Origin of the sequence: Acetobacter sp. (assembly GCF_047721705.1) — a bacterium.
Lineage (GTDB): Bacteria > Pseudomonadota > Alphaproteobacteria > Acetobacterales > Acetobacteraceae > Acetobacter.
This window is the reverse complement of the sequence record NZ_JBDNXK010000014.1, coordinates 2,653-51,405: the sequence shown is the minus strand read 5'-3', so window position 1 is coordinate 51,405 and position 48,753 is coordinate 2,653. Positions and strand designations below refer to the sequence as shown.

40 protein-coding genes and 1 pseudogene are annotated in these 48,753 nt (G+C 57.3%); 29 read left to right on the top strand and 12 right to left on the bottom strand.

Features of this window, described 5'->3' with window-relative positions; translation table 11 throughout:
• Positions 1–98: 98 nt before the first annotated feature.
• Complete coding sequence (locus ABF824_RS04175) at positions 99–440, bottom strand: hypothetical protein (RefSeq protein WP_415486624.1); 342 nt, start codon at positions 438–440, stop codon at positions 99–101.
• Between the two features lie 137 nt (positions 441–577).
• Here ABF824_RS04175 and ABF824_RS04170 point away from each other — a divergent pair, with 137 nt between their 5' ends.
• The 3 genes and pseudogenes from ABF824_RS04170 to ABF824_RS04160 all read left to right on the top strand — a co-directional run.
• The gene (locus tag ABF824_RS04170; protein WP_415486629.1) at positions 578–844 is read left to right on the top strand and encodes a recombinase family protein; all 267 of its coding nucleotides are present in this window, start codon (positions 578–580) and stop codon (positions 842–844) included.
• A gap of 603 nt (positions 845–1,447) precedes the next feature.
• On the top strand, positions 1,448–2,929 hold the full coding sequence (locus ABF824_RS04165; protein WP_415486623.1) for an FAD-dependent monooxygenase: 1,482 nt from the start codon (positions 1,448–1,450) through the stop codon (positions 2,927–2,929).
• Between the two features lie 406 nt (positions 2,930–3,335).
• Positions 3,336–3,797, top strand: a pseudogene (locus ABF824_RS04160) (B12-binding domain-containing radical SAM protein); the annotation flags it as partial.
• A 164-nt stretch (positions 3,798–3,961) separates the two neighbouring features.
• On the opposite strand, the gene ABF824_RS04155 reads toward ABF824_RS04160, so the two are convergent.
• Positions 3,962–4,639: a helix-turn-helix domain-containing protein gene (locus ABF824_RS04155; RefSeq protein WP_415486622.1), complete on the bottom strand. Its 678-nt coding sequence runs from the start codon at positions 4,637–4,639 to the stop codon at positions 3,962–3,964.
• Between the two features lie 531 nt (positions 4,640–5,170).
• Here ABF824_RS04155 and ABF824_RS04150 point away from each other — a divergent pair.
• The 14 genes from ABF824_RS04150 to ABF824_RS04085 all read left to right on the top strand — a co-directional run bounded on the left by ABF824_RS04150 (position 5,171) and on the right by ABF824_RS04085 (position 23,668).
• Positions 5,171–7,066: a TonB-dependent receptor gene (locus ABF824_RS04150; RefSeq protein ID WP_415486621.1), complete on the top strand. Its 1,896-nt coding sequence runs from the start codon at positions 5,171–5,173 to the stop codon at positions 7,064–7,066.
• Between the two features lie 18 nt (positions 7,067–7,084).
• Positions 7,085–8,368, top strand: a complete 1,284-nt coding sequence (locus ABF824_RS04145; protein WP_415486620.1) for an MFS transporter — start codon at positions 7,085–7,087, stop codon at positions 8,366–8,368.
• Positions 8,365–8,736 (top strand): cupin domain-containing protein, encoded by a 372-nt coding sequence (locus tag ABF824_RS04140; RefSeq protein ID WP_415486619.1) that lies wholly within the window; start codon positions 8,365–8,367, stop codon positions 8,734–8,736. Before ABF824_RS04145 ends, ABF824_RS04140 begins: the two co-directional genes overlap by 4 nt.
• 611 nt (positions 8,737–9,347) lie before the next feature.
• The gene (locus ABF824_RS04135; protein ID WP_415486618.1) at positions 9,348–9,503 is read left to right on the top strand and encodes a hypothetical protein; all 156 of its coding nucleotides are present in this window, start codon (positions 9,348–9,350) and stop codon (positions 9,501–9,503) included.
• A gap of 387 nt (positions 9,504–9,890) precedes the next feature.
• Entirely contained in the window at positions 9,891–12,680 is a 2,790-nt protein-coding gene (locus ABF824_RS04130) for a bifunctional aconitate hydratase 2/2-methylisocitrate dehydratase (RefSeq protein WP_415486617.1), read from the top strand.
• Between the two features lie 511 nt (positions 12,681–13,191).
• Positions 13,192–14,316, top strand: coding sequence for an FAD-dependent monooxygenase (locus ABF824_RS04125; protein WP_415486616.1), 1,125 nt, complete (start codon positions 13,192–13,194; stop codon positions 14,314–14,316).
• Between the two features lie 21 nt (positions 14,317–14,337).
• The gene (locus ABF824_RS04120; RefSeq protein ID WP_415486615.1) at positions 14,338–14,835 is read left to right on the top strand and encodes a (2Fe-2S)-binding protein; all 498 of its coding nucleotides are present in this window, start codon (positions 14,338–14,340) and stop codon (positions 14,833–14,835) included.
• Positions 14,832–18,404 carry a molybdopterin cofactor-binding domain-containing protein gene (locus ABF824_RS04115; RefSeq protein WP_415486614.1) on the top strand — a complete coding sequence of 1,191 codons (3,573 nt, stop codon included), beginning with the start codon at positions 14,832–14,834 and terminating at the stop codon, positions 18,402–18,404. The genes ABF824_RS04120 and ABF824_RS04115 overlap by 4 nt, the downstream gene beginning before the upstream one ends.
• Positions 18,405–18,460: 56 nt before the next feature.
• Positions 18,461–19,498: a 2,5-dihydroxypyridine 5,6-dioxygenase gene (locus ABF824_RS04110; RefSeq protein ID WP_415486613.1), complete on the top strand. Its 1,038-nt coding sequence runs from the start codon at positions 18,461–18,463 to the stop codon at positions 19,496–19,498.
• Entirely contained in the window at positions 19,498–20,133 is a 636-nt protein-coding gene (locus ABF824_RS04105) for an isochorismatase family protein (RefSeq protein WP_415486612.1), read from the top strand. Before ABF824_RS04110 ends, ABF824_RS04105 begins: the two co-directional genes overlap by 1 nt.
• A 15-nt stretch (positions 20,134–20,148) precedes the next feature.
• Positions 20,149–20,940: an alpha/beta fold hydrolase gene (locus ABF824_RS04100; RefSeq protein WP_415486611.1), complete on the top strand. Its 792-nt coding sequence runs from the start codon at positions 20,149–20,151 to the stop codon at positions 20,938–20,940.
• Positions 20,941–21,007: 67 nt separating this feature from the next.
• Positions 21,008–21,760: an Asp/Glu racemase gene (locus ABF824_RS04095; protein ID WP_415486610.1), complete on the top strand. Its 753-nt coding sequence runs from the start codon at positions 21,008–21,010 to the stop codon at positions 21,758–21,760.
• A gap of 44 nt (positions 21,761–21,804) precedes the next feature.
• On the top strand, positions 21,805–23,115 hold the full coding sequence (locus tag ABF824_RS04090; RefSeq protein WP_415486609.1) for an MFS transporter: 1,311 nt from the start codon (positions 21,805–21,807) through the stop codon (positions 23,113–23,115).
• A 100-nt stretch (positions 23,116–23,215) separates the two neighbouring features.
• Positions 23,216–23,668, top strand: coding sequence for a MarR family winged helix-turn-helix transcriptional regulator (locus tag ABF824_RS04085; RefSeq protein ID WP_415486608.1), 453 nt, complete (start codon positions 23,216–23,218; stop codon positions 23,666–23,668).
• A 24-nt stretch (positions 23,669–23,692) separates the two neighbouring features.
• On the opposite strand, the gene ABF824_RS04080 is transcribed toward ABF824_RS04085, so the two are convergent.
• The 3 genes from ABF824_RS04080 to ABF824_RS04070 all read right to left on the bottom strand — a co-directional run bounded on the left by ABF824_RS04080 (position 23,693) and on the right by ABF824_RS04070 (position 28,800).
• Positions 23,693–25,126 (bottom strand): cryptochrome/photolyase family protein, encoded by a 1,434-nt coding sequence (locus tag ABF824_RS04080; protein WP_415486607.1) that lies wholly within the window; start codon positions 25,124–25,126, stop codon positions 23,693–23,695.
• Between the two features lie 59 nt (positions 25,127–25,185).
• Positions 25,186–26,445, bottom strand: coding sequence for a PQQ-dependent sugar dehydrogenase (locus tag ABF824_RS04075; protein ID WP_415486628.1), 1,260 nt, complete (start codon positions 26,443–26,445; stop codon positions 25,186–25,188).
• A gap of 159 nt (positions 26,446–26,604) precedes the next feature.
• Positions 26,605–28,800 (bottom strand): FUSC family protein, encoded by a 2,196-nt coding sequence (locus ABF824_RS04070; RefSeq protein WP_415486606.1) that lies wholly within the window; start codon positions 28,798–28,800, stop codon positions 26,605–26,607.
• A gap of 244 nt (positions 28,801–29,044) precedes the next feature.
• Between ABF824_RS04070 and ABF824_RS04065 the strand changes: the two genes are divergently transcribed.
• Positions 29,045–29,386, top strand: a complete 342-nt coding sequence (locus ABF824_RS04065) for a YidB family protein (protein ID WP_415486604.1) — start codon at positions 29,045–29,047, stop codon at positions 29,384–29,386.
• Positions 29,387–29,414: 28 nt separating this feature from the next.
• Positions 29,415–29,927, top strand: coding sequence for a hypothetical protein (locus ABF824_RS04060; RefSeq protein WP_415486602.1), 513 nt, complete (start codon positions 29,415–29,417; stop codon positions 29,925–29,927).
• Between the two features lie 30 nt (positions 29,928–29,957).
• On the opposite strand, the gene ABF824_RS04055 is transcribed toward ABF824_RS04060, so the two are convergent.
• The 7 genes from ABF824_RS04055 to ABF824_RS04025 form a co-directional block, all read right to left on the bottom strand.
• Positions 29,958–30,911 carry a bifunctional riboflavin kinase/FAD synthetase gene (locus ABF824_RS04055; protein WP_415486600.1) on the bottom strand — a complete coding sequence of 318 codons (954 nt, stop codon included), beginning with the start codon at positions 30,909–30,911 and terminating at the stop codon, positions 29,958–29,960.
• On the bottom strand, positions 30,911–31,621 hold the full coding sequence (gene mtnC / locus ABF824_RS04050; protein ID WP_415486599.1) for an acireductone synthase: 711 nt from the start codon (positions 31,619–31,621) through the stop codon (positions 30,911–30,913). Before mtnC ends, ABF824_RS04055 begins: the two co-directional genes overlap by 1 nt.
• 15 nt (positions 31,622–31,636) lie before the next feature.
• Positions 31,637–32,182, bottom strand: coding sequence for a 1,2-dihydroxy-3-keto-5-methylthiopentene dioxygenase (locus ABF824_RS04045; RefSeq protein WP_415486595.1), 546 nt, complete (start codon positions 32,180–32,182; stop codon positions 31,637–31,639).
• Between the two features lie 2 nt (positions 32,183–32,184).
• Positions 32,185–32,850 carry a methylthioribulose 1-phosphate dehydratase gene (locus ABF824_RS04040; protein WP_415486593.1) on the bottom strand — a complete coding sequence of 222 codons (666 nt, stop codon included), beginning with the start codon at positions 32,848–32,850 and terminating at the stop codon, positions 32,185–32,187.
• A 45-nt stretch (positions 32,851–32,895) separates the two neighbouring features.
• On the bottom strand, positions 32,896–33,162 hold the full coding sequence (locus ABF824_RS04035) for a twin-arginine translocase TatA/TatE family subunit (protein WP_415486591.1): 267 nt from the start codon (positions 33,160–33,162) through the stop codon (positions 32,896–32,898).
• A 199-nt stretch (positions 33,163–33,361) separates the two neighbouring features.
• Positions 33,362–33,823 carry a CHAP domain-containing protein gene (locus ABF824_RS04030; protein ID WP_415486589.1) on the bottom strand — a complete coding sequence of 154 codons (462 nt, stop codon included), beginning with the start codon at positions 33,821–33,823 and terminating at the stop codon, positions 33,362–33,364.
• A 20-nt stretch (positions 33,824–33,843) separates the two neighbouring features.
• Complete coding sequence (locus ABF824_RS04025) at positions 33,844–34,479, bottom strand: regulatory protein RecX (protein WP_415486587.1); 636 nt, start codon at positions 34,477–34,479, stop codon at positions 33,844–33,846.
• 223 nt (positions 34,480–34,702) lie between these two features.
• Here ABF824_RS04025 and rplK point away from each other — a divergent pair, with 223 nt between their 5' ends.
• The 10 genes from rplK to ABF824_RS03975 form a co-directional block, all read left to right on the top strand.
• Positions 34,703–35,137 carry a 50S ribosomal protein L11 gene (gene rplK / locus ABF824_RS04020; protein WP_415486585.1) on the top strand — a complete coding sequence of 145 codons (435 nt, stop codon included), beginning with the start codon at positions 34,703–34,705 and terminating at the stop codon, positions 35,135–35,137.
• 4 nt (positions 35,138–35,141) lie between these two features.
• The gene (rplA, locus tag ABF824_RS04015; protein WP_415486583.1) at positions 35,142–35,834 is read left to right on the top strand and encodes a 50S ribosomal protein L1; all 693 of its coding nucleotides are present in this window, start codon (positions 35,142–35,144) and stop codon (positions 35,832–35,834) included.
• Between the two features lie 285 nt (positions 35,835–36,119).
• Entirely contained in the window at positions 36,120–36,644 is a 525-nt protein-coding gene (gene rplJ, locus ABF824_RS04010; RefSeq protein WP_415486581.1) for a 50S ribosomal protein L10, read from the top strand.
• Between the two features lie 92 nt (positions 36,645–36,736).
• A complete protein-coding gene (rplL, locus tag ABF824_RS04005) occupies positions 36,737–37,114 on the top strand; it encodes a 50S ribosomal protein L7/L12 (protein ID WP_415486579.1) in 378 nt (125 codons plus the stop codon).
• Between the two features lie 226 nt (positions 37,115–37,340).
• Positions 37,341–41,513, top strand: a complete 4,173-nt coding sequence (gene rpoB / locus ABF824_RS04000) for a DNA-directed RNA polymerase subunit beta (protein ID WP_415486577.1) — start codon at positions 37,341–37,343, stop codon at positions 41,511–41,513.
• 135 nt (positions 41,514–41,648) lie between these two features.
• Positions 41,649–45,830, top strand: a complete 4,182-nt coding sequence (gene rpoC / locus ABF824_RS03995; RefSeq protein ID WP_415486575.1) for a DNA-directed RNA polymerase subunit beta' — start codon at positions 41,649–41,651, stop codon at positions 45,828–45,830.
• 504 nt (positions 45,831–46,334) lie between these two features.
• Positions 46,335–46,706, top strand: coding sequence for a 30S ribosomal protein S12 (rpsL, locus tag ABF824_RS03990; RefSeq protein ID WP_003621118.1), 372 nt, complete (start codon positions 46,335–46,337; stop codon positions 46,704–46,706).
• Between the two features lie 15 nt (positions 46,707–46,721).
• Complete coding sequence (gene rpsG, locus ABF824_RS03985; protein ID WP_415486574.1) at positions 46,722–47,198, top strand: 30S ribosomal protein S7; 477 nt, start codon at positions 46,722–46,724, stop codon at positions 47,196–47,198.
• A 100-nt stretch (positions 47,199–47,298) separates the two neighbouring features.
• Positions 47,299–48,489, top strand: a complete 1,191-nt coding sequence (gene tuf / locus ABF824_RS03980; RefSeq protein ID WP_415486572.1) for an elongation factor Tu — start codon at positions 47,299–47,301, stop codon at positions 48,487–48,489.
• A 132-nt stretch (positions 48,490–48,621) separates the two neighbouring features.
• Positions 48,622–48,753, top strand: a 132-nt coding sequence (locus ABF824_RS03975; protein WP_415486627.1) for a 30S ribosomal protein S10, incomplete at its 3' end; no start/stop codon positions are given.

The window sequence follows — 48,753 nt, the reverse complement described above, 5'->3', positions numbered from 1 at the left end:
AAAAATCCTTTTCTTACTTTATAAAAACGAAATATCATTGAACGGTTATTCGTCATTCTAATACGTTCTGGCTAACGTCAAACATCTTAAAGGAGCACTTAGGTTTCAAAAGTTGTTTTTACTCCAGCCGGCAACCTAGAGAGCAGGTCAGCAGCAATGATCGGCACGCGTGCCGCTTTGATATGCTCGCTGGCATAACAACGTGCCAGCAATTCGTCTCCTAAATAGGCGTCATACTTTGCGCGCTTCATATCAGGCACTAGTTGGGCCAGAACTTCCACTTCAGGCGCTGGCCTTTCGGCGAGAGTTTTCAGAGCGGCAACCAGTTTGCCCCCGTCTTTAGCCGGAACCGTGACCGCGATACCCTCCGAATTGGCCGTTACACCATGAGAGGTGAGCGCTAGCACCAAGGCCAGTTGCGCCCGCTTGGCGCCCACCATTTTTCCTGCATTCCAGGACGTGGCGCCATTAACGTAGGCGATGGAAAACGAGTTTCTTTTTCATGATATTTTCCCTGATCAGCTGCAAATACAGCAATCAAAAGTCTGGATGAGAATATCAGAAGGTAACGAGAGCTATTGGCGACCGTCTGCTTGCCGGAAACTGGAACAGTTCTGCTTATAACCGACATGCTTCTCGAGGGACAGGGATTCTCAACAACAAATTTTATAAAGGGCTTTCAGTATGGAATAAACGAACCAGTAGGGAAACAGGAAATAGAATTTTTTGTAAGAATCCTGAAAATCAGATTGTGCATAAGATCGTACGGGAACTCAGGATTATTCCTGACGATTTATGGCAGGCTATCAAGAAACGCCAAGATACTGCCAAGCTGACTTTTTAAAAAGGAGGCAGGAACTAGGGAGGTCTACAGGACACGCAAAAACAATGAATGCTGCGAGACGCCTGACATCTTGTTTGTCGAGTAGAATGGTCTGCGGTGTTTGTGGTGGAAGTTGGGTTCGTGCTGAGGAGAGGTGCCTTAGCAGGCGTCGGGGAATGATATGCCAAAATAACCGGACCATCAAACGGGAGTTTGTCGAGCACAGAGTAATTTCTGGTCTGACTGGTCGTATAGTCTCAGAGCAAGCACTGCAGGAAGCTGTCGTCGCTTACAAGAGGGAGTTTGAGACTTTAAAAAGCAGACGACACACTCAATTCGAGAGTGATTAGCAAGCGCTTAGGCTAATCGATGCTGAAATCCGAAATGTCATGAAGACAATCAAACGCGGTAGTGACATTTCCGTTCTGACGCAGAGTCTGAGCCAACTTTCTTTGGAGAAAAAGTTGATTGAAGACAAACTTGAAGACGTGCCAGAAAATTGTCAAACCGCATGCCATATTTTGTGCAAAGATATCAAGAACGAGTGTCAGGACTGGATGAGATTCCCTGCCAGAGTGCGCCCGTCCGTATGGCTGCACAGTTCTTTTCCTCTGGACAAAAACCATGTCGAAGCCCGTTCTCGTTACCGGCGCTGGACCTGTTGGCTTGATCATGGCCGCCGAACTGGCCCGGTATGGCGTGCCTGTCAGGGTTATCGACAAGACGCCGGCCCGTGCGAGCCAGTCTCGGGCGCTGGCCATCTGGCCCCGAACGCTGGAACTGCTTGACGCCGCAGGCTGTGCGGATGCGTTTGTGGCCGCCGGACTGCATGCAAAGGCCGTCAGTATCCACGTCGGCAACAGGACACTCGCCCGCATCCCCTTCGGGACGATTGCCTCTTCCTTCAATTACCTGCTGATGATCCCGCAATCGGAAACCGAACGGTTACTGGAAGACCATCTCAGGACTTTTGGCATTACTGTCGAACGCGAAACTGAACTGAGGGACTTCGTTAATAGGGATGCCGATGTTTCATGCACGCTCATGCATGCGGGCGACAGGAGTGAAACTCTGGAAGCGGGCTGGCTCATCGGTTGCGACGGTGCACATTCCTTGGTTCGCAGTAGGCTGGGCCTAACATTTGGGGGAGACACGTTACCCATTGGGTTTGTCCTCGCTGATGTGCATGTGACCGGTCTTGCCATCCCGCCTGACGAGCCGGCGATATTCTGGCATCCTGATGGCGCTGTCATGTTTTTTCCGATATCGCGGGACCGCTACCGTATCATCGCCGATTCTGGTTCGGCACCGTTGCATGAACCGGATATTGAGAAAATGCAGACGATTGTCGATCAGCGCGGGCCCGGCGGAATCATCCTCTCCAATCCGGTATGGCTGTCGGATTTCCGGGTCAACGAACGTATGGTCCGGGATTATCGCAAGGGCCGTGTTTTTCTGGCCGGCGATGCAGCCCATATTCATAGTCCGGCCGGCGGTCAGGGCATGAACACGGGCATGCAGGATGCCTTCAATCTCGCTTGGAAACTGGCGCTTGTCGAGCGGCAGGAAGCCGCGCCCTCCCTGCTGGACAGCTACAGTATCGAACGCAGCTGTGTTGCACGGCAGATACTGTCAGATTCCGGACGTATGACCGGAGTTGTTCTGCTCAGAAGCCATCTGGCGCAGAAAGTGCGCAACCTTATTGTGAAACGGATTTTCAGCATTCCGGTGATCCGTCGCGCCATGGCTGACCGACTTTCCGGAATCATGATTGATTACCGTGACAGCCCTCTCAACGTGGGTTCAGCCCGAGGATTGCGCGGACCTAGGCCCGGGCAGCGACTGATTACAAGACAAGGTTCTGAACGAGGTTATATTCCCCGCTTCGTGCTTGCTGCCAAGGACAGTAGAGATGCGCGGGCCATGATCGCGCGTCACTCTTTTTTGCTGATGCCTGTAGTGTACCCGCCACCAGATGAAAACGGTATCTGGCTGGTAAGGCCCGATGGCTACGTCGTTGCTGTTGCAAAAAGTGGGAACTGGCCATTAATCGAAATGGCCCTAAATGGAATCACGCTCAAAATCTCAACCGGGATGATAAATTAAACCATACCGGTGACTTCCGACCATGGAACTGGACAGGTGTTTACTGCTTCATTCAGGACATGCGGGTAGCTAGGCTACGATCCGAATGGCAGACATGGAAATTTGATCTTTCCGTTCTACTTTTACCGGCCAAATCCAGAAATTCAGCTTGCCGACGGTAAATAACAACTGTTCTATCTCTCCTTCCGGATGTTCTATCTTATAAACGATCATTTTCTTGTTCTATGGGTTCCGTGACTATCCTTCGCGCGGAATCTGCCGTTTTCTGCAGATTGTTTCCCTAGAACTGAATCAGGCCGCCCATGGTCCGGTACGCTTTCGAAAAAGCGGAGCGTTTCTCTCTTTGATCGTAATCAGCTGTTTTATTTGAGAATTTTTTCCTGATGCTGGCAGTTGTAAGACCCTCATGATCTTTACGTTTTTTAATGCTTTTTCGTTTTGGATTGCAACGAGATCTGTGGCTTGACAGGGGCGCGCGACTTGGGAGTGCTCGCCGGATAGCTGGAACATCAGGCAGGTCAGTTACAACAGGGCAATTCTGTCGGAAGAAGATTTCGCCTGGGCCGATATGGTTGATGACTGGAGGCATGTTTCCTCAGAGAAACGATGCCTTGCATATCATCGACACATGCCGGGCCAAGAGTAAGTCTGTAGTGGCCGGCGGTCCGGATGTCACAGCTAGCCCGACATCTATAAGGCTGCAAATTTTCAGGTTCTCGGTGAAGCTGAAGCGATCATGGTTGACTTCATCTCGGGGTGGCGAAGCGATGTCACGGAGGGAGTTTTTGAAGCGCTCAAGGGCAAGACAGACATCACAAAAAGCCCTCTGCCACGTTTTGATCTGCTGAAACTAGCTGAGTATCTGCATTTCCGACCGTTTTCCCAACAGATTGCCGAAGAAATCGTTCTGTAAACGTAACTAAAACAGGTGGTTGTCATATTATTTCCGATTAGTAACGACGTTCGTTTGTGTCCGATAAGCGCACATCCAAAACGAGAAGGCTGTTTTTTTGGGCTGTGAGTAAACGTTATTTATATTGCAAGTCGCTGCCATTTACTTGGGGTGCAACCGAAATGTTTCTGAAAAGATGCGCTGAAATGGCTGACGTTGCTATAACCAAGTTCCATGGCGGTTTCGGTTACGTTTTTGCGTTGCAGCAAATGACAGGCATGTTCCATGCGATGAGCCTGATAAAGGGTATATGGAGCACAGCCAAACTGTTGACGAAACAGTTCCTTGAATCGTGTAGAACTGAGGCCGGAGATCGCCGCCAATTCAGAGATCTTCGGGGCTTGATCGAAGTGCGCAAGCAGAGCCTGACGTGCGGTTTCAAGTCCGGTGATGTTTCCTTGTCTCAGTTGTGCGCGACCTGTTTTATCCTGTGTGAAGGCATATCCCAGCGTGGTCATCGCAAGTCCGAATCCTACAAAGGCTTCGGACTTGCTGGTTTGAAAGAAGGAGCGTGAACTCTTTCGCAGATAACCAAGGAGTTGTCTGGCTGTTTTGATGACGGGATCCTGCCCCCCCAAGGAACGGGTGTGAATGCCAGCCAGTGGTTCGATGTCCATCTGCTCGATAAGCAAGGGGGGCACATGAATTTCGAGGGCTGAAAACCCGACACTATTTTCGAAACTGAATGTTTCCTGAGATGTTCGCGCGAGAACAAGATCGTGAGCCTGAAAATGATGCGTTTGACCGCCAGCGGTCATGTTGCATGAACCTGAGAGGATGACAGTGCAGCGGGTTGTAAAACCCGGCTCGTCGAAATGGCCACTCAGTTCGCTTGCCCGGCTGGCCACAAACCCGCTCGTATGCAGACCTCCGGGAAATTCGCGTGAGTGTGGATGCAGCAAGGACGTGCCGGCGACATGCTCTGGATGCGGTCGATGAACCTGAGTTGAGCTGGCTTCTATCATCAGGGTGCGGTCTTTCCTGTCCGATCGGGGTAGTCGGGCCGATGCGGGTAGCGAAGATAATGAGAATTATTATCATCCGAACTCATGAAAGAAAACCTCTCCTTATCAATGGACGGGAATGGCTTCCGTTTAAGGAAAGTCAGTTCTCTTGCGTTTGTTTGCATAGCCTTGACCGCGTCGCCTGGGATGGGATTGGCGGCGACTAGACAAATGGGGCAGTGCGTTCACAAAAGTGGAGAAAAGGCTGAAAAGCCAAAGACCGAATGCCGTCCCGTGAAGGAGCATGTGAGGGTATGGGGTAAACGGCCGACTTTCACCACACCCGTGAGCGCGACACATATCTCACCTCAGGACATGCAGGCTTATCGGATGCAGACTCTTGGGGATATCGCCGAGCGCGTGCCTAATCTCTCTTTCACCAACACGACACCGAACAACCCCGTTCTGATGGTGCGTGGTTTGGGTGGAACTGAGGATGAGGGGCCGGTCCTCTACACACCGGTGCTGATCGACGGCGTGCCTGTGCCAAGTTTTGCCATGGGGCAGATGTTCGATTTCAGTAATGTGGACGTCATGCGCGGTCCCCAGCTTACGGAAGGGGTCAATGCGTTTGGTGGTATGGTTTCAGCCCAGTCGCGTGATCCTGGAAACAAGATGGCTGGCGCGATGGATTTCGAATATGGCACCGGTAATCGCAAACGAGCGACGTTTTCGGGAGATATGCCTATTGATGCTTCCACCAGCATCCGTCTAGCCGTTGGTGGGGAAACTGCTGACGGTTACATCCACAATCGTGCTTTGGACCGACGCAACACGGGTGGGTGGCATGGGTGGTTCGGGCGCATCAAGCTGTTGCACAAGGATAGTGATGGCGGCGAATGGCGTTTCAGCTTGCATCATATGCTGAACCATGGTGGCAACGATTATTTCGAAACACCGGATCATGCCCGAAAGCACGTTTCCTACAATACTTCGGCGGGAGTGAACGATACTGAGTATCTTCTGGGTTCAGCCCAGTATCATCGCCGTTTCAGTCAGCGCATGATTCTGGATGTTACGTTTGGCGGGGTTTCAACGGACTGGCGCTATAGCAACCCATATTCCGTTTTCTCGGCAAATTCCGGATTTACTTCACCCACGCGCCAGATCGGCGGTTCCATCATGCTGTCAGGCAGTTCCGGCACATTGGACTGGAAAGGGGGTATTTACGGGCAGCAGCTCAAACGTTGGGCGCCGTATGACTTTGACATGTTACCCTATTATGCCAGTCGGACGACCGCGACGCTGACGACGGCGAATGTTGCTTTCATGGGAGAGTTAGGCTGGCGTTTCGCGCAGAGCTGGCGTCTTGTGCCGTCCCTTCGCATCGAGCATGTCGACAGTTCCATCAGCAACTGGACCAGCTCCATGAGTGGTGATGATCCTTACAGTTACAGTATTCAGCAGAGCCTGCCGCGTCAGACGCTTTCCAAGACAGCGCCGCTTCCGGGTTTGAAACTGGAATACAACCCGCAGGTTTCAAACACACTGAGTCAGTTCGGATGGCTCAGCTATACGCGGTCTTTTCTGCCACCGAATTATAGTCCTTATGGCTCCTATGCCAGCACGGTTTCGGTGCCTTATGCTTCCAGTTACGGCAACAATATCGAATTGGGATATCGGTTGGGTCATCCCACCGGGCGCTGGTCCGTGGAAGCTGTTGGATTTGCCAACTTCCTTTCCAATCTTCAGGTCTCGGCGACAAATGGCGCGGGAGAGTCTCTTATTGGCACTGCTGGCACAGCGCATTCCCGGGGTATGGAAGCGACAGCACACTGGAAACCGATTGATACCCTCCAGCTCAATGCGTTTGTGGGTCTCACCTATGCTGCTTATGACCGTTTCGTATTTGGTGGCACCGATTATAGCGGCAAACAGATGGCTGGCACGCCACGCAGCAATTTCGGTTTTTCGGGGGAGTGGCATCCAGCACCCGGATGGGAGGTGAGTGTGAGCGTTGTCCGGCGTGGCCGTACAACGCTTTATCCGAGCAGTGCTATTCGGAACGCGCCGTATGTTCTGGTCGATGCCCAGATCGAGAAACGCTGGAAACATTGGAGTGTAGCGCTGTACGGACACAACCTGACAGATTCAAGCTATTTCACACGCGGCCTGTCAGGTGGATATGTGGTGGCCGCTAATCCTCGCCAGCTTGGTTTCCGTGTCGGCGTGAACTTCTGAAACATGCCCGACAAGAAAATGAAATCTGAGTCCGTTCGGGAACGGGGCGTTGACCTTGAAAGTCTGCTGCCGAAACGGTTGCTGGCGATCGGTCTCATGTATGGTGCTCAGGGTATTCCGGCCGGCCTGGCGTTCAACGCGTTTGCGACCATTCTGCGTCAGGGTGGCGCATCCCTGAAAGACATCGGACTGACGGGTCTGCTGTTTCTGCCGTGGGCGTTGAAATGCTTCGGGGCAGGAATTGCGGATAATGCCGGGAAGCGATGGGGTTATGGTCGTCTGGCCTTATGGACACACATGGCTGCTGTCATAGCCTGTCTATTTGTAGGATTTGCTTCTCCTGAACGGCATTTTCTGATTGCTCTATCGGGGATTCTGTTTCTGAACACGGTTTTTGCCACGCAGGATATTTTCACGAATGCCTGCACCGTTTCTCACATGAAGGGGCGTAATGCAGGACTTGCTAATGCTTTACAGGTGATTTCGTTTCTACTGGGTATGGTTGCGGGGGGATCGGGGGCGCTTTTCATTTATGAGCGATCGGGCTGGTCTGGCGTCATGTGGAGCATGGCGGGTGAACTTTTCATCCTGTGGCTTCTGCTTCTGCCGTTAAGGGCTAGTGTGGAGCCCGCCATTACCGTTGCGCGTCAGACTCCATCGCGGCTGGTCGATCTTTTTCGTCAGACGGGTTTTCGATGGGCATTTCTTGTCGCGGTTACCTTCAAGTTTGCGAGTTCGGCTCTCGCCATGCTGCTCCAGCCCTGGTTGATGGATCGGTCTTTCAGCATCGATTTTGCCGGAATGTTGCAGATGTCCAACATCATATGTGGCGCGATCGGTGGGGCGATCATTGGGTTTCCCGCCGTCAGGATGCTGGGAAGTCGTAGGGCGGTCAGTCTGCTCATCTGGCCGTCTACCCTGCTGCTGGGGACATTATTGCTTCTCCAGACTGCGGACAGGGCCAATCAGTCTCTTCTGTATATCGGTCTGGGCATGGAGAATTTTATCGACGGAGGATTTTACGTCTCCGTCTGGGCCATGCTCATGAACTGGTCTTCGGAAAATCGCCCCGGAACAGACTACAGTTTTCTCCAGTGTGGAGAGAGCCTTGCCAATGTCCTTGCCGGCAGTGCGATCGCGCCTCTGGCATCCATGATCGGGTATGGCAGGACGTTTCTGGTGACGTGGATCGTCGGCGTCATCATGTTGCTGTTCATTGTGATGGCGACCAGAAAACTTTCTGGTCTGTGCTGTGATGAACCGCCTCTCCTCCTAACATCCAAAGCAATGAGGGAATCATGACCATCTTCAATCTGGCGGAAGAAGCTGCCGATCTATCGGTTATCGATATTGGAAAAAAGACAGAATCCGTTTCAACGAGTGGCCTGAAAATACTTTTTCCGTTTGGAACGCATGATGTCGGGCTTCTGCGTTTCAAAGGCTCCACGCCGTGGGAAGAGCATCCTACTGATGAATTTCTTCTTGTGGTCGAAGGAAAAACAACACTGACTCTGCGGGGCAAAAATGGCGAGACCAGTTCCATTGCGAAAAAGGGAGATGTTCTTGTGGTGCCGGGTAAGATTTGGCATCGGCAGGACGCGCCAGACTCAGTGACGCTGATGTTCATCACCAATCACGATGGCAATCGCCATAAAGCTGCCTCTGAATGACTGACGGCAGAGGGCACTGTTTGGCATCCAAAGAACAGACTTTACTCGTCTGCTTAACTGTCTGTTTTTTCAATGAATGTTTAGAATACAGGTAGCAGTGGCCTTGTAGTAACTGGATAAAATGCCCGAGGCTTATTTCATGAACGGACACCACACACTTCGATTTACCTATTGCTCCACGGAAGCCGCTGTGGATTGAAACTCAGCCTATTCAAGGCTTTTCGACTGCTCGCACCCATTCAACTGTTTTGATCATAAGCGCTTTTCTCGCCGATCAGAGAAACTTCGCCCTGTTCAAGATGGGGCTGAAGCGCCATCCGATTAGTGCGATGTGCTGGGATCGTAGAAGAACCCGTAACGAAGCCCGATGCCTCCCATCGGGGGCGGACTGACCTCGAAAATCTACGCAATCGTTAATGCGGGGGGAATGGCAGTCGCCACTCCCTGAGTCCGGACAGAGAGCGAGCATCATGGAAGACCTGCTCCAGTAAGAGTTGGCGATGAACAACGACCGGTGTTCGGATACTGGCAGTATGGCTTGCGTCATTTCTGGTCGCACGGTGGCACTATGCTGACCAGTTGGTGGGCGGTGAGCTTTTTGTCAGATACTGGTGTTCGTGACACTGGCTTTACGTGAAGTGCCACTGATACTGTCACTTCGCCTGTTCCTGCCCGATATTTGGACAACTGATTCGTCGCGCTTGAAACGGGTTGGTGTTCCACTGACACATCCGGCCTCCCGGACTAAACTGGAGATGGCTAACTAATGACACGCTTTTGCAACATCAATAGTCATTGTAACCGAGCATATTCCAATATGCTGGCCCGCTTGCCTTCAACCTCTTCACGACACATGCCAATAGAGATCGTCAGTGCCGGAAAATTGAAATGACAACTGCTGTGTCATCGGTCAGATCGGAGAGGCCCGGGAGGGTAAAAGTGGTGGCTCATATTCCAGTCCAATGAATATGAAGATTGCCATTTTTAAGCGGTTAACGCCGAATTCAAAGGACTGTCTTTGTCGGAGTGTCGTGCCCTGTTAGTCGGAAAAAGGTGGCGTGCTGGCCCCCTTCAGCATGTTAAAGTCCCTTGACTATATCCGATTTGCAGGGCCGTGTTTCCGGTCCATACACCTCAATGACGTTGGGATTGCGATGAACGCCTACTCAGATTACCTGACCGAAATCAAGGAACGAAAAAGTCAGGGGCTTTCTCCCAAGCCGATCGATGACGGCGGTCTCGTTCGTGACATCATCGCATTGATTGAGGATGCGGGTAACGAGCAGAGGGCAGATGCTCTCAAGTTCTTTATTTATAACACATTGCCGGGAACCACGAGCGCTGCTGGTGTCAAGGCAGACTTTCTGAAGAAGATCGTCCTGGGCGAGGTGGTCGTTCCGGAGATCACGCCAGCCTACGCCCTCGAACTGCTGTCGCACATGAAGGGTGGCCCCTCGGTCAAGGTTCTTCTTGACATAGCCCTTGGTGATGACGCTGCGATCGCCAAACAGGCTGGCGAGGTGCTGAAAACTCAGGTTTTCCTTTACGACGCCGACATGTTCCGACTGCGTGATGCTTACAAAGCGGGCAATGCTGTCGCGAAGGACGTGCTCGAGAGCTACGCCAAGGCCGAGTTTTTCACCAAACTCCCGGATGTTGAGGACGAGATCAAGGTCGTCACCTTCATTGCGGCTGAAGGTGATATTTCGACCGATCTTCTGTCTCCGGGCAATCAGGCGCACTCACGCTCGGATCGCGAACTGCACGGTCAGTGCATGATTTCGCCTGCGGCACAGCAGGAAATCGTCGCACTGCAGAAGCAGCACCCTGACGCGCGGGTGATGATGATCGCTGAAAAAGGCACGATGGGCGTCGGTTCGTCGCGTATGTCTGGCGTGAACAACGTAGCGCTCTGGACCGGTAAACAGGCCAGTCCCTACGTTCCTTTCGTCAACTACGCTCCAATCGTTGCAGGCACCAATGGCATCTCGCCAATTTTTGCGACGACCGTCGATGTGACCGGTGGTATTGGCATCAATCTGAAGAATTGGGTCAGAAAGACCGGCGAAGACGGTAAGCCGATCCTGAATAACGACGGCAATCCCGTCCTTGAGGAAAAATATTCGGTCGCGACCGGTACTATCCTGAAAATCGATGTGAAGAACAAGAAGCTTCGCGATGAGGATGGAAAAGAGCTGGTCGATGTCGCCGCGGCCTTCACACCCCAGAAAATGGAGTTCATGAAGGCGGGCAGTTCTTACGCTATCGTTTTCGGAAAGAAGCTCCAGACATTTGCTGCCCAGACGTTGGGGATCGAAGCTCCCCGCGTTTTCGCACCCAACAAGGAAATTACGGTCGAAAATCAGGGCCTGACGGCGGTCGAGAAAATATTCAACCGTAACGCTGTGGGCGTAACACCCGGCAAGGTTCTGCATGCAGGGTCGGACGTTCGCGTTAAGGTGAATATCGTCGGTTCGCAGGACACCACCGGCCTGATGACAGCACAGGAACTTGAGGCGATGGCGGCTACCGTCATTTCGCCCCTGGTGGATGGCGCGTATCAGTCGGGCTGTCATACGGCATCCGTCTGGGACAAGAAGGCGCAGGCGAACATTCCGAAGCTCATGAAGTTCATGAACGACTTCGGTTTGATCACAGCCCGTGATCCGAAGGGTGTCTATCCCCCGATGACGGACGTGATTCACAAGGTTCTGAACGACCTCACCGTGAGTGACTGGGACATCATTATTGGTGGTGACAGCCATACCCGTATGTCCAAGGGCGTGGCGTTCGGTGCTGATTCAGGCACAGTGGCGCTGGCGCTGGCCACCGGCGAAGCAACGATGCCGATCCCGCAATCGGTCAAGGTGACGTTCAAAGGCACGATGCAGCCGCATATGGACTTCCGTGACGTGGTGCATGCGACGCAGGCGCAGATGCTCAAGCAGTGCGGCGACAACGTATTCCAGGGGCGCATCATCGAAGTGCACATTGGTACGCTGCTTGCCGATCAGGCCTTCACCTTTACGGATTGGACGGCCGAGATGAAGGCCAAGGCCTCCATCTGCATCTCTCAGGATGAGGCGCTGATTGAGTCGCTGGAAGTCGCCAAGTCGCGTATCCAGATCATGATCGACAAGGGCATGGACAATGCTGCCGGCACCCTGAAAGGCCTCATCGCCAAGGCTGACAAGCGTATTGCCGAGATACGGTCGGGCGAACATCCTCCGCTTGCTCCCGATGACAACGCGAAATACTTCGCCGAGGTTGTTGTCGATCTCGATGTGATCAACGAGCCGATGATCGCCGACCCCGATGTAAACAATGCCGATGTGTCCAAGCGTTATACTCATGACACAATCCGCCCGGTTTCCTATTATGGCGGCACCAAAAAGGTGGATCTCGGGTTCGTGGGATCGTGCATGGTGCATAAGGGCGATATGAAAATCGTGGCCCAGATGCTCAAGAATATCGAAAAGGCAAAAGGGAAGGTGGAGTTCAACGCGCCGCTCGTCGTTGCTGCTCCGACTTACAATATCATTGACGAACTGAAGGCCGAAGGGGACTGGGAAATTCTGGAGCGTTATTCCGGCTTCGAGTTTGACGACTCACACCCGAAAAGTGCTCCACGCACTGAATACGAAAACATCCTCTATCTGGAACGCCCTGGTTGTAATCTGTGCATGGGGAATCAGGAAAAAGCAGAAAAGGGTGATACCGTTCTTGCGACTTCGACCCGGCTGTTTCAGGGGCGTGTCGTAGAAGATTCCGGCACCAAGAAAGGGGAATCTCTTCTGGCTTCAACTCCGGTTGTGGTGCTATCGGCCATCCTTGGCCGTACGCCGAGCAATGAGGAATATATGGAAGCCGTTGAGGGAATTGATCTGACGAGGTTTGCTCCTCCCAAAGCCCCTCTGATCGATTCCGCTTCTGTCCACTACTAAGCGCACGTGATCAGGTTTAACCCTGATGATGGCGGAGACGCCCAGAAGGGTCGCGAGGCAAGCTGATTTCAGCTTGCCGTAGCGCGTATTGCGATACCCCGAATGGCTTCAGTCTGACGAAAAGCCGTTCGGGGTCATTTTCTACTTAATCAAATAATATGATGCCCGAGGCTGTGGACTGACTTTCTGCGGCAAGATTCTGCCTTTGTGGTGATGAGCAACCAACTGCGTGGCTTCCATAAATAGCCGGTTGTTAGCAGCCGTCACCAGCATGACCACGGTCCCTCCATACTCCACAACGCAACCATATACGGCTGTAAGCAACACAGCGACGGCTCCTTTGACTCGGAAAACAAAGGGCCGACGGCCTTGCTCGACCAAAATATAACAGAATCGAAATTATTCCCTTGACGTTGCGTTTCCAAATCGGTGAGTATCCACAATATAGCGTATACGCGATTAATTCTCGCTGGATATGCGTGATGATGTGGCAGATTGAGGAAGGCGGAGCATGTCGGACGGAGTGCGCATAGGAATTGCGGGAGCAGGGCTGGGAGGGGTTGCCGCGGCTGGACTCCTTCAGCGGGCGGGCTTCGATGTTGTTCTTTTTGATCAGGCTCCGGCTTTCTCCCGCCTTGGGGCGGGTATTCAGTTTGGTCCCAATGTGCTGAAGATCCTCGCGCATCTGGATGGTCTGGACAAGAAGCTGGAAGCGATCTCCTGCCTGCCTGATTACTGGGTCAGCCGGAAGTGGGACGACGGCGCTGTCATGGCGAAGATCCCGCTCAATGCTGAGCGTGACCGGTATGGTGCGCCTTACATCACGATCCATCGTGGTGATCTGCATCAGGCGATGCTGGACTGCATCAGCCCGGAGCGGGTGCGCTGGGGCCATAAACTGGTCGATTTCGTCGACAATGGCCGCGACGTGACGCTGTCTTTCGAGAATGGCGCGACGGAAACCGTCGATATTCTGGTCGGCGCTGACGGGATCAATTCGCGTGTGCGTGAGAAAATCTTCGGTCTGGACGAAGCCGTTTATACGGGCTGGATCGCACACCGTGCCATCATCCCCGGTGCCGCCGCCAAGAGCCTGGGCGCTGATGTCAATGCCAAGTGGTGGTCGGAAGATCGTCACATCGTCTGCTACTATCTCGATCGGAACGAAGACGAGTTCTATCTCGTGACGGGTGAACCTGCCGAATGGACCAGCCGTGCAGGCCAATTACCGAGCAGTCAGGAAGCGCTTCGTGAGGCATTCAAGGGCTTCCACCCGCTGGTGCAGGGCTACATCGACGCCACTGATGTCGTGACCAAGTGGCCACTCAAGACCCGTGCACCGCTGCCGACCTGGTATCAGGGGCGCACTGTTCTGATGGGCGATTCCTGTCATCCGATGAAGCCGCATATGGCGCAGGGCGCGGCCATGGCTGTCGAGGATGCCGCCGTTCTGGCGCGTGCCCTGAAAGAACTGGGCACGAAGGATCTGGAGCACACCTTCCGCGCTTATCACGAGGCCCGCAAGGAGCGTGCCACCAAGGTGCAGAGCATCTCCAACGCCAACACTTGGCTGCGTCAGCCGGAAGATCCTTACTGGTGCTACGGCGACAACGTCTACGATCTGGCGCTTGGCTGATGTGAAAAGGGGAAGGGCGCCATGGCGGCAAGCGTCTTTCTGACGGTCAATGGCAGACGTCACGAGGTGATGGCTGCCGGCCAGACCCCACTGTTGACCGTGTTGCGGAACGATCTGGGTCTCAATGGCCCGAAGTTCGGCTGTGGTCTCGGTGCGTGTGGCGCCTGCACGGTGCTGCTGGATGGCAAGGCAGCCCGTAGCTGCGTGGTGCGTCTCGATGCGGCAGCCGCCTGTGAAAATATTGTGACATTGGAAGGGCTTTCTCCGGATGGGAGCGATCCTGTCCAGCAGGCCTTTGTAAAGGCTCAGGCCGCGCAGTGCGGTTACTGCCTCAATGGGATGGTCATGACCTTGCGGGCCTTTCTCGATGCTGTGCCCAATCCTGATGAACGGGCTCTGAAAGAAGCGCTTCGCTACAATCTGTGCCGTTGCGGCACGCATATCGAAATCATGCGCGCGGCGCGTATCGCCGCTGGTCTGGAAACGGCTGATCCGGAAAGGGAGAACGACGGAACGTGACTGGTCTGCTCCAGATCTTTCGTAAGTCGCAACCGCCGACAGGTCTCGCCGCCCGTGGCGGTGATTTCGTTCCCCGTGAGGAAGTGCTCGTCCAGATCGACGCGGAGGGACAGGTTCTCGGTTTCTGTGGGCATGTCGATCTCGGGACGGGGATCGCGACATCACTCGCTCAGATCGTCGCGGATGAACTCGATGCCGATCTGACGCGAGTTCGGATGGTGCTGGGCCATACCGACAAGACCCCTGATCAAGGGGCGACCATTGCCAGTGAAACCATCCAGATTACGGCCAAGCCGCTGCGAAAGGCAGCCGCGCAGGCCCGTCGCATTCTGCTGGATCGTGCGGCGACACTGACGAATCATCCTGTTACAGACCTGTCTTTCCGGAATGGAAAGCTTGAGGATGCTTCAGGGCAGGATCGCTCCATCAGCATGGGCGATCTCGTTCGTGACATCACGGTGCGTCAGGAACTAGATGAAGAAACGCCGGTAAAGGCGCCGTCTGAATATCGCGTTGTCGGGCGTGAGATGCCTCGGGTGGACATTCCTGACAAGGTGACGGGGCGCATGGTCTATGTGCACGATGTGCGCGTGCCGGGGATGCTGCATGCCCGTGTCGTGCGTCCGCCCTATGGTGGTTACGACCACGGCCCGTTCGTCGGACGTTCCCTGCTGGAGGTGGATCGGGAATCCGTTGCTCATATCACAGGGCTTGTCGATGTCGTGGTCATCGGCGACTTCGTGGGTGTCGTTGCAGAACGTGAAGAGCAGGCGGTGGAAGCGGCGCGTGCGCTGAAGGTGACATGGGCGCCCCCCGCATTGCCCGACCTGTCCGATCCGATTGAGGCGGTCAAAAAAAATCCATACGAGCCGCGTGTCGTTCTCGATCAGGGCGATGCGGAAGGTCATCTTGAAACGCTCGCGCATCGGCTGGACCGTGAATATCACTGGCCCTATCAGATGCACGGTTCCATCGGCCCGTCCTGTTCGGTGGCAGACTGGCGTGACGAGGGGCTGACTGTCTGGTCGGGGACGCAAAATCCCCATATGCTGCAAGCCGATATCGCCATGCTGATGGGGCTGTCGAAAGAGAAGGTCACCATTGTCAGGCACGAAGCGGCGGGTTGCTACGGACGTAACTGCGCGGATGATGTAGGGGGTGATGCCGCGCTGCTATCCCGCGCGGTCGGGCGTCCGGTGCGGGTGCAGCTTTCCCGCGAGCAGGAGCATGTCTGGGAGCCGAAGGGCACGGCACAGCTTGTCAGTATCAGAGGCGGTCTGGATGAGGCGGGCAATCCTGTCGCCTACGATCTGGATACGAGCTATCCCTCGAATGTCTCGCCGTTGCTGGCTCTGGTGCTGACCGGCGTTGTGCCCGGTGACATTCCAGCCGTCACGCAGATGGGCGATCGGACGGCCATTCCGCCCTACGAATACACCAATGCGCGCATCACGGTGAAGGACATGCCGCCGATGGCGCGGGCGTCGTGGTTTCGTGGCGTGTCTGCTCTGCCAAACAGTTTTGCGCACGACAGCTACATAGACGAACTGGCGGCGGAAGCCGGGGTGGACCCGCTGGAATATCGCCTTCGGCATCTGCCCGATCAGCGTGCGGCGGACCTGCTGAAAGCGACGGCGGCACGGGCGGGGTGGGAACCACGCACCGAAGCACCGCAGCCTGACCCGCAGGAGCGTATTCTGCGGGGACGTGGGCTGGCCTATGCGCTGTATGTGCATGGGCCCTTTCCGGGAAAGCCTGCGGCCTGGTCAGCATGGGTTGCGGATGTGGAGGTCGACCGCCTAACGGGTGTGGTCAGTGTGACCCGCGCCGTTGTGGGGCAGGATGCGGGGCTGATGATCAATCCCGCCGGGGTGCGTCATCAGCTTCACGGCAATGTCGTGCAGTCCACCAGCCGTATTCTTACGGAACAGGTCACGTTCGACGACAAGGGCGTGGAAAGCAAGGAATGGGGTGGGTATCCCATCATCCAGTTTCCCGATGTTCCCGAAATCGAGCCGGTGCTGATGGAGCGCCCCGATCAACCGCCGCTGGGTGCGGGTGAATCAGCTTCCGTACCGAGCGCGGCCGCTATTGCGAATGCGATGTATGCTGCTACAGGCGTTCGTTTTCGGGATGTTCCGTTCACACCGGAAAAGGTCAAGGCGCAGCTGGATGAGGCGCTTGGTCCGCTGGAACGGCAGTCTCCGGCACCATTGCCCGCGCTTGCGGTGGTGGGGGAACCGGCACAACCTGCGGCACGGCAGGGCTGGAAAGGACTGCTTCGCACAGCGGGCTTCGGGGCAGTTTTCGCCGTGGCAGGAAGCGCGCTGACCGGCCTGCTGCCGTGGCGCGCGCCGATCGCACCTGTTGCGCCGCCCGTGCCGGGCATGTTCTCACCGGAAATCATTGCACGCGGAAAGCTTGTGGCTGCTGCTGGTGATTGCGCCGTCTGTCATACCGCGCTAGGTGGTCAGATAAACGTTGGCGGGCTCGCGCTGGAGACGCCGTTCGGCACCATCTATTCCACCAACCTGACGCCGGACCCTGAAACGGGCATTGGTCGGTGGTCCTATCAGGCGTTTGAGCGGGCGATGCGCGAAGGCATCGGCCGCGATGGTCGTCATCTGTATCCCGCTTTTCCTTACACGGCTTTTGCCAAGACCAGCGATGAGGACATGCAGGCGCTTTATGCCTATCTCATGTCGCAGGAGCCGGTCCGGAAACAGCCTCCGAAAACGGCGCTGAAGTTCCCGTATAATCTCCGCTTCTCCATGGCGGGGTGGAACGCACTGTTTCACAGTACGGCGCCTTTCGTGGAAGATCCGGCGCGTTCGGCACAGTGGAATCGGGGCGCATATCTGGCGGAAGGGCTGGGGCACTGCTCGGCGTGTCACACGCCGCGCAATATGCTGGGTGCCGAGCGTGCGAAAACTGCTTATCTGGCTGGTGGAGAAGCGGAAGGCTGGGTTGCGCCCGCGTTGTCCGCCTTGTCCCGTTCGCCGATCCCGTGGAGCGAGGACGATCTCTACGCTTATCTGCGGACGGGGTTCAGCCCCAATCACGGTCCTGCCGGCGGTCCGATGGCTCCCGTGGTTCACGCGATGGAAGTGCTGCCGGATGAGGACGTTCGTGCCATCGCCCATTACATCGCATCCTTCGATACGCGGCAGGCACCGGCTGGTGCCGTGGCCCGTCGTGAAGAAGTGCTGACCCGCACGGCATCTTTGCAGGCACTGGAAAAAGGTGAGGGAGCCCGCATCTACGGTTCCGCCTGCGCCGTGTGTCATGAGGGTGAGGGGGCGCATCTCTACGGTGCCCGTCCGCCACTCGCCCTGAACAGCAATGTGTGGGCCGACACGCCGGACAATCTCATCCGTGTGCTGCTCGACGGTGCGCCGTCGCCAGCCCACAACGCGGAAAACATGATGCCGGCTTACCGTCACCTGTTGTCAGATCGGCAGATTTCGGAAGTGGTGGCTTTCCTGCGTCGCACCATGGCTCCCGAGAGAGGAGAATGGACCAACCTCGTTGCCCGCATCGCCCGTATTCGCGCCGAGGGAGGGCACTGACATGCAGTGTTTATCCTTCGTCATATGCTCGAAAGATTTTCTGAAGGAGCAGTCCCATGCCTGTAAGTGATTTTGAACTCGTTCAGTCCTGGCGTCAGGTTCTGGATCTCTGCAAGTTGCAGAACGGCCAGAGCGTGACCATCCTCACCTCGCAGGGGACCAACGAGCAGACCCTGCGCTGCGCCATTCTAGCGGTGCAGGAGAAGGGTGCGTTCGCCAACCGTCTCGATCTGCAGCCGAGCAATGGTGGCACATCTCTTTCCCGCGATCCGCTGGCCTATGTCGGCACGACGCCGCTGACCGGCAATCGCGCGGCGGTGGAAATGCTCAAGGCCAGCGATCTGGTGCTTGATCTGATGACTCTGCTTTTCTCCGCTGAACAGCACGAGATTCTCGAAGCGGGCGGCCGTATCCTGCTGGCGGTCGAGCCACCGGATGTACTGGTGCGCATGACGCCGACTGCCGAGGATCGCGAGCGTGTTCTGGCGGCGTCCGCCAAACTGCGGACCGCCCGCACGATGAAGGTGACGTCCGCAGCGGGCACCGATGCGACGTTCGCGCTTGGCGAATATCCGATCCTTGAAGAATATGGCTTCGTGGAAAAGCCGGGACGCTGGGATCACTGGCCGAGCGGCTTCCTTGCGACATGGGCCAATGAAGGCACGGCTGAGGGCAAGATCGTGCTTGCGCCCGGCGATATCCTGCTGCCACAGAAAAGCTACGTCACCGAGCCGATCACCTGCCATCTGGAAAAGGGCTATGTGCGCGCGATCGAAGGCGGTTTCGAAGCCGACCATCTGCGCGATTACATGGAAAGCTTCAACGACCCCGAGGTGTACGCGGTGTCGCATATCGGCTGGGGGCTTCAGGATCGTGCCCACTGGTCCGTCATGGGTTTCTATGACCGCGAGGCCAGCATTGGCATGGATCCGCGCGCCTGTGCCGGAAACTTCCTGTGGTCCACAGGACCGAACAACGAAGCGGGCGGTGATCGCGATACGGCCTGTCACATCGATATCCCGATGCGGAACTGCACGGTGATGATCGACAACGAGACAGTGGTGAAAGACGGCAAACTGGTGGGAGAAGCCTGATGACTTCCGACGGCATGCGCGACGAGGCGCGATACAAAAAGCAGGGATTCGGCAACGAGATTGGGATCACGGGCGGCATCGGTCTGCTGATTGTCGATTTCGTCAATGGCTTTGCCGATCCGGAGGCTTTCGGTGGTGGCAACATCCCGGAGGCCATCGAACGCACGCGCACCCTGCTGGCGGTTGCGCGCGAAAAGGGCTGGAAAGTGGCCCATACGCGCATCGTCTTTGCGGATGATGGTGCTGACGGCAACATCTTCTCCCTCAAGGTGCCGTCCATGCTGGGGCTGACGGAGGACAATCCCGCCTCGGCCATCGTGCCGGAACTTGCGCCGGAGAAGGGTGAGTATGTCGTGCGCAAGACGGTGCCGTCCGCCTTTTCCGGCACGCCACTGGCTGCGTGGTATGTGACACATGGTGTGCAGACCGTGATCGTTGCCGGATGCGTGACATCGGGCTGCGTGCGCGCCAGTGTTCTCGATGCGATGCAGGCCGGTTTCCGTCCGGTGGTGGTCTCGGATTGCGTGGGAGACCGCGCGATCGGGCCGCATGAGGCCAATCTGTTCGACATGGCCCAGAAGTGCGGCGATGTCATGGACCTCGACATGCTGCTTTCCCGTATTCCCAATCAGTAAGAAGAAACTGAAATCATGAGTGCAACAAAACTTCTTTACGGTGCGAACGTGCATGCCAACGGCATCCGTCAGCATTATCTCCGCTATGGCGGCAAGGGCACGCCGCTGGTGCTTGTGCCCGGTATCACCAGCCCGGCCATCACATGGGGCTTTGTGGGGGAGCGTCTTGCGGAGAAGAATGACGTTTACATTCTCGATGTGCGCGGGCGTGGTCTGTCCTCCACGGGGCCGGATCTGGATTATGATCTGGACAGTTACGCAGACGATGTTCTCGAATTCATCAAGGCGCTTGGCCTGAAGGATGTGACGCTCATGGGGCATTCCATGGGTGCCCGGATTGCCATTCGTGCTGCGCACAAGGATTCATCGGCGTTGGCGCAGCTCATGCTGATTGATCCACCTGTCAGTGGTCCTGGCCGTCGTGCCTATCCGGCAAAACTCGATTGGTATACGGAATCTATTCGTCTTTCGCGTCTGGGCATGAGTGCGGAGGAGATGCGCCGTTTCTGTCCGACATGGACGGACGAGCAGCTGAAACTGCGCGCCGAGTGGCTGCATACCTGTGACGAACTGGCGACCCGCATCACGTTCGAGAAGTTCCATACGGAAGACATTCATCAAGACATTCCGTCTCTGAAGGTGCCGACACGGCTGGTTGTCGCAACACGCGGCGGCGTCATCCAGAAGGAAGACGAGGAAGAGATTGCCAAGCTGAATCCCGCTATCGAAATCGTGCATGTGGAAAATGCTGGTCACATGATTCCCTGGGATAACGAAGAGGGATTTTACAAGGCTGTTTCCGTCTGATCGTTTCCAGCCATGACAGGAGGCCGCTCCCCGTGGTGGCCTCCCTTTTTCTTCGGGATCAGGATTCATGACAAAAATTCATCGCATCGGTCAGATTGTACCGAGTTCCAATCTCACGATGGAAACGGAAATTCCGGCGCTACTGAAGCTGCGCGAAAGCATTCGTCCGGAACGCTTCACGTTCCATTCCGCCCGTATGCGGATGAAGACCGTGAAGAAGGAAGAACTGGCCGCGATGGACGCGCAGTCCGACCGCTGCGCACTGGAACTGAGCGACGCGGCGCTGGACGTGCTGGGTTATGCCTGTCTGGTGGCGACCATGTCCATGGGGCTTGGTTATCATCGCGTATCTGAAAAGAGACTTCACGAAAGAACGGTCGAGAATGGTCATCCGGCTCCGGTTGTCACCAGTGCGGGTGCGCTGGTCGATGGGCTGAAAGTTCTGGGCGCCAAAAAGATCGTTGTTGTCGCGCCTTATATGCGTCCGCTGACGGAACTCGTGGTCAATTACATTGCCAACGAGGGGATCGAGGTCATCGATTACGTGGCTCTCGAAATTCCGGATAACCTCGATGTGGCAAGGCATGATTGCCAGCGTCTTCCGGAAATTGTCAAAGGACTTCGCTATAGTGAGGCCGATGCCGTGGTCGTTTCCGCCTGTGTGCAGATGCCGTCGCTGCCGGTCGTGCCGCTGGTGGAGGCGCTCACAGGCAAGCCGACGCTGAGTGCGGCGGTTGCGACGACCTATGCCATGCTCAAGGCGCTGGGGCTGGAGCGCGTGGCGCCTGCTGGCGGTGCTCTTCTTTCCGGCGCTTACTGATATTTCTGTTGAGTAGAGCAGCCTCTGTTCGATCTGGAGTGACCATGACCCGCGTTGCTGTTGCTCAATCATCAAGTCACGCGGAGCGACAGGGAGACAGGCTCTATCAGGCCATGGCCTGGCGGGTTCTGCCTCTGCTTTTTCTGGGCTTTCTCGCATCCTATCTGGACCGCGTGAATGTCGGATATGCCAAGCTGCGGATGCTCGCCGACCTGAATATGAGCGAAGCCGTTTATGGGTTGGGAACAGGGCTCTTCTTTCTTGGGTATATTCTGTGTGAAGTGCCCAGCAGTCTTCTGTTGGTAAAATTCGGTGCGCGGAACTGGGTGGCACGCATTCTCATTACATGGGGACTGTGTTCCGGGGCTATGATGTTCGTCCAGACATCCACGCAGTTTTACATTCTGCGCTTTCTGCTCGGTGTGGCGGAGGCGGGATTCATGCCGGGAGTGCTGTACTATCTGGCGCTCTGGTTTCCTCCCCATTATCGGTCGAAGGCAACGGCCGCTTTCATGGCGGGCATTCCTCTGGCCAGTGTCATTGGTGGGCCCTTGTCCGGACTCCTCATGGAGCAGTTAAATGGGGTAAGCGGTTACGAAGGATGGCGGTGGCTGTTCTTCTGGGAAGCGTTGCCGCCAGTGCTCATTGGTATTGCCGTGTTCCTGTTTCTTCCGATTGCTCCCGAACGGGCGACGTGGCTGAGTGCGCGGGAAAAAGAGCAGCAGCAACTGGACAACCCCATGTGGTCGGCTGTTGCTGGTACGACCGGCGCGAGCGTCGCTGCAGCATTCCGTAGTCCTTGGGTCTGGCTGCTGGGATTTGTGGACGGGACATTGCTGCTGGGTCTTTATACCGTCGCTTTCTGGACACCCTCCATCCTGCATGACGATGGGATCCGTTCGACTTTCCAGATCGGGTGTCTGAGCGCCATTCCGCAGATCGGAGGCGTCCTGAGCATGTTTCTGATCGGGCGCAGTTCCGACAAGCGCGGTGAACGCCGGTGGCATATCGTTCTGCCAGTATTGTTCGGGAGCATGGCAATGACCTGCATCCCCTTCGTCACCGGCAATCCGGGGCTGGTGATCCTGTTCATTACGCTGGCGAATATGGGTATTCTCGGTGCCCTGCCTCCGTTCTGGGTTTTGCCGTCGCTCATGCTGAAAGGCGCCGCCGCTGCGGTCGGGCTGGCTTTGGCGGGGTCGATCGCCAATATCGCCGGTTTCTTCGCCACGGCCTTGGTGGGTTATGCCCGCACCATGTTCGGAGATATGTCGAGTGTGGTCTGGCTGTTTTCCGGTCTTGTTCTGGTGGGCGGGATGTCCGTTCTGCTGATTCCGGAGAACAAGATGCGTTGATCTGCAAAGAGACGTGGCAAAAAAAGTGGATATATGTTGTCAAAAGGGCTGTCTGGAGGAAAATTCTTCCATTGCTCCTTTCGTTAGGTACCCCGACGACATGTCAAACGCTGATCAGAATGCCCCGTCCGATTATGACCTTGAACAGCAGATCGGATATCTGCTCCGGCGGGCCTATCAGCGGCATACGGCGATCTTTCAGAAAGAAATAGCCGACGATCATCTGACTTCGGTGCAGTTCGCGGTCATGGTCACCGTCAAGAAACTCGGCTCTTCTCCGCTTGTGCAGATCAGCCACGAGACGGCAATCGATCACGCGACATTACGCGACATCGTTGCCCGTCTGAAAAAGCGTGGTCTGATAAGGGTCATTCAGGACAGTGCGGACCGACGCCAGAAACTGGTCTCGATTGCTCCTGCCGGAGAGAGCCTGCTGGCCGATGCAATCCCGGCTGCGCGGCACATCACCGAGGAAACCCTTTCGCCTCTTTCCGCCTGTGAACGCCTCGCTGCGCTGGAGGTTCTAAAAAAGCTCGCGATTTCAGTGGAATAAGTCCTGATTTCCACTGATCGCCTTTTATGCGTCGCGTAGATTTTTCCATGTGGAAAGTGCGCGGTCGCGCGCCATCTTGTGGTCCACGACAGGTTCCGGATAATCGCGCCCCAGCACCACTCCACAGGCAGCAAGGGCTTTTGAGTCCGCTGCCCACGGCGTATGGATGATCTTGCTAGGCACCCGGCTCAATTCGGGCACCCAGCGACGGATATAGTCACCTTCCGGATCGAATTTTTCTGATTGCAGAATGGGACTCATGATGCGGAAAAAGGGTGCGGCATCCACGCCCGTTCCCGCGTTCCATTGCCAGTTCATCGGATTGCTGGCCGGGTCGTGATCCACCAGCGTGTCCGTGAACCACTGTTCTCCCAATCGCCAATCAATGAGCAGGTGTTTCACAAGGAAGGAGGCGACCACCATACGGACGCGGTTGTGCATCCAGCCTGTATGCCAGAGTTCCCGCATCCCGGCGTCCACGAGAGGATAACCGGTCCTGCCTTTTTGCCATGCCGAGAGCCCCTTCGGATCATTCCGCCATGGAAGCGCATCGAATTCCGTACGGATATTGCGGGTAGAAAGATCGGATCGTTCGAACAGGATCGACCACGCGAATTCCCGCCAGCCCAATTCGCTCAGAAACCTGCTTCTGTCTTCCTCGGATGCAGGGACTGTTTGCGCCGCGTGCCACAACTGAGCCGGCGTGACATGCCCGAACCGCAGATAAGGGGAAAGGCGCGACGTCACCTCGGAAGCGGGGTAGTCACGCTTTTTCGCATAGCCTTCAAGCGCATTGTCCATGAAATCCGTGAGCATGCTATGCGCCGCTTCTTCTCCAACGTCCCATGTCTCACGAAACCCTTCCGCCCAGTCCGGGTTCGTGGGACGGAGATTGAGAGCGTCGATCTCTACACATGCGTCTGCCATCTTTGAGGGGAAAGACGCAAAGGAGAGAGTATCCGGAGCCGGCAGGGGCGGCCGTGGCTCGGGTAGATCTCGTGCCGCACGCCAGAAAGGCGTGAACACCTGAAAGGGCGTGTCGGCTTTGGTGCGCACGCTCCACGGTTCATGCAGCAGCGCGCCGGGAAAACTGTGTGCCGGTATGCCTCTGTCTTTCAGAGCGCTTTTGATCGTAGTGTCGATTTTCCGTCCTGCCGGATCATACCGCCGGTTCCAATGAACTGCGGATGCTGCCATTTCCTGCGCAAGCGCCGGGATCAGGACACAGGGATCGCCGTCCAGAACATGCAGAGTGCCGCCGTGTTTTTTCAGCGAAGCATCCAGTGCGCGGAGGGCACCATCCAGCCACCAGCACGCCGCAGAACCGGGTTTATGGTGTTTGTCGAAAACAAACACGCAAAGAAGCGGCGTGCCTTCCCGAGCGGCAGCGGACAGGGCGGCATTGTCCGCGAGACGGAAATCTTCGCGGAACCAGACAAGAGCAGGAGCTGAGGACATGCGCTCCTGATACTCCTGCGGCAGCAAGCAGACAAATGGTCGGCTGAGTTATGAAGGCCTTACTGGCCAGTCACGCGCCACACGGCGTTCCCTACATCATCGGCCACCAGAAGGGCGCCATCCTTGTCCAGCGTCACACCGACCGGGCGGCCATGGGTATATCTTTCATCCGCCGTCAGAAAGCCGGAAAGCACGTCACGCGGCATGCCGTCAGGTTTTCCGTCAGCAAAAGGTACGTAGATTACGCGATAGCCGCTTTTCGGCCGCCTGTTCCAAGAGCCGTGCTGGGCGACAAACAGGCCGGAACGCCACTTTTCCGGAAGAGCGGCTGCTTCCATGGAAAAGGCGATGCCGAGCGAGGCAGTATGGGGGCCGACCGCGTAATCCGGGGGAATGGCTTTCGCCACAAGATCAGGATTTTCCGGCTGGACCCGGGTGTCCACATGCTGGCCGTAATAGCTGTAAGGCCAGCCATAAAATGCGCCTTCCTTCACGGCTGTGATGTAGTCCGGCACCAGATCGCTGCCGATTTCATCACGTTCATTGACAGCAACCCAGAGTGCTCCGGTTTCAGGCTCCCACGCGAGACCGTTCGGGTTGCGCAGCCCGGTGGCGTAAGGGGACAGCGTCCGTGTCTCTAGGTCGAGATGGTCGATCAGGGCTCGCCCTTTCTCCGCCTCGAGTCCGTTCTCGGTGATGTTGCTGTTGGAGCCCACCGTCACGAACAGGGATTTGCCGTCCGGAGCGGCGAGAATGTTCTTCGTCCAGTGATGATTATAGCCGGAGGGGAGATCGACGATCTTCTCTCCCGGCTCGCTGATGTGCGTGTCACCTTCGTGGTAGGGGAAGCGGACGATGGCGTTGGCATTGGCGACATAGAGATCATTGCCGATCAGGGCCATGCCGAAAGGGGAATAAAGACCTTCAAGGAAGACGGTCTTCACATCCGCCGAACCGCTGTTTTTCGTGTCGCGCAGCAGGATGATCCTGTTGGGGCTTTTATTCCCCGATCCGGCCTTCTTCATCACAAAGCCCGCTATGGTGCTTTTGATCGATTTGGCATCCGTGCCGGGTGAATCCGATTCCGCCACAAGAATATCGCCGTTGGGAAGCTTATAAAGCCAGCGTGGGTGTTCCAGACCTGCCGCATAAGGCGTGACCTTCAGTCCGGGGGCCGCGACAGGCAGTTCGCCCTCTTTCCATCCGATGGGCGACGCAATGTTGAGAGCGGGAATGAACCGCTCTTTTGGTGGGGGCAGTGTGGGATTGGGACCGGTTCCATCAATCACACGCAGGGTGGCCGTTTCGCCCCGCACCATCGTGTCCCACAGAACACCGCCACCAAGAACGAGAACGATCGCGACGCCTCCGGCTACGGGAAGCCAGCGTTTCTTTGTCATAAGCAGCACCTTCGTTTCTGCAACGGCTTTGTGGGATGCTTAACGCCGAAGAAGGAGAAGGTTTGCCTGATGTTGTTGTCAGTCGCCGACCTTGAAGCGTTTGGAGGCATCAAGAAACACCTGATTGACCTCCAGTTCGTGGGAAACGACGATCAGATAGGCAATGGCGCGGGTCAGTTCGAGACGAGCTGTGATGTTTTCCTCCCGCGCTTCAATCTGTCGGAGAATGGCTGTTGCACGCCGCGCAGCCGTTGAGGTTCGCTGATATTTGCCGGTGAACTGGCTCATGCGAAGCATCGTGATCTGCACCGCCTGCTGTGCGCGTGGCGGAAGCTGATGGCGTTCAAGCACATTACGCAGCCTGATGATGTTCAGACCGATGGTCATCGCCGCCAAAGTACCCTGCAAGTATCCTTCGATGGTGGGCGAAGGTGTTGGGCCGGCATGGCGGATGACACGGGCGAAACGGTCAATATTGCGCCCCGTCCAGTCCTCGGCCTGCGGAATCGGCTGTGCTGCCGCAAGAGTGCGGAGATCCTGCAGCATGGCCTTCCGCATTCTCCACCGTTCATCGGCGGCGCTGAAGGGTAGTACGAGGCGGAAGATGGTCACGGCAAACGCCACACCGGCCAGCACGGCGCCGGTGGAGTTGAACCACTGGACCTCGTTCCAGCGTCCCTGATTCCACGTATGCACGAAGTTTGGCAGCAGCAGCGTGTAGGCCGCGCCATGCAGGGCCGTGCCCGAATTGCGGGAGGCGAGTCCGCCCGCCACCATTGGCAGGAAGAGCGCGACCACGAGTTCTTCGTAGACGGTCAGTTGGGGCACAATGAGAAAGACGAGGAAGAACGAAACGGCTGCCGCCCAGAAGCTTCCTTTGAGAAAGTTGGTCGTCGCCAGAACCGGGTTTTCACGGGTGGCGAACAGGCCGCACACCAGCGCCACGAAGGTGACAAATCCCAGTCCGCTCGGCCATGCGGTGACTTCCCACAGAAGCCCGGCGGTGATTGTCGCGGCGGCGGCGCGAATGCCGTTATAGCCAGCTTCGCGCCAGTCGCGATGCGATTGCAGGCGGAAGCGGAAATGATCGCCCTGAATGGTCGTGTGGCTCGCCTTGAATTCCGCCAGAGCCACATCGAGTTCGGCCAGCAGTTCGTCCAGCGCATTGTGAAGAATGCGGCGATCGAGCAGCAGGGGAATGCGTGGGTCCTTACCGGTGCGGTCGCCAATGGCGATTTCTTCCGTCAGCGCATCAACGATCTGCTGGCGGCATTCACCACGCAGAAGGGCAAGATCGTGCCGTGTCGCCTCGACATTTTCGTCAGTATCGAGACGGGCAGGCACGGACGAGAGAAACGCACGTGTAAGAACAGCAGTCCGTTCGAAGACACCCCGGCTTTCCTCATTGAGCGACTGAAGCCGGACCGCCATACCGAGGCCGCGTGAAAGCAGCACGGAGACGGCGGCGAGGGCGGCGCGTGCGTGGTCACCCTCATGGCCATGCGGTCCCATCTCCACTTCACTGAATTCGATCTGATCGTTCAGGGAAAGAAGGGGGCCAAAGAGAGACCGTGAACGGATAAGCGCGGCCTGATTGCCCTCAAGTAGGCTGGAAATGGCGTCCGAGACATTTGTCAGAGCCGTCCGCAGCTTCCGACGCATGTTGAGATGCGCCATGCTGGACAGATTGTGCGCCAGCAGCGCGGCGAGCAGCGCCTCGCAGAAGATGCCCAGCACAATATAGGTCGCGCGGGACATGGCGACCATGAAGACATTGTCCGGATTGGGCACGGCGCCGAGCGCGATGATGGCGGTCGTATAGCCTGCGAGCACCAGTGCATAGGAACGGAAATTGTGCACCAGTGTGGCCAATGTACAGCACACCCCGAGCCAGATACCCAGTGCAGGAAAGAACAGCCACGGATTCTGGGGGAAGGCGGAGATCAGCGTGATGGACATGATCACGCCGATCGCCGTGCCGACGAGACGCCACTTGGACTTGGAAATACTTTCGCCGCGCGAGCCCTGCGCCACGATCCAGACGGTCATCGCCGCCCATTGCGGGTCGTCGAGTTCCATCCACATGGCAATGACCATCGCCATGAGGGCGGCCACCGATGTGCGCACGGCAAAGCCGAGAGCCGGAAGCGTGGGCGCATACAGCCATCGAAACGCTTCGTTCCGTGATTCCCCGGGTCGCCCTATCGGGCGGAGGTGGCTCAGGAAAGAGATACGCTTGAGCAGAAAAAGTGGGATACCGGGAAGCGCTGGCACTGTTCTGCCTGGGTGGGAGGAAAGACGTTGAACTTATGGATACCGGAAGTCAGCGTGATGTCTTGAGGGGCTGGCCGCATATCTGACATTTCCACTGGGTAATCCTGCCCCACCGATCAGGTCGAACATATAATGTAAAGAGTGATTGGTCGCCAATCCGAAGTAATTACGTTACACTCTTGGTCACTGGACTCTTCACCCGCCGGGTCGGGCCGAAAGTCTGCTATTCGCATGAGGGTGAGCAATGAGCTTTTTCAACGATCTCGTGGACAAGGTTGGAAATGCGATCGGGGTCGATCTGCACGCCAAACTGGCGGAGCAGCTACAGTCGCTCCTGCAGCCGGACACGATCCAGCAGCTCGTCGCCAAGGCAGATGAGGCTGGTCTGGGCGATAAGGTCCGTTCATGGATCGGCAAGGGCGACAATGTGCCCGTTACCGCCGAGGAAGTGCAGCAGATCGTCGGCAATCAGGAAGTGCAGCAGCTTGCCCAGAAGACGGGTCTTCCCATTGACACACTCCTGACGGCTCTTGCCCATTTCCTCCCGGCGGCGGTCGACAAGAAGACCCCCGAGGGAGAGGCGTGAGCGGCAGGACGAGGCGCTACAATACGCGATGACGATTGGTGAGCGGATAACCCGGGCCGACCTCTGGATTCTCGACCGGGTATTTCAGCCGATGGCGGATCGCCTGCCTGAGCGGTTGCCAGCTTTCGAGGCAGGCATGAGTCTGCTGTTCGGCTCACTGATGCTCTCGGGCGCCGCCACGGCAGCGATGATCTTCCTGCTTGGCATGGACCCGTTCAGCGCGATCTTCAACGTGTTGATCTGGTTGCTGTGGGTGTCGTTCTATCTGGGTGTGAACCGCATGCGGCCATTGGTGAAGCGGGGCTTCGCCAATCCGTTGCGTGTCATGTTTCAGGGGCTACGGCCCATTTCTCTTGTATTTCTGGTCTATGCCGCATGGCAGGGCTCGACCGTGCCCGCGCAATATACCTTCGCGGCATGGTTCAACACGCTGGCAAACGCGACGTTTGTCGTCGGGGTCTATTTCGTGTCGTGCAATGTGTCCCCACCGCCAGCCCGTCAGTCCGTCTGGCAGAAGGATTTCGCAGGCGCTCCCGATTGAGGGGCGCCTGATTCAAGGCATTCGGCGGAATCAGCCTGAAATGTGCGCTGCCTGTTCCGCCGCCAGCACCCGGCGCGCCTGTTCGGCATCGCGGGCAATCTGCTCCTTGAGCGCGTCAAGGCTCTCGAATTTTTTCTCGTTGCGCAGCAGCGAGTGCAGTGCGACGGAAATCGTCTGACCGTAAAGGTCGCCGTTGAAATCGAACAGATTGGCTTCCAGCCGACATTCGCTGCCATCGTTGATGGTGGGACGACGACCGATGTTTGCCACACCAAAATGCGTCTGTCCGTTCGCCAGTCGCACGGTCACGGCATAGACACCCCGGGCGGGTTCAAGATGGCGGCCCAGCGGCACATTGGCCGTTGGAAAGCCGAGAATGCGGCCTCGCTTGTCGCCATGCTGCACCACGCCCCGAATCGACCAGGGGCGACCAAGTTCACTCCCGGCCCGTTCAGGGTAGCCATCCTGAAGGAGACGACGGATACGGCTCGAGGAGTAGGGACCACTGGCATCGCAGAAAGCGGGCACAAGTGTGAAGCCCATGCCAAGCTCACCAGCGCGTTCGGCAAGAAAGTCCGTATTGCCGCCGCGCCGATGACCGAAGGCAAAATCCTGTCCGCAAGCGATATGCTTCAGCCCCAGTGCTTCATGGAGCACGTCATCGAGGAAGCGTTCGGCTGGCATTTCGGAGAATGCCTGATCGAAGCGGATCTGGAAGACATGGCGGACACCGAGGGCCGCGAGCGCGGAAAAGCGCTCTTCTGCCAGCGTCAGGCGGAAGGGCGGGTCCTGTGGACGGAAAAGTTCGCGGGGATGCGGTTCAAACGTCACGACCGCCAGCGGTTCTTCCGGGCGGGTCTGCCGCAGCGTGTGGACCAGATGGGCGTGACCGAGATGCACGCCATCGAAATTGCCGAGAGCCGCGACGCAGCCACGCGCCTCGGCAGGAATGTCGCGCCAGTCCGTGTGAAGCTGTGCCCGCATCAGTCCGCCCTGCTTTCCGGCGCAGGCAGATGAAAGAGGGTCGCCACTTCGGCCATGGAATGTGCGACAGGATGGCTTTCTCCGGCAACGGTGCCGTCTTCCAGTCTCACCATCTGACATGTCAGCAAACCGGCAGCCTGCGCTGCATCGAGTTCCGCCACTACATCCGAGACGAAGAGAACGTCCGAGGCGTTCCATTTCATCGTCTCAAGGATTCGGCGGTAACTCGCGGTCTCTTTCTTGCCGCCCATCTCCAGATCGAGAAACGCGCTAAAGAGGGAGGTCAGATCGCCATCGGTCGTGTGACCATAGATCAGACGTTGCGCAGGCGCGGAGCCGGAGGAATAGACTGCGAGTGTCAGGCCAGCCTGTTTCCACGCGCGGAGGGCAGGGGGCACATCGGGGAACAAGGTTGCGACGAGCGCGCCGGAGGCATAGCCATCCGCCCAGACGATACCTTGCAGCGCCTTGAGGGGGGCGACTTTCGCGTCCTGATCCATCCACGTCATGAGCTGATCCAGAGGCTTCATGCCCGGCGCAGCCGCCTGCGTTTCCTTCAAAGCCGTCTGGACTGCAGGATCATCCCCTCGTTCCCGGATCAGGGCCGGCAATGCTTCACGTGCGTAGGGAAACAGCACCTTGTGAACGAACGCGACAGGCAGCGTCGTGCCTTCGATGTCGAGGAGTATGACGGACGGGGAATGTGACATGATTTTACCAGACGATCAGTCGATCAGAGCCGGAAAGCGGAGCGCGATGTCGTCGTTGGTATAGTCCGCGATCCAGCCTTCCTTGTGAGTGAAGATGCGCAGAGCCACGACATCGGGATTCTCGCCAGCGTCGAACCAGTGCTGCACGCCAGTCGGCACGGAAATCAGGTCTCCCTGCGTGCAGCCGACATCGTACACCTTATCGCCGACATGGAGGACGAAATGGCCACGTCCATGCACGAAGAAGCGTACCTCATCCTCGGAATGGGTGTGCTCGGAGAGGAATTTTTCCCGCAATGCCTGACGGTTTGGAGTATTCACGCTGATGCTGATCACGTCCGCTGAGCCAGCATTGGTCTCGCCCATCAGCTTGTCGAGATAAGGACGATAGCAGGCGAGGATTTCTTCCTGAGAAGCCTCTCTCGGTGGCGGCTCCACATCGGTCCAGCGCTCGAAGCGGACGTTGATTGGCTTCAGGCGATCCGCAATGGCGTGCGCATTGTGCGTGGTGAATTCTGGCTGCCCGGGGCGGCGGTCGTCATAAATGACAAGACTGCTCATTCTCAAACTCCCTGAGGTGCAGGTGTCGGGGCGAGTTTCAGGCGTTCCAGTTCACAGGCCAGAAGGAACTCAAGCCCTTCCAGTCGCGCCAGTGCGACGCCCATGTCAGGCCCCCATACATAAACGCCGTGTCCCTGAATGATATAGCCCGCCTTCATGTCATCCAGAAACAGGGAGACACTTCGCGAAAGATGGGCGATGTCCTGATCATTGGGGAATATGGGGACGGAAAGACGCGCCTCGTGGGTTGTCTGGCCTTCAAAGACCTTCAGAAGCTCGTAGTCCGCCAGATACAGCACGGGTTCCGTGGTGTTCATCGACAGAACGGTTGCGGCGATCGAATGACCGTGAAGGACAGCGCCAGCATCGGGAAAGTGGGCGTAGATCTGGCAATGCAGCAGCGTTTCTGCGCTGGGGCGGTCGCCTTCATGAATGGGTTTTCCGTGAAGGTTGACCTCAATCACGCCCTGCGGAGTCAGGAAACCCTTGTGTCCTCCTGACCGTGTGACGGCAATGCGTCCATCGGCCAGCCGGACACTGAGATTACCGGCTGTCGCCGGGACCCAGCCGCGCTGATCCATCCGTTTGCCAGCCTGAATGATCTGCGTGACGGCGGCACTCCAGTCATTGTCCTGCGTCGTGGACAAGGTCTGTGAAGGATCATTCATGCCTGAACATATTCCTAAAACGTGAGACAGCCGTCTGTTCTACACTCAGTGGGTGTTGGAATTGCCGGAAGCGGGGGCCGTCGGACGCTGTTCGGCCTGGAAGTTGGAAGCCGTACCCTGCGGCGGCGGAATCTTGCCATCCTGCGCGGAGGTTCCATGTTCCATGGACTCGTCGTCTTCCAGATTTCGCTTGAAGGATTTGATGCCTTTGGCGAAATCGCCCATCAGCGTGCTGATCTTGCCGCTGCCGCCGAAGACGATAAGCACCACGGCCAGAACAATCAGCCAGTGCCAGATACTGAAGCTACCCATTGTGTCGACTCCTCACTCTGACCGTCATGCGGCAGACTGACGCAAACGGGGCAATGATACTGCTGCTTTTACATGACTGAATAAAGGGACATGGCTGCCCCGGAACATTCATGCAAGTGCCCTGAGGGCATTCGTGACGGTATTTACACGTCAGGGAACCAGAACGCCAAACGGGAAACCGTGACAATTCGTGCCGGTCTCATGAAATCCACCCATCGGGACGTGCCGGAAGAATGAAGCCGAAGGTGGGGTAGACTGTGCGCCCCATCGTGCTGGTGGGCGACCACCAGACGCGCACGCGGGTCCAGTCATTTCGTGGGGAAACATCAACCACAGGCACAGCGTGATCCACGCGCCCGGGATTCCAGTTGGCCTGATCCACCAGAATGGCCCGGGTGCCACGCACGGAACGCACGACCGAGACATGCCCGTCCGGGAGACGTGAGCTGGAACGGAACACGAGAACGGCGCCCGGCGCAGGCTGCGCGGCGCGGGCATAGTGGCCATCCGCCTCCCGCCACCACGAGGCGGCGGCACCGCGTAAGGCAATGCCGGAATGCTCCCGCGCCCACGGGGCGCATTGCAGGCGACCGTGCCAGCTTCGTCCTGTTCCCCCGCCGCCGCAGTTGGCGAGAGCCAGAAGGGGAAGCAGGAAGGCCATATTCCGAAGGCAGGACCACATTACAGGTTGGCCTTCAGCGTCAGAATACGGTCTTCCGCCTCTTCAGGGTCCATGGCGAGGACCGTCTCGACAATGGCGCGGGAAAAGCCGGCGCGGGCAAAGACATTGAAGAGGCGGCTGTCCATCTCCGGAGTGGTTTCGGCTTCCACATCTTTTTGGAAAGGGCCGACTCGACGTTTGCGTGCCAGAACGAGGGCCGCCGCCAGTTCCGTTTCATAGGCGGTTTCGTCCTGACCGAGCGCCTGATCGAGTGCCTGTGTCGCGTCTTCCGCAGCAATCCCCTTTGCGGCCAACTGCATCTGCACGGCCCGACGGGATCTTCCGCCGCGTGTGAGCCGTGCGGCACGGGAGCGGGCGAAGGCCTGATCGTTGATGGCGCCAAGGGAGACCATCTCACGGGCAATGTCAGTCGCCAGAGGGCGAATCCGGTTGACTGTTTCTGTAACGCTGGCGGAATCCTGCCCTTCTTCCGTAGCTCGTTGCCCCCACCGAAGAATGCGACGTTCGAGCACCTGAGCAAGTCCGCGCTCTGTTGCCGCAAAGCGGGCAAGATGCGCAGCAGCGGCTGCATGGAGGTCTTTTCTTTCGGGGGGCGGCCCCGCTGGACGATTCTGCTTGTCCGAACGTCGTGACATGTTCGGTCACATATCACGGAAAAGGGGAGTGCTGCCAGCGAACGGAGTGCGAGGCAGCGCGCCAGTTCCCCGATTCTCCCGTTGGTGTCGGGGTTGACGAAATGCCAAACGCAGCGTATGGCCCCCGCTCCTACGGAACGCGGGAGAGTTGTCCGTGCGCTTTTTGGGTGCAGGGCAGATCGCAGGAACCGCGGTTCGGGTTCAATATAAAGGAGTCCCGGATATGGCCAAGAAAATTGTTGGCTACATCAAGCTGCAGATTCCGGCAGGTAAGGCGAATCCGTCTCCGCCGGTCGGTCCCGCTCTCGGTCAGCGTGGCCTGAACATCATGGAATTCTGTAAGGCGTTCAACGCCAAGACGCAGGGCATGGAGCCCGGCATGCCGATTCCGGTGGTCATCACCGCGTATGCCGACCGCACGTTCAGCTTCATCACCAAGACGCCGCCGAACACCTACTTCCTGTTGAAGGCCGCCAAGGTCTCCAAGGGTAGCCAGACGGTCGGTAAAGCCGCTGCTGTTGGTAAGGTGACGATCGCGCAGCTGCGCGAGATCGCCGAGACGAAGCAGAAAGACATGAACGCCAACGACATCGATGGCGCCGTGCGCATGCTCATGGGTTCCGCCCGTTCGATGGGCCTGCAGGTTGTGGAGGGCTGAGATCATGGCAAAGAACAAGCGTCTGACCGCTGCCCGCGCGACTGTTGACAGCACGAAGCAGTATGCTCTCGATGAAGCCCTTGCCCTCGTAAAGAGCAATGCGAAAGCAAAGTTCGACGAGACGGTCGAGATTTCCCTGAACCTCGGCATTGACCCGCGTCACGCTGACCAGATGGTCCGTGGTCTGCTCTCCCTGCCGAACGGCACGGGCAAGACCCTGCGCGTTGGCGTGTTCGCTCGTGGTGCGAAGGCTGAGGAAGCTCAGGCTGCCGGTGCCGACGTGGTTGGTGCGGAAGACCTGATGGAGAAGGTGCAGGCTGGCGAAATCAACTTCGACCGCTGCATCGCGACTCCGGACATGATGGGCCTCGTTGGTCGTCTCGGTAAGGTGCTCGGCCCGCGTGGTCTGATGCCGAACCCGAAGCTCGGCACCGTGACCATGGACGTCAAAGGTGCTGTTGAGGCTGCGAAGTCCGGTCAGGTTGAGTATCGCGCCGAGAAGGCCGGTATCATCCATGCTGGCATCGGTAAGGCTTCTTTCGACGCTGACAAGCTGGCTGAAAATATCCGCGCATTCGTGGATGCTGTTCAGAAGGCCCGTCCGACCGGCGCGAAGGGAACCTACCTGAAGAAGGTGGCTCTTTCCTCGACCATGGGTCCGGGTGTGAGTGTTGAAGTCTCCGCTTTCGGCGGCTGATTCTAAGGAATGATGTTGGGGGATTTCGGTCCTCTGACGATCTAGGGTGATGCTTCGGTATCATCCGATCCTGTCCAAGACCGGACGTGGCATGGCCTTAAAGTGACTTCCATTCATGGAGGTCGCGCGACCGGAAGACGAGGATGCTGGTTGTGCGGGCTTCGGTCTGCGTCGCCGTGTGTTTCGTGACAATGGACAGGCGAACCGGACCATCGGTTTCTGACTGATGGTTCTTGGGTAACACGGCCCGTTCGCTATGCGGATGGGTCAGGATGGAGACGGGAAGTGAACCGTACGGAGAAGCGCGAAGCCGTAGCCTCCCTCGCGGCCGTGTTCGCCGAGACGTCCATGGTGGTTGTCACCCGTAATGACGGGCTGACGGTTGCTGATGTGACGGATCTGCGACGCAAGGTGCGCGCGGCTGGCGCGACTTACAAAGTCGCGAAGAACCGGCTGGCCACTCTCGCCCTGGATGGGACCCGATTCGACGGCATTGCGCCGCTGCTCAAGGGACCGACCGCGCTGGCGTGGTCGGCTGATCCTGTTGCAGTGGCGAAGGTGATCGTCGAGTTCGCCAAGACCAATGAAAAGCTGGTGCTGCTTGGTGGCGCCCTTGGAACCCAGACGCTCGACGTCAACGGGATCAAGGCGCTGTCCGAGCTGCCGTCGCTGGATACGCTTCGTGCGCAGCTCGTGGGGCTCATCTCCACGCCTGCTACGCGCATCGCAGGCGTTCTCCAGGCGCCGGCCGGCCAGCTTGCTCGGGTCTTTGGTGCCTATGCCAAGACGGGCGAGGCGGACGCAGCCTGATGCGTATCCCTCGCAAGAGGGAGAAATTTCGCACGACCCGACTGTTTCGGGTTGTGCATTCGTAACCGGTATCTATATTAGGAAGACCAACCATGGCCGATCTGAACAAGCTTGTTGACGAGCTGTCCGCTCTTACGGTCCTTGAGGCTGCTGAGCTGTCGAAGCTTCTTGAAGAGAAGTGGGGCGTTTCCGCTGCTGCTCCTGTTGCTGTTGCTGCTGCACCGGCTGCTGGCGGTGGCGCTGCTCCGGCTGAAGAGCAGACCGAATTCACCGTTGTTCTCGCCGAAGCTGGCGACAAGAAAATCAACGTGATTAAGGAAATCCGCAGCATCACGGGTCTTGGCCTGAAAGAAGCCAAGGATCTCGTTGAAGGCGCGCCGAAGACCGTCAAGGAAGGCGTCAGCAAGGACGAAGCCGAGAAGATCAAGAAGACCCTCGAAGACAATGGTGCGAAGGTCGAGATTAAATAAGATCGCTGATCTTCCGATGGCTTCTTCTGGGGTCATCGCGGTTTTTTGAACTGGTTCTGGGCGGAGGCCGCTTATGGTCTCCGCCTGTTCGTCTGTAGCGATCTTCCCTTTATGAAGGCGCTGCAAAAAACGATGCGTTGGCGGCGCATTACGGGCCGGACCGTCTGGCTTCCTCTCGATTGGAGGGGGCTTGGTGGTCCGACGGCAAGGACGAGGCAGGATATACATGAACGCAATTACGAAATCGTTCACTGGGCGCAAGAGAATTCGCAAAAGCTTCGGGCGCATCCCCGAAGTGGCGCCGATGCCGAACCTCATCGACGTTCAGCGTGCGTCTTATGAGGCATTTCTTCAGGCAAATGTGTCCCCTGATGCGCGGACGCAGACGGGTCTGCAGGAAGTTTTCCGGTCTGTTTTCCCCATCAACGATTTCGCTGGTCGTGGTCGCCTTGAGTTCGTTCAGTACGAATTCGAAGAGCCGAAATACGACGTTGAAGAGTGCATCCAGCGTGGTCTGACCTACGCTGCGCCTCTGAAGGTTATTCTGCGCCTCATCGTGTGGGATGTCGACGAGGACACAGGCTCCCGTTCGATCCGCGATATCAAGGAGCAGCCCGTCTATATGGGCGACATGCCCCTGATGACGGACAATGGCACGTTCATCATCAACGGCACCGAGCGTGTGATCGTCAGCCAGATGCACCGTTCACCGGGTGTGTTCTTCGATCACGACAAGGGCAAGACTCACTCCTCGGGTAAGTATCTCTTCTCGGCTCGCGTCATTCCCTATCGCGGCTCATGGCTCGATTTTGAGTTCGACGCCAAGGATCTGATTTACGTCCGTATCGACCGTAAGCGTAAGCTGCCTGCCACCACGCTTCTTTATGCGCTTGAAGGCATGCACTCCGAAGCCGCGCGCAAACAGAAGGCGGAAGAGGGTGGTGACGTTCAGTCGATGGAAATTCGTGGCATGGATGCCGACGAAATCCTCGACTATTTCTATGGTAAAGTCGTCTTCACCAAGGTCGCAAAAGGCTGGGCGCGGCCTTTCGATGCAGACTCTTTCCGTGGTCAGAAGCTCCTCTCGGATCTCGTCGATGCGGATAGCGGTGAAGTCGTTGCGACAGCCGACACGAAGCTGACGGCCCGTATCGTTCGCAAGATTGCGGAGACGACGAAGGAAGTCCTCGCGAGCGAAGCTGATCTGCTCGGTCGCTTCATCGCCAATGACATCGTCAATCCGAACACGGGCGAAATTTACGGTGAGGCTGGTGAAGAGCTGACCGAAGCCCGTCTGCAGGCGCTTGAGGAAGCTGGTATCACCGAGCTGCCGACGCTGGCTGTGGATCAGGCCAATGGCCCGTGGATTCGCAACACCATGACGGTGGACAAGAACAGCACCCGTGATGAGGCGCTGATCGACATCTATCGTGTGATGCGTCCCGGTGAGCCGCCGACGGCGGAAACGGCTGAGGCGATGTTCCGCAGCCTGTTCTTCGATCCGGATCGTTATGACCTGTCGTCCGTTGGTCGTGTGAAGATGAACATGCGTCTGGGTCTTGAATGCCCGGACACGATTCGCGTGCTGCGCAAGGAAGACATCCTGCGTGCGATGAAAGTCATGTGCGATCTAAAGGACGGTCGCGGTCAGATCGACGACATCGACAATCTCGGTAACCGTCGTGTTCGCTCGGTGGGCGAACTGATGGAAAACCAGTATCGCATTGGTCTGCTCCGTATGGAGCGTGCCATCCGCGAGCGTATGGGCTCCGTCGATATCGACACGGTCATGCCGCATGATCTGATCAACGCGAAGCCGGCTGCTGCTGCGGTGCGTGAATTCTTCGGCTCCTCGCAGCTGTCGCAGTTCATGGATCAGACGAACCCGCTTTCGGAAGTCACGCACAAGCGTCGTCTTTCGGCGCTTGGCCCGGGCGGTCTGACCCGTGAACGCGCGGGCTTCGAAGTCCGTGACGTTCACCCGACCCATTACGGCCGTATCTGCCCGATTGAGACGCCGGAAGGTCCGAACATCGGTCTGATCAACTCACTGGCGACCTATGCCAAGGTGAACAAGTACGGCTTCATCGAGACGCCGTATCGCCTTGTCAAAGACGGCCAGATGCAGGACGGCTGGAAGTATCTTTCCGCGATGGAAGAAGAGCGGCTCGTTGTCGCTCAGGCCGATGCGGAGCTGGATTCCGAAGGTCGTCTGACGAGCGAGCTGGTTTCCGTGCGCCGTAACGGTGATTTCCGTCAGGTTGCTCCTACGGAAGTGACGGCTTGTGACGTGTCACCGAAACAGCTGGTTTCGGTTGCCGCGGCGCTCATCCCGTTCCTTGAGAACGATGACGCGAACCGCGCACTTATGGGCTCGAATATGCAGCGACAGGCTGTGCCGCTGGTGCGTTCGGATGCGCCGCTTGTTGGCACAGGCATGGAAGCGGCAGTGGCCCACGATTCCGGTGCGACCATCGTGGCGCGTCGGGCAGGTGTGGTCGACCAGATCGACGGTGCTCGTATCGTTGTGCGTGTGACGGACGAGAACGGTGCGACGCAGGGTGTCGATACCTACCGTCTGCGCAAATATTCCCGTTCCAACCAGTCCACCTGCATCAATCAGCGTCCGCTGGTCCGCGTGGGCGATCAGGTTGCTGCCGGTGACATCATCGCTGACGGTCCGTCCACGGAACTGGGTGAACTGGCTCTGGGTCGTAACGTGCTCGTCGCGTTCATGCCCTGGAACGGTTATAACTTCGAAGATTCCATCCTGATCTCCGAGCGTATCGCGCGTGACGACGTCTTCACCTCGATCCATATCGAGGAATTCGAAGTCATGGCCCGTGACACAAAGCTGGGTCAGGAAGAAATCACCCGCGACATCCCGAATGTCGGTGAAGAAGCCCTTCGCAACCTCGACGAGGCAGGCATCGTGTATGTCGGCGCCGAGGTGAACCCGGGTGACATCCTGATCGGCAAGGTTACGCCGAAGGGCGAAAGCCCGATGACGCCGGAAGAGAAGCTCCTTCGCGCCATCTTTGGTGAAAAGGCTTCCGACGTTCGTGACACGTCCCTGCGTTTGCCGCCTGGCACGACCGGCACGATCGTTGACGTTCGCGTCTTCTCCCGTCGTGGCGTCGACAAGGACGAGCGTGCCATGGCGATTGAGCGCGCCGAGATCGAGCGTCTGGCGAAGGACCGCGATGACGAACGCACCATTCAGGAGCGCGCTTTCTATAACCGTCTGCGCGAGCGTCTGATTGGCCAGACAGCGGGCACCGGTTTCAAGGGCATCAAGTCTGGCACGCCGATCACGGAAGAAGTGCTGGCTGAGATTCCCCGTGGGGCATGGCGTAATGTCAGCGTTGCTTCTGATGCCGTGACCGCCGAACTTGAGACGCTCCGTCGCGAGTTCGATGCTTCGGTGCAGAAGATTCAGGCGCGTTTCGATAGCAAGGTCGAGAAGCTCCAGCGCGGTGATGAACTGCCGCCGGGCGTGATGAAAATGGTCAAGGTCTTCGTTGCCGTGAAGCGCAAGCTTCAGCCGGGTGACAAGATGGCCGGCCGTCACGGCAATAAGGGTGTGGTTTCCCGCGTTGTGCCGGTTGAAGACATGCCGTTCCTTGAGGATGGCACGTCGGTCGACATCGTTCTGAACCCGCTGGGCGTGCCTTCGCGTATGAACGTCGGGCAGATTCTTGAAACCCATCTGGGCTGGGCCTGCGCCAACATCGGTCGCCGTATCGGCAACATGGTCGATGAATATCAGCGTGACGGCGAAAAGAAGCAGGTGCTGCTTGAGGAGCTGAAAGACGTTTACGGCGAGGAGGTTTTCAAGGCCGATATCGCCGATATGTCTCACGACCAGCTTGTCGAACTCTCCAACAACCTGCGCAAGGGCGTGCCGATCGCAACGCCGGTGTTCGATGGCGCCTCGATCCCTGACATCGAGAACATGCTTGAGAAGGCGGGTGTAGACCGTTCCGGTCAGTCCCAGCTCATCGATGGTCGCACAGGCGAGCCGTTCGAGCGCAAGACGACGGTCGGCTACATTTACATGCTCAAACTGCATCACCTTGTCGATGACAAGATCCATGCCCGTTCGATCGGTCCGTATTCGCTTGTCACGCAGCAGCCGCTGGGTGGTAAGGCGCAGTTCGGTGGTCAGCGCTTCGGTGAGATGGAAGTCTGGGCACTTGAGGCGTATGGCGCGGCCTACACATTGCAGGAAATGCTCACGGTTAAATCGGATGACGTGTCGGGTCGTACGAAGGTCTATGAATCCATCGTGCGTGAGCAGGATGATTTCGAGGCCGGTATCCCCGAGAGCTTCAACGTTCTGATCAAGGAACTGAAGTCACTGGGCCTGAATGTCGACCTGGAAAGCAGCGGTGAGTGATTTTCCGGAAAAAATGGCTGGGGGCTTGAAGGCCTCCAGCTTCGACCTGATTGCATTTAAACAGAGCGCAGGGCAGTGCGCCCGGCGTAACGTGGAACACGGGCGCGTGTTACCCGTCCTGGAGGTTTTCGGCTCATGAATGAACTCATGAAGATCCTTGGTCAGACCGGCCAGGCTGCCACCTTCGATCAGATCAAGATCCAGCTTGCATCAAGCGAGCAGGTTCGTTCCTGGTCGTTTGGCGAGATCAAGAAGCCTGAGACGATCAACTATCGTACGTTCAAGCCTGAGCGTGATGGCCTCTTCTGCGCACGCATCTTTGGTCCGATCAAGGACTATGAGTGCCTGTGTGGTAAATACAAGCGCATGAAATTCCGCGGCATCGTCTGCGAGAAGTGCGGTGTGGAAGTCACGCTTGCGAAGGTGCGTCGTGAGCGGATGGGCCATATCCAGCTCGCCAGCCCGGTTGCCCATATCTGGTTCCTGAAGTCGCTGCCAAGCCGTATCGGCCTGATGGTCGATATGACGCTGAAAGACCTTGAGAAGGTTCTTTACTTCGAGAGCTACATGGTTCTCGAACCGGGAACGTCGCCTCTCAAGCAGTTCAGCCTGCTGACCGAAGAACAGTATCTCGATGTGCTCGACGAGCATGCGGAAGACGGGATCGAGGTCGGTATTGGCGCCGAGGCGATCAAGAAGGTTCTTGAGCGTATCGACTGCGACGCCGAGAAGGTGAAGCTGCGTCAGGAGCTGAAAGAAACCACTTCCGAAGCCAAGCGCAAGAAGCTGGTCAAGCGTCTGAAGCTGATCGAGGCGTTCGCCGAGAGTGGGTGCAAGCCTGAGTGGATGATCATGGACATCGTTCCGGTCATTCCGCCGGAACTGCGTCCGTTGGTGCCGCTGGATGGTGGCCGTTTTGCGACATCCGATCTGAACGATCTCTATCGCCGCGTCATCAATCGTAACAACCGTCTGAAGCGGCTTATGGAGCTGCGCGCGCCGGACATCATCGTCCGTAACGAAAAGCGCATGCTTCAGGAAGCTGTGGATGCGCTGTTCGATAACGGTCGTCGTGGTCGCGCGATTACGGGCGCTAACAAGCGTCCGCTGAAGTCGCTGTCCGACATGCTGAAAGGCAAGCAGGGACGTTTCCGTCAGAACCTGCTCGGTAAGCGCGTCGACTATTCCGGTCGTTCGGTCATCGTGGTTGGACCGGAACTGAAACTGCATCAGTGCGGTCTTCCGAAAAAGATGGCTTTGGAGCTGTTCAAGCCGTTCATCTATTCGAAGCTTGAGAAATACGGTCACGCCACCACCATTAAGGCTGCGAAGCGCATGGTGGAAAAGGAGCGGCCGGAAGTCTGGGACATCCTTGAAGAGGTGATCCGCGAGCACCCGGTTATGCTGAACCGTGCGCCGACGCTGCATCGTCTCGGCATTCAGGCATTTGAGCCGATCCTGGTTGAAGGTAAGGCGATCCAGCTTCACCCGCTGGTCTGCACCGCCTTCAACGCGGACTTCGACGGCGACCAGATGGCCGTTCACGTGCCGCTGTCGCTTGAAGCCCAGCTTGAAGCCCGCGTGCTGATGATGTCGACCAACAACATCCTCAGCCCCGCGAACGGCAAGCCGATCATCGTGCCGTCACAGGATATCGTTCTGGGTCTTTATTATCTGAGCCTCGAAACGCCTGAATTCGGTGCGACGCCTGATCGCAATGAATATGACGAGACGACTGGGCAGATCGTAAAGGCGGGTGCGCCTTCCTATGGTTCGATTGATGAAGTCGAATATGCTCTGTCTTCGGGTGCCCTGAAGCTGCATGACAAAATCCGCATGCGGATTGATGCGATCAAGGAAGATGGCAAGACTGTCCGTGAGACTGTCATCACTACGCCGGGTCGCGTCCTGATTGCGCAGATTCTGCCGAAGAGCGACGCTATTCCCTTCGCGCTGATCAACAAGCAGCTGACGAAGAAGAATGTGTCGGACGTGATCGACGCGGTCTATCGTCACTGTGGTCAGAAAGAGGCGGTGATCTTCTGTGACCGTATGATGGGACTTGGTTTCCGTCACGCGGCGAAGGCCGGTATCTCCTTCGGTAAGGATGACATGATCATCCCGCACGAGAAAAAGGAACTGGTTGATCACACGGCTGCCGAGGTCAAGGAGTTCGAACAGCAGTATCAGGATGGTCTGATCACGGCTGGCGAGCGCTACAACAAGGTGGTTGATGCCTGGTCGCGTTGCACGGACGAAGTTCAGGCCGCGATGACCAAGGAGCTGTCGAAGGCCGAGATCGGCAAGCCGATCAACTCGGTCTGGATGATGAGCCACTCCGGTGCGCGTGGGTCGCCAGCGCAGATGAAGCAGCTTGCCGGTATGCGTGGCCTGATGGCCAAGCCGTCGGGTGAGATCATCGAACAGCCGATTATCGCCAACTTTAAGGAAGGCCTGTCGGTTCTCGATTACTTCACCTCGACTCATGGTGCGCGTAAGGGCCTCGCGGATACCGCGTTGAAGACGGCTAACTCGGGTTATCTGACCCGTCGTCTGGTCGATGTGGCGCAGGACTGCATTATCGTCGAAGAAGACTGCGGCACGGAGCGCGGTCTGACTGTTCGCGCCGTCATGGATGGTGGCGAGGTCATCTCCTCCCTGTCCGAGCGTATTCTTGGCCGTACGTTGACAGCGGATGTTATCCACCCCGCTACAGGTGAGGTGCTGTTCAAGCGAAATCATCTCGTGGACGAGGCAGATGCAGAGGCTATCGAGCAGGCTGGTGTCGAGACGGTTCTTATCCGCTCTGTGCTGACCTGTGACAGCCGCGTCGGTGTGTGTGGTCACTGCTATGGCCGTGATCTGGCACGCGGCACGCCGGTCAATATCGGTGAAGCTGTCGGCGTTATCGCAGCACAGTCTATCGGTGAGCCGGGCACGCAGCTTACCATGCGCACCTTCCATATCGGTGGTGCGGCGCAGCGTGGTGCGGAGCAGTCAACGGTCGAAGCTTCACGCGATGGCAATGTGACGATCCGCAACCGGAACGTGGTTCACAATTCCCAGAACGTGCCCATCGTGATGTCGCGTAACTGCGAAATCATTCTGGCGGACGAGAATGGAACCGAAAGAGCCCGTTATCGTGTGCCTTATGGTGCGCGTCTGCTGGTCGAAGAAGGTCAGGCTGTCGAGCGTAACCAGAAGATGGCCGAGTGGGATCCGTACACCCTGCCGATCATCACCGAAAAGGCTGGCACGGTCGAATATCTCGACCTGATCGACTCCATCACGCTCGTCGAGCGGATGGATGAGGTCACCGGTCTGACATCCAAGGTGGTTGTGGACTACAAGCAGGCGGCTAAGGGTGTGGATCTGCGTCCTCGCCTGCAGCTGAAGGACAGCAACGGCAACGTCATCAAGCTGGATAACGGCAATGACGCTCGTTACTTCCTGTCACCGGACTCGCTGCTCTCCGTCGAGAACGGTGCGCAGGTCCATGCAGGTGACGTGCTTGCGCGTATTCCGCGTGAAGGTTCGAAGACGCGTGACATTACCGGTGGTCTGCCGCGTGTTGCCGAACTGTTTGAGGCGCGTCGTCCGAAGGATCATGCGATCATCGCCGAGAACGAAGGTCGCGTTGAGTTCGGCAAGGATTACAAGTCGAAGCGCCGCATCATCGTGAAGAACGATGAAACCGGTGAAGAGACCGAATATCTGGTGCCGAAGGGCAAGCACGTTTCCGTTCAGGAAGGCGACTTTGTCCAGAAGGGCGATCCGCTGGTCGACGGTCCGCGCGTGCCGCATGACATTCTCAAGGTTATGGGTGTCGAAGCTCTGTCCGATTATCTCGTGAACGAGATTCAGGACGTGTATCGACTGCAGGGCGTGAAGATCAACGACAAGCACATCGAGGTGATCGTTCGCCAGATGCTGCAGAAGGTCGAGGTGCTGGAGCCGGGTGACACCACGTATCTCGTGGGCGAGACGGTGGATCGCATCGAGTTCGAGACGGAGAACACCAAGCGTCTTAATGCAGGTGACCGTCCGGCTGTCGCGATGCCGGTGCTTCAGGGCATTACGAAGGCATCGCTGCAGACGCAGTCCTTCATCTCTGCGGCCTCCTTCCAGGAGACTACACGTGTGCTGACCGAGGCTGCTACGGCAGGCAAGGTCGACACCCTCAACGGTCTGAAGGAAAACGTCATCGTCGGCCGTCTGATCCCGGCTGGCACGGGCAGCTTCATGAACAAGCTGCGCTCTGTGGCAGCCCATCGTGATCGGCAGCATCTGGGGCAGGGAACTGAAGCAGCCGAGTAAAATCGGTCTGTCCAGATGAAGAGATGAAGAAAGGCCGGAGCGATCCGGCCTTTCTTTTGTCCTGAGTAATATTCTTCCAATGGCAGATTGTTGGCCATTATTTCAGGTTCTGGTGACTGTTTTCACTGGCCAGAATCGAGATTCCCCGTTAAAGGTGCGCCAATTCGTTGCATAGCGACGCCGGGTGCCGAGATGGCAACGGGGTGCTTCATACGCTTGAATGTGCAGAATCCGGTCGAATCGCGTGAGTCTCCTTGACTTGCGGCAGTTTGGCTCTTAGGGTTCGCCGCCTCAGCTTCAGGCATCCCAGCTCATTGAGCTAGGCAGGCTGCTGTTAAAGCAAGGTTTAGAGCATGCGGTTCCATGCGTCCTCCGGGGCGTGTCTAGGCCGGATGTAAACATAGGCTCTACGGGCAAGTCATGTCCGTGGGGTGGTTTTGGATGACAGTCGGCAACCGGAGTGAGGGTTCGCCGGCCGAACTGTGTAAGGATCGGGAAAGGCGCATGCCGACCATCAACCAGCTGATCGCCAAGGGGCGCGAGCCTGCGGCAAAGCGGAACAAGGTGCCAGCCCTGCAGGGTTGCCCGCAGAAGCGTGGCGTTTGCACCCGCGTTTATACGACAACACCGAAGAAGCCGAACTCCGCGCTGCGTAAAGTCGCCAAGGTGCGTCTGACGAACGGCTACGAAGTGGTGAGCTATATTCCGGGTGAAGGCCATAACCTTCAGGAGCATAGCGTCGTCCTGATCCGTGGTGGTCGCGTGAAGGACCTTCCGGGTGTTCGTTATCACATCCTGCGCGGTGTTCTCGATACGCAGGGTATTGCGAAGCGCCGTCAGCGTCGTTCGCTTTATGGCGCGAAGCGTCCGAAGTAAGAGGAATATCGAGGCATGAGTCGCCGTCACCGCGCTGTAAAGCGTGAGATCCTTCCGGATCCGAAATTTGGGGATATCGTCATCACGCGTTTCATGAACGCGCTGATGTACGATGGAAAGAAGTCTACTGCTGAAGGTATCGTCTATGGCGCGCTTGACGTGCTGCAGCGCCGTAGCGGTGGAGCTTCTGATCCCGTAGCTATGTTCCATGCTGCTCTGGACAACGTGAAGCCTGCTGTTGAAGTGCGTTCGCGTCGTGTTGGTGGTGCTACCTATCAGGTGCCTGTCGAAGTTCGCGCTGATCGCCGTCAGGCTCTCGCGATTCGCTGGTTGATTGATGCTTCCCGCAAGCGTGGCGAGAACACGATGCAGGATCGTCTTTCCAACGAACTGCAGGACGCGATGAATAATCGTGGCGCAGCAGTGAAGAAGCGCGAAGACACGCATCGCATGGCTGAAGCAAACAAGGCATTCAGTCATTATCGCTGGTAAGCGGCGTCTTTTTTGTGTGTTGCAGTCACCCTCTATGGTGATTGCAGTGAAGAATGCTAACAACCGCATCCCGCTAGTTTACGGGTAACGGAGAGAAACGATGGCAAAGGCTAAATTCGAGCGTAATAAGCCGCATTGTAATATCGGCACCATTGGTCACGTTGACCATGGCAAGACGTCGCTTACCGCTGCGATCACGAAGACACTGGCCAAGGCTGGTGGCGCTGAGTTCAAAGCATACGACATGATTGACGCGGCTCCTGAAGAGCGCGCTCGTGGCATCACCATCTCCACGGCTCACGTTGAGTACGAGACGGCGAAGCGTCACTACGCTCACGTCGACTGCCCGGGTCACGCTGACTACGTGAAGAACATGATCACGGGTGCCGCCCAGATGGACGGCGCTATCCTGGTTGTGTCCGCTGCTGACGGCCCGATGCCGCAGACCCGTGAGCACATCCTGCTCGCCCGTCAGGTCGGTGTCCCGGCTCTGGTCGTGTTCCTGAACAAGGTTGACCAGGTTGACGATCCGGAACTGCTTGAGCTGGTCGAGATGGAAGTGCGTGAGCTGCTTTCTTCCTACCAGTTCCCAGGCGACGAAATTCCGGTGATCAAGGGTTCCGCTCTTGTCACTCTGGAAGATGGTGATCCGGAAGTCGGTGAAAACCGCGTCAAGGATCTGATGGACGCTGTTGACTCCTACATCCCGCAGCCGGAGCGTCCGGTTGACCGTCCGTTCCTGATGCCGATCGAAGACGTGTTCTCGATCTCTGGTCGTGGAACGGTTGTCACTGGTCGTGTCGAGCGTGGCGTTGTGAACACGGGTGACGAAGTTGAAATCGTTGGCATCCGTCCGACGACGAAGACGACCGTGACCGGCGTTGAAATGTTCCGCAAGCTGCTTGATCGTGGTGAGGCTGGCGACAACATCGGCGCTCTGCTGCGTGGCACGAAGCGTGAGGATGTCGAGCGTGGTCAGGTTCTGGCCAAGCCGGGCTCCATCACGCCGCACAAGAAGTTCAAGGCTGAGGCTTACATCCTCACCAAGGAAGAAGGTGGCCGTCATACACCGTTCTTCACGAACTACCGTCCGCAGTTCTACTTCCGTACGACGGACGTTACCGGTGTTGTCCACCTGCCGGAAGGCACGGAAATGGTCATGCCGGGTGACAACGTTGCTATGGATGTCGAGCTGATTGCTCCGATCGCCATGGACGAAGGCCTGCGTTTCGCTATCCGTGAGGGTGGCCGCACGGTCGGTGCAGGTGTGGTCGCTTCGATCACCGAGTAATACGGGGCAGGTGCCCCAACGGGCCCTGAACTGAGTGGCCCCGGCCGGAGTTGTCCGGCCGGGGTCTTACTTGGCGGCGGGACTTCCCGGGCAGACCCTGACCGGATTAGAAAGTTGGACTGAAACAAGACGATGGACAACCAGAACATCCGCATTCGCCTAAAGGCGTACGATCATCGCGTGCTTGACAACAGCACGAAAGAGATCGTCAACACGGCGAAGCGTACGGGTGCGCGGGTTCGGGGTCCTATCCCGCTGCCGACG

What these genes read in the sequence shown, in the direction of transcription:
- ABF824_RS04100 (WP_415486611.1), top strand. Translation starts at nt 20,149, where the DNA reads ATGAGTGCAACAAAACTTCTTTACGGTGCGAACGTGCATGCCAACGGC.
- ABF824_RS04155 (WP_415486622.1), bottom strand. Translation starts at nt 4,639, where the DNA reads ATGACCGCTGGCGGTCAAACGCATCATTTTCAGGCTCACGATCTTGTT.
- ABF824_RS04060 (WP_415486602.1), top strand. Translation starts at nt 29,415, where the DNA reads ATGACGATTGGTGAGCGGATAACCCGGGCCGACCTCTGGATTCTCGAC.
- rpsL (WP_003621118.1), top strand. Translation starts at nt 46,335, where the DNA reads ATGCCGACCATCAACCAGCTGATCGCCAAGGGGCGCGAGCCTGCGGCA.
- ABF824_RS04110 (WP_415486613.1), top strand. Translation starts at nt 18,461, where the DNA reads ATGCCTGTAAGTGATTTTGAACTCGTTCAGTCCTGGCGTCAGGTTCTG.
- ABF824_RS04125 (WP_415486616.1), top strand. Translation starts at nt 13,192, where the DNA reads ATGTCGGACGGAGTGCGCATAGGAATTGCGGGAGCAGGGCTGGGAGGG.
- ABF824_RS04090 (WP_415486609.1), top strand. Translation starts at nt 21,805, where the DNA reads ATGACCCGCGTTGCTGTTGCTCAATCATCAAGTCACGCGGAGCGACAG.
- ABF824_RS04040 (WP_415486593.1), bottom strand. Translation starts at nt 32,850, where the DNA reads ATGAATGATCCTTCACAGACCTTGTCCACGACGCAGGACAATGACTGG.
- rplL (WP_415486579.1), top strand. Translation starts at nt 36,737, where the DNA reads ATGGCCGATCTGAACAAGCTTGTTGACGAGCTGTCCGCTCTTACGGTC.
- ABF824_RS04065 (WP_415486604.1), top strand. Translation starts at nt 29,045, where the DNA reads ATGAGCTTTTTCAACGATCTCGTGGACAAGGTTGGAAATGCGATCGGG.
- tuf (WP_415486572.1), top strand. Translation starts at nt 47,299, where the DNA reads ATGGCAAAGGCTAAATTCGAGCGTAATAAGCCGCATTGTAATATCGGC.
- ABF824_RS04085 (WP_415486608.1), top strand. Translation starts at nt 23,216, where the DNA reads ATGTCAAACGCTGATCAGAATGCCCCGTCCGATTATGACCTTGAACAG.
- ABF824_RS04030 (WP_415486589.1), bottom strand. Translation starts at nt 33,823, where the DNA reads ATGGCCTTCCTGCTTCCCCTTCTGGCTCTCGCCAACTGCGGCGGCGGG.
- ABF824_RS04105 (WP_415486612.1), top strand. Translation starts at nt 19,498, where the DNA reads ATGACTTCCGACGGCATGCGCGACGAGGCGCGATACAAAAAGCAGGGA.
- ABF824_RS04055 (WP_415486600.1), bottom strand. Translation starts at nt 30,911, where the DNA reads ATGCGGGCACAGCTTCACACGGACTGGCGCGACATTCCTGCCGAGGCG.
- rplK (WP_415486585.1), top strand. Translation starts at nt 34,703, where the DNA reads ATGGCCAAGAAAATTGTTGGCTACATCAAGCTGCAGATTCCGGCAGGT.
- ABF824_RS04120 (WP_415486615.1), top strand. Translation starts at nt 14,338, where the DNA reads ATGGCGGCAAGCGTCTTTCTGACGGTCAATGGCAGACGTCACGAGGTG.
- ABF824_RS04045 (WP_415486595.1), bottom strand. Translation starts at nt 32,182, where the DNA reads ATGAGCAGTCTTGTCATTTATGACGACCGCCGCCCCGGGCAGCCAGAA.
- ABF824_RS04140 (WP_415486619.1), top strand. Translation starts at nt 8,365, where the DNA reads ATGACCATCTTCAATCTGGCGGAAGAAGCTGCCGATCTATCGGTTATC.
- ABF824_RS04165 (WP_415486623.1), top strand. Translation starts at nt 1,448, where the DNA reads ATGTCGAAGCCCGTTCTCGTTACCGGCGCTGGACCTGTTGGCTTGATC.
- rplA (WP_415486583.1), top strand. Translation starts at nt 35,142, where the DNA reads ATGGCAAAGAACAAGCGTCTGACCGCTGCCCGCGCGACTGTTGACAGC.
- ABF824_RS04130 (WP_415486617.1), top strand. Translation starts at nt 9,891, where the DNA reads ATGAACGCCTACTCAGATTACCTGACCGAAATCAAGGAACGAAAAAGT.
- mtnC (WP_415486599.1), bottom strand. Translation starts at nt 31,621, where the DNA reads ATGTCACATTCCCCGTCCGTCATACTCCTCGACATCGAAGGCACGACG.
- ABF824_RS04175 (WP_415486624.1), bottom strand. Translation starts at nt 440, where the DNA reads ATGGTGGGCGCCAAGCGGGCGCAACTGGCCTTGGTGCTAGCGCTCACC.
- ABF824_RS04075 (WP_415486628.1), bottom strand. Translation starts at nt 26,445, where the DNA reads ATGGTGCGGGGCGAAACGGCCACCCTGCGTGTGATTGATGGAACCGGT.
- rpoC (WP_415486575.1), top strand. Translation starts at nt 41,649, where the DNA reads ATGAATGAACTCATGAAGATCCTTGGTCAGACCGGCCAGGCTGCCACC.
- ABF824_RS04145 (WP_415486620.1), top strand. Translation starts at nt 7,085, where the DNA reads ATGAAATCTGAGTCCGTTCGGGAACGGGGCGTTGACCTTGAAAGTCTG.
- rpsG (WP_415486574.1), top strand. Translation starts at nt 46,722, where the DNA reads ATGAGTCGCCGTCACCGCGCTGTAAAGCGTGAGATCCTTCCGGATCCG.
- ABF824_RS04080 (WP_415486607.1), bottom strand. Translation starts at nt 25,126, where the DNA reads ATGTCCTCAGCTCCTGCTCTTGTCTGGTTCCGCGAAGATTTCCGTCTC.
- ABF824_RS04025 (WP_415486587.1), bottom strand. Translation starts at nt 34,479, where the DNA reads ATGTCACGACGTTCGGACAAGCAGAATCGTCCAGCGGGGCCGCCCCCC.
- ABF824_RS04035 (WP_415486591.1), bottom strand. Translation starts at nt 33,162, where the DNA reads ATGGGTAGCTTCAGTATCTGGCACTGGCTGATTGTTCTGGCCGTGGTG.
- rpoB (WP_415486577.1), top strand. Translation starts at nt 37,341, where the DNA reads ATGAACGCAATTACGAAATCGTTCACTGGGCGCAAGAGAATTCGCAAA.
- ABF824_RS04095 (WP_415486610.1), top strand. Translation starts at nt 21,008, where the DNA reads ATGACAAAAATTCATCGCATCGGTCAGATTGTACCGAGTTCCAATCTC.